Consider the following 57,671-nt stretch of genomic DNA (forward strand, 5'->3'; position numbering starts at 1 on the left):
TATTAAGTGAAATTGGTATAAATGTTTATTCCACGCTTATCAGCGCCACTAAGGTGCCTTCTATTGAGCGCACATATGCCTGTGTGTGCTCGCCTTTTTGTGCTGGAGGCGATAAAGGCTCGGCGCCGGCTGCCACCGCCTTGTCGTAACTCTTTGCCACGTTTTCACACCCTAATGTCAGTTCAAACCCCAGCGCCGGCTGCTTAGGCTGACTGCGGATATAGCTTTGCTTAAACTGCGCCTGCGCCACCGGATGCGTGGCAAAAGCGAGTAACACCTGCCCGGTATCCAGCTCCCCATAGTCTCCGTCCTCGCTAAGACCACAGGCACTGAGCCCGAAGGCCTGATAATAAAAGTCCAGTACCTCTTCGACACTGTCGACATAGATCACGGTTTTCAGAAACTGCATGGCTAATTTTCAGGCTAAATAAATATAAATAAAGCATATTTTTCGTTCAGCGTAAACCGATTTAGGCTCAGGATGAAAATTAGCTAGGCAGTAAAAAGGGCGCCACTGGCACCCTTTATCTAGTCGTTATGACTTGTTTTTTTGCTCTTTGGTAAATGCCCGTAACTTTCGCTTCTGCGACAGGGTCATTTTATTGGTACGACCGGCGTATGGGTTATCCCCTTCACGGAATTCGATCTTAATCGGCGTCCCCATGATGTTAAGCGCTTTGCGATAATAGTTCATCAGGTAGCGCTTGTAGCTGTCAGGCAAGTCATGCACCTGGTTACCATGGATCACGATACGCGGTGGATTGTATCCGCCGGCATGCGCATATTTGAGTTTAACCCGGCGACCACGTACCAGAGGAGGCTGGTGATCGGCCTGGGCCATATCCATGATACGTCTCAGCATAGCTGTGCTGACACGTTTAGTCGCCGACTCATAAGCTTCTTCAACTGATTCAAACAGGTGACCAACCCCGGTACCATGCAGTGCCGAAATAAAGTGCAGGCGTGCAAAGTCAATAAAGCCCAGGCGACGGTCCAGTTCAGACTTGATGCGCTCTTTGACGTAGTCATCAAGACCATCCCACTTGTTCACTGCGATCACCAAAGAGCGACCCGCGTTCAGGGCAAAGCCCAGCAGACTGAGATCCTGATCTGAGATACCGTCACGGGCGTCGATCACTAGCAGGATCACGTTGGCATCTTCAATCGCCTGAAGGGTTTTAATGACAGAGAATTTTTCAACCACATCGCTGACTTTCTTACGCTTACGCACACCTGCGGTATCGATCAACACGTAGTCACGCTCATTGCGGGTCATCGGGATATAGATAGAGTCACGCGTTGTGCCCGGCATATCGTACACAATCACCCGCTCTTCACCCAGGATGCGGTTAGTCAGTGTTGACTTACCAACGTTAGGGCGACCTATGATGGCCAGCTTAATAGGCTTGTCTTCAAACCCGGTTTTACCGTCATCCGGGGCTTCTTCCCCTTCCAGGTAAAGTTCGGTGAGCAGTTCATCGTCCTGCTCAATGTCGTCTTCTTCCCCTGCCAGCTCGGCGATCACCGGGCCCAGTGTGGCTTCAAGTAGCTGGGTGACACCGCGACCGTGGGCCGCTGCGATGTGATAGACCTCGCCCAATGCTAACTGGTAAAACTCGGCACAGTTAGAGTCCGCGTCAATGCCATCGGTTTTGTTGGCAACGACAAAGCTTTTCTTTTGTTGCTTACGCAAATGCTGGGCAATAGCCTGATCGGCCGCCGTCATGCCTGCGCGGGCATCAACCAAAAACAAGACAACGTCGGCTTCTTCAATAGCCAGCAATGATTGCTCGGCCATTTCCGTTTCGATGCCTTCTTCACTGCCATCAATACCGCCGGTATCGACCACGATAAACTCATAGCCATCGTAATTCGCCTGGCCATATTTACGGTCACGTGTAAGGCCCGGAAAGTCCGCCACCAACGCATCACGCGTGCGGGTTAGACGGTTAAATAAAGTGGATTTACCCACATTGGGTCGCCCGACGAGAGCGATCACAGGAAGCATAGACTACCTCTTTTAAAAACAACAAAAGGCTTCGCACCGCGAAGCCTTACTTCAATTCATTCAGCGTATGGCGGTTACGGAATTTTTACCGCACTGACTTCACCATCACGGGTGTACAGGATCAGCGTGTCGTCAACCACGATAGGCTCAACGAAAAAGCCTGAGCTATCAAACTCTTCACGCGAAACCAGCTGTCCGGTTTGCTTATCCAGCCAATGCAGGTTACCTTCCTGATCGCCCACAACCAGATAGTTGCCAGCCACCGCAGGTGTGGTCAGATACCAACCACGCAACGCAGACTGGCTCCAGCGTTCAATGCCAGACTCTCTATCTAGAGCATAGAGCACGCCTTCGCTGTCTACCAAATAAATGGTATTCAGCTCGACACTGAGGTCGCGGTAACTGCTATATTCTCGGTCCCACAGTACATTACCATTGCGCACGTCCAGAGCAGCCAGTTTACCATTATAGGCAATGGTATACACGGTACTGCCGACAACAACGGGTTTGGTATCCACATCAACCAGGCGCTCAAACTCAGAAGCGCCTTTCGCCAGGGCAATATCTGCGCTCCAGGCCATAAAGCCATTCTCGGCTATCAAAACAGACAACTTGCCGCTTTCTTCACCAACCAGTACGCCACCATTTGCTGACGTAGGTGAACTCAGGCCACGTAATGTCAGTGCCGGTACTTCCTGCTCAAACTGCCAGCGTTCTTCACCGGTATCCGGGTGCAATGCCAACAACTTGCCAGAGCCCAGGTTGATATACACTAAGCCATCTCCGGCAGCCGGTGTTGAAAGCGCTTCGCCAGGCACAGACTTACGCCAAACGATCTCCCCGGTGTCACGGTCCAGTGCAATCACTTCACCGTGCTCAGAGCCGATATACAGCTTGCCATAGGCCTGCAAAATGCCGCCCGACAGCTTTGCTGTGTCATCGTCTTCCCAGGGCCAGAATGCCGGATTCTCGCGTGTATCGACTTCCCACAGCGTGTCACCACTGCTGACATCCAGCGCAGCAACTAAGCCATTGCGCTCAGCCACATAAACCGTACTCTGGTAAAAAGTGGGCGTCAGACGAGAGAAGTAGTGCTCAACACCATCACCCACAGATTCCTGCCAGACCACGTTTGTTTCAAACTGGTTTACGATTTCAGGTAGTACCAGCTCTTCTTCATCATCACTTGAAGAGCACCCCAGCAATGACGCCATACATAGCGCCAAAGAGGCCATAGTCAACTTCTTCATGGCTACTCCTTAAAGTGCTGCTGTGCCAGCCAGGTCGTCCAGTTTAATTTGTAGCAGTGGATTATTGTCGCTGCCACCGGCGGTCACTGCCTTTTGGTATGCATCACGCGCAGCGTCTTTTTTGCCTTGCGCCAGCAGAATATCACCTTTGACTTCAGCAACCTGAGCAACGAAGCTTTCCGGCATTGAGTTGCCCAAAGTGGCCAGTGCTGCCGAGTAATCTTCGCGCGCTGCCTGTACACGAGCCAGACGCAGATAGGCCGTCGCTTTTAGCTCAGGCGTTTTGACTGAATCGGCCGCAAAGGTGAGCTTTTCTTGAGCCACATCCAGCTTGCCTTGCTCAACCGCTTCTTTTGCCGCCACAAAGGCAGCCAGAACGGCGTAGCTAGACTCGCCATTGTTTACTAAAAAGTCATCGCTTTTGGTCAGAACGTCACCACTATCAACCAGCTGGTTGTAGGCTTCAGAACTTGCCTCTGCGGTGTCGATTTGATGCTGGTTATACGCTTTCCAACCATACAGGCCACCCAGGCCCAGCACCGCGCCGATGATCAAAGATGTTCCATTTTCGCGGAAAAATCGTTTTATTGCTTCGGCTTGTTGTTCTTCTGTTGAATAAATTTCCATTCTGACCTCTTAATTAATAGCGTAAAGCCAGTCTTTTCAGATATCTGGCCTGACTTTACTGCGCCGCAGCGCTTAATCCACTAACGCCGACAGCAAGCTTTTTGCCTCTGCCAGTGTCAGGGTAACTTGTTCTTTATGTTCGCGGAGATACTTAACAGTCACCTTACCTTCGGCCAATTCATCTTCGCCGAAAATCAGTGCAACCACAGCATCGCTTTTGTCCGCACGTTTCAGTTGTTTTTTGAAGTTGCCGCCACCGGCATTGACCAGTACGCGCAGGCCTGGAATTTCACTGCGTAGTTGTTGCGCGATGACCGGAGCCTGAATGCCAGCCTGCTCACCCATAGCAGCAACAAATACATCCGCACTGCGGCGTAAAGCTCCCAAGCGCTCCATTTCTTTGAGCATCAGTACCAGACGCTCCATGCCCATGGCGAAGCCAACGGCCGGAGTGGCTTTACCGCCGAGCTGCTCGACCATACCATCATAACGGCCACCGGCACACACAGTGCCCTGTGCGCCTAAACTATCTGTCACCCATTCGAATACAGTGCGGTTATAATAATCCAGGCCGCGCACCAGTTTTTCGTTAACCTGGTATTCGACGCCTGCAGCCTCTAAACGTTCACATAAATTTGCAAAATGTTGACGCGACTCGTCATCCAGGTATTCAGACAGTTTTGGTGCATCCACCAAAATAGCTTGTACGTCGGGGTTTTTGCTGTCCAATACGCGCAGCGGGTTGCTGTACATACGGCGCTTTGAATCTTCGTCCAGGTGCGCTTCGTGTTGCTCCAAAAAGGCAATTAAGGCATCACGATAAGTGGCGCGTGCTTCGTTTGAGCCCAGAGAGTTAAGTTCCAGACGCACAAATTCGCTGATCCCAAACTGCTGCCACAGGCGCGCCGTCATCAGGATCACTTCCGCATCCATATCTGCGCTGGCCACGCCAAAGGTTTCTACCCCAAACTGATGGAACTGGCGGTAACGGCCCTTTTGCGGACGCTCATGACGGAACATCGGACCCATATACCACAAACGCTGCTCCTGATTGTACAGTAAGCCATGCTGGTTACCGGCCCGTGCACACACGGCGGTCCCTTCAGGACGCAAGGTCAGGAGATCGCCATTGCGATCTTCGAAGGTATACATTTCTTTTTCAACGACGTCGGTGACTTCACCAATCGAGCGCTTAAACAGCTCGGTGGACTCCACGATGGGAAAACGGATCTCCTGATATCCAAAAGATGCCACTGTGTCACGTAAGATAGATTCTACCTTCTGCCAGACTTGCGTATCACCCGGCAGACAATCGTTCATACCTCGAATTGCCTGAATTTGTTTTGCCACTGAAATTCCTAGTAATCTAATTTTTTACACGAAATGGGTGACTATGCCCGATGGCTTAGCCATTCCTGATAAACCCGCTATTATACCCAGCTCGGCTAAAACGTAAACGCTTAGTTTGCCGGGCCTGCGTTACTTACTCGACTATCTTGACGTCGATTTTGGGTTCGTTTTGTTGTTTTTCAACATAGCTGCGTACCTGCTCTTCGAGCTGTTCGACTATATGGTCGTTATCAATACGCAGTTTCTGGCGCTCACCATTGATGTATAAGCCCGAGCGACGGTTTGCACCGGCCAGACCCAAATCGCTCACCAAGGCTTCACCTGGGCCATTGACCACACAGCCAATGACAGACACGGAAATCGGCGCTGTGATGTCTTCAAGGCGCTCTTCCAGCTGATTCATGGTGTTGACCACGTCAAACTCCTGGCGAGAACAGCTTGGGCAGGCGATAAAGTTAATACCGCGCGAGCGAATACGCAGCGACTTTAGAATATCAAAGCCCACTTTGACTTCCTGAACCGGATCGGCCGCTAAAGATACTCGCAGCGTATCACCAATCCCCTCAGCCAACAGCATCCCCAGGCCCACTGCCGATTTTACCGAACCGGCGCGCATCCCACCGGCTTCGGTGATCCCTAAATGCAGTGGCTGGTCAATCTCTTTGGCCAGCAGGCGATAGGCACCGACCGCTAAGAAAACGTCCGACGCTTTGACTGAGACTTTAAACTGGTCAAAGTCGAGTCGCTGTAAGATCTCAACATGACGCATCGCTGACTCAAGCAAGGCTTCTGGCGTCGGTTCGCCATATTTTTCCTGCAGATCACGCTCCAGCGAGCCACCATTAACCCCGATGCGGATTGGAATGTTCTTATCACGTGCTGCATCGACTACCGCACGAATTCGCTCTTCATTGCCGATGTTGCCTGGGTTGATGCGCAAGCAATCAACACCATACTCGGCCACTTTCAGGGCGATACGATAATCAAAATGGATGTCGGCGACCAGCGGTATCTCGGACTGCTCTTTGATGCTCTTAAACGCTTCTGCGGCTTCCATGGTTGGCACAGAGACCCGCACTATATCCGCACCCGCATCGGCAATCGCCCGGATCTGCGCGACGGTCGCATCTACGTCCAGGGTATTGGTGTTGGTCATCGACTGCACGGCGATCGGTGCTCCGTCCCCGATGGGCACATTCCCCACATTGATGCGCGTGGATTTTCTACGTTTGATCGGTGATTCTGAAAACATGACGATTACTCTGCTAACGGTAAATTAAATTTGGCTAAACGGTTGCGCGGCAGGCTGGAAATGTCCACGGCTGCACCGTTGAGTGTAATGCTTACGGCCTGGTGTTTGCCCAGTACGACGGAAAACGGGGCTTGTCCACTGACGGTCATGGTATATCCCGCTTTTTTAACACCAAACGCTACCCGCTCCTGACTGGCATCGAAGATCTCAACCCAGCTATCTTCTTTGAACACCATTACAATGGTGCTCTGGGCAAGCTCGGACTGTGTATCATCAGATACAGTCTCTGCTGCCGGCGTTACCTGCACATCACTGGTATTACCGCGCTGTGTAGTCGGGGTTTGCGCAAGTTCTGGCAAGGCCTCGGGTTGTGCTTCTGGCGTCTGCACTACAGTGCTCGGCAGCGCTTCGACACTTGGTTCAGCGGTCTCAGGCGCGCTTTGTGGCGCATTGTCTGGACCTGATATATCTGCAACTGACGTATCAGACGCCGCTACTGAGCGCTCGGCATTTAAGGTGCTGGGTGCCGGGCGCTGCACATTATCGGTTGTCACGCTGGCCTGCGGAATGTCCAGGACGTCACCTGGGGTGATCTCACTTTGGCTACTGCTGTTTTGCCAGAACCAAATCGCAGAACTGCCTATCACCACAATTAACACCGCATAACTGACCCACATCAGGCGGTTATCGTGGGCTTCTTTTTCCGTGCGGCGCGAAAAGCTTTTCATTTTGCCTTTTTGCTCTGGCACAACCGGCGACTGGTAGAGTTTCAGAGTTTGTTGTGCATCCAGCCCAAGTAAACCACAGTAGCTCTTTATATAACCACGTACAAAAGTCTCAGGACCGAGTTTATGGTAATCGTCCTGCTCCAGTTTGTTGATCTGAGTTTCACTGAGCTTTAGCCGTGCGGAGATTTCCTCAAAGCTGACGCCCTGCTCATGTCTGGCCTTAGCCAGTGTTTGTCCGAGCGACAGTAAGTCGCTGCTGTTGTCTGTATCTATTTCTGCTTCGTTCATAAAATATAGTTATCTGGATCCACGATTAAGAGATGCCGTCCTGGTTGTAAGACGATATCCGGGGTCAATTTGTTCCACCGCATCAGGTCGTCAATCTGAAGATCATATTCCATTGCAATGTCGAACAGCGACTGACCTTCACCTATGGTGTGCACTATCTTAGGATTATTTAAATACACCACCTGACCAATCGACAGCTGGTCTGACTCGCGTAAATTATTCCATGCCATCAGCTTGTCTAACTTGAGGTTATACTTCACTGAGACGCTAAACAGGTTTTCCCCCAGGCGAACGGTGTGCTGAGGGACACTGGGTAACACAATATCGCGGTTCAACAAGCCGCCAGAGGCTCGGCTTTGAGCTGGCTCTGAGGTGCTTTGTTCAGGCAGTTGCGCAAGCCAGCTGTCTGTTCGGGGTCCCTCGTCGCGGGCGCGCGAGGTGCGCGCCGAAAATGCGATATCAGCCGGATCGGGCTCATAAAAGACAACCTGGCCTTGGGTGCGCGGGGCAACCGGCTTAATCGTCAGTGCCGCCTTCTCGGGTGCTGTTACCGGGGCCGCTACTGTATCCACGCTGGGTGAATGCCCGGTGAATTGCTGTGCCCGCAAAGAGCGAGTTTGTACAGGTTTGGCTGCGGGCTCTGGAGTCACAGGTGCTGGGGTCACAGGCTCCGGCTTAGACGCCTGAGCACGAACAACGGCGGGTTCCACTTTACGGCGCACTTTGATCTTAGGCTCAGCCACCAAATGCGTGGGTGATTTATGGGTAATTTTAGTCAACTGTGCCTGACGATATTGCTCTTTCAGTCGTTCAAACTCGCTGTCTTTCAGGCGCTGCTGGATCACCAGGGCTGCCTGGGGCGAATCCGGATAAGTTTGCAACAGCAAAGTGGCCGTTTCTTCGGCCTGCTGCAGATGGCCTTTGCGCAGCTCCAGTAAATGAGACAGTAATAAGCCACGCGCCGACACAAAGCCACGATCACCATAGATCTTGAGTATTTCCTCTGAGCGATGCAGCTCACTCTTTGCATAGTGCAACCCAGCCATAAGCAGTAGGGTCGACTGACGCTGACCGTTATGCTTTGCAGCACTGCCCAGATAATCCAGCGCCAGCTCGAAGTTATCCTGGCGCAGTGCACACAGGGCTAAATTTTCATAGCTCTGTGCCACACGAATATAGCTGGGGATCTCAATGGCTTTAAACAGCTGCTCCGTCGCTTCATCATATTTGCCGATGCGACATAAAAAGGTGCCGTAGTTATTGAGCGTGTTTGGGTCTTTCGGCGCCAGTGCCAGTGCTTTTTGATAAGCCTGCTCGGCACGGGCATTCTCGCCTACCTGCTCGTAATAATAAGCCAGAGAATAGTGGGCTTCGGGGAGTTGCGGCGCTAATGTCAATGCGCGCTCAAGGTTATACTTGGCCTGGGTATTGTTGCCGTTAGCCAGGTATTGCAAGGCCAGCGAGATACGGGTTTTAGCAGCGTCTTCGCGACTTGCCTTGCTTTGTACGACGGGCTTGTCGCTGTTGGCATAGCGGGTTTCGGTCACACAGCCACTGAGCACCACGCCCATTATCATCAGCAACCCGGCTCTAACAGCCACAGTGCGCTTTGAGACCTCAAAGGAGAAACTTTTTACCAATGAAAACATAGCTAAACTAAACACTTTAGTTAAAAGCGCGCACTGACAGGTGACAGTCGGCGCAAGGCCGCAGGCATAGCTCACCAGAGCGCTGTTGATCTATGCCCATATATTACCCGAATGCGTTCGAGTTTCACCCTTTTTTTAGCCAACCTTCACCGCTATCGCGTTGTCTTCAAGCTGCTTTTTCTTCGCCAGACGCTTGGTTCTGTCAACCACGTCTCCTACCAGCTGACCACAGGCGGCATCAATATCATCACCACGGGTACGGCGCACGATACAGGTTAACCCGGCTGCCTGAAGTACTTTAGAGAAACGGTCGATACGACTGTTGCTCGAACGCCCATACTCATTGCCCGGGAACGGGTTGAACGGGATCAGGTTGATTTTAGACGGCGTGCCCTTTAATACCTGAACCAGCTCATGAGCATGATCGGTGCTGTCGTTCACGCCCTGCAACATCACATATTCAATGGTGACGTCTTTATTGGCCTTTGAGCCATCGATATAACGACGACAGGCCGCCAGGAACTCTTCAATCGGGTACTTTTTATTGATAGGCACCAGCTCATCACGCAGCGGATTGTTTGGCGCATGTAAGGAAATCGCCAGCGCTACGTCAATTTTTTCTTTCAGAATATCCAATGCCGGTACTACACCTGAAGTACTCAGGGTAACGCGACGCTTAGACAGACCAAATGCCCAGTCGTCCATCATCAGTTCCATTGCAGGCACCACGTTGTTGATGTTGAGCAGCGGCTCACCCATCCCCATCATTACTACATTGGTGATCGGACGCTTGGTGCTGTCGCCATCATGCAAGCCAATGTCTTTGGCTACGCGCCACACCTGGCCGATGATCTCACTGACTTTCAGGTTACGGTTAAAACCCTGTTGCGCCGTTGAACAGAAGGTACACTCCAGCGCACAGCCAACCTGAGAAGACACACACAAAGTGGCGCGGTCTTTTTCCGGGATCCACACGGTTTCCACTTCCTGCCCGCCATCCAGTACCAGGGCGTACTTGATAGTGCCATCGCTGGCCTGCTGGCGTACTGAGATTTCCGGTGCACGGATCTCACACTGTGCCTGCAACTTAGCGCGCAGCTTTTTATTGATGTTGCTCATATCATCGAAGTTATCGATGCCGAAGTGGTAAATCCATTTCATGACCTGATCGGCGCGAAACGGCTTCTCACCGTATGATGCAAACAACTCGCGCATCCCCTCGCGATTTAAATCAAGTAAGTTAATTTTTTTCTCAGTCGTAGTCATGAAACAACCCCAGATCAGATGACGGCCAGTGCAAATTTAATAAAACGCCGAATTGTACAAAATTTAATCAACGCTTTCAAATCTGAATACTTTGCTAAGCCTGTTGTTTGTCGCATTCAGGCTTAGCAAAGTGCATCAGGGACGAAAAAAGGGCGCTAAGGCCCTTCTTTCCTGTCACCGTGCTCGAATTAACGAGTACGTGCGCACAGCTCTTCTTCAGTGAAGAAGTAAGCGATTTCACGTGCAGCAGACTCTGGAGCGTCTGAACCGTGTACCGCGTTCTCGTCGATGCTGTCAGCGTAGTCAGCACGTAGCGTACCCGCTAGCGCTTCAGCTGGGTTAGTTGCACCCATGATTTCACGGTTTTTACGGATTGCATCTTCGCCTTCAAGAACCTGAACCATTACTGGACCAGAAGTCATGAACTCAACCAAAGCACCGAAGAAAGGACGCTCTTTGTGCTCTGCGTAGAAACCTTCCGCTTTCTCTTGAGAAAGGTGGATCATTTTAGCTGCAACGATCTTCAGACCAGCAGACTCGAAACGGTTGTAGATTGCACCGATGTGGTTTTTAGCGACCGCATCAGGCTTAACGATTGAAAAAGTACGCTCTAAAGCCATCTTTTTTGCTCCAAAATGAAATTAATGAATTTATACGGGCGCGAATTATACGCGTTTTAGATGTAAAAACCTACTATTTCTGTCCCGCGATGATTTTGTGTGAAACCAGGCCTTATGTGGCCGCAGGTTGGGCAATTTGTCAGGGACCCCGCAAAACCTGATCCAAGTCAAAAAACACCTCGGCGGCTTGCCCTATACTGCGCCGCTTTTTGATTTAACCCAATCGTCCGGTCCACTGCAATGCAGGGCACGCAGGCGATTGATTTACCCCAACAGCTGACCCGTAATCAGTTCAATGTATGAGGTTTTTGAGATGTTTGTACCTGAGCTCCTTTCACCCGCCGGTAGTTTAAAGAATATGCGTTACGCTTTTGCGTACGGTGCCGATGCCGTGTACGCCGGCCAGCCGCGCTACAGCCTGCGCGTGCGCAACAATGAATTCGACCTGGCCAACCTCGAAATTGGCATTAACGAAGCCCACCAGCAAAATAAAAAGCTGTATGTGGTCTCTAACATTGCGCCGCACAACGGCAAGGTCAAAACTTACCTGCGCGATATTGAGCCAGTCATTGCCATGCAACCGGACGCGCTGATCATGTCCGACCCGGGTCTTATCATGCTGGTACGCGAAAAGTGGCCCGATATGCCCATTCATCTGTCCGTTCAGGCCAACGCCGTCAACTATGCAGCGGTGCAGTTTTGGGCAAAGCAAGGTATAGAGCGGGTGATCCTGTCGCGGGAGCTGTCACTGGAAGAAATTGCCGAGATCCGCACTTTGTGCCCGGATACCGAGCTGGAAGTGTTCGTACATGGTGCGCTGTGTATGGCCTACTCTGGGCGCTGTCTGCTCTCTGGCTACATCAATAAGCGCGACCCGAACCAGGGCACCTGCACCAATGCCTGCCGCTGGAGCTACGACGTTAAGCCGGGAGAAGAAAACGCCACAGGCGATGTGGTGCACAAAATTGACCCGCAACAGGTGATCCCGACTTTAGGCGACGGACAGCCGACCGATCAGGTGTTTATGCTTGAAGAGCAAGGTCGCCCGGGAGAGTATATGCCGGCATTTGAAGATGAACATGGCACTTACATTATGAACTCCAAAGACTTGCGTGCCGTGCAATACGTTGATCAGCTGACCAAGATGGGCGTGCACAGCCTGAAAATTGAGGGCCGAACTAAGTCTTTTTACTATGTTGCCAGAACTGCGCAGGTTTATCGCCGCGCCATTGACGATGCCGTCGCCGGTAAGCCGTTCGACCCGTCACTGATGCGAACACTGGAAAATCTGGCGCACCGGGGCTACACCGAAGGCTTCCTCAAGCGTCATGCTCATCAGGAGTACCAAAATTATGAGTACGGTCATTCTGTGTCTGATCAACAACAGTTTGTTGGTGAAATTTTGGGTCGCCACGACAATGGCCTGGTGGAAATTGACGTTAAAAACAAGTTCTGCACCGGTCACAGCCTGGAGCTAATGACCCCACAGGGCAATATCAGCTTTAACCTTGAGCACATGGAAAACAAAAAAGGCGAGCAGATCAGCGATGCCAAGGGCTCGGGCCATATTGTGAAGATCCCACTGCCCGAAGACATTGACCTGAGCCACGCTATTTTGATGCGTAACCTGGGCGCACAGGAAGACACCCGTAATCCGTTTAAAAAAGCCTGAACTGGCCAAAGCGGAGCGTAAACCATGGCGTTACTGATCAACAGTAAATGTATTAACTGCGATATGTGCGACCCGGAATGCCCCAACCAGGCAATCTATATGGGTGAGAAAATCTATGAGATAGACCCGGATAAGTGCACCGAGTGCGTCGGCCACTACGACCAGCCAACCTGCGTTAGTGTCTGCCCGATTGACTGTATTAAACCAGACCCCGCACACCGCGAGAGCCTGGATACGCTGGCTGAGAAGTTTCTCAAACTCACAGGCCAGAGCTAATCTCTGTTAAAGGCGCCCACGGGCGCTTTTTCTTTTTATTATTATCCGCATATCATCTAAGCAAAGTAAACTTCGACTCGGCTCTCCAACGTATTATTCCCTTGTAAACCTGTCACAGTTCGATTGCAAAACCTTTGGGCTGTGCCAGACTTGTTAAGGCGTCTAACTTTTAAACAGGGAGTCTCTATGCCTGGCTGCAAAACTTGTCGTTGCCACACCGATTACAAAATGGACATCACTATGGCCATGCAACCAATCGTGGACCTGCGCACCCGACAAGTCTATGCCTATGAAGCTTTGGTCCGAGGCACTCAGGGTCAGTCGGCCGGACAGGTACTCGCTCAGGTCACAGAAGACAGCAAATATTATTTCGACCAGCTGTGTCGCACCACCGCCATTGAAATGATGGCCGGACTCAGCGATACCGCCAAGCTGTCGATTAACTTTTTACCCAACGCCATTTACGACCCGCAAACCTGCTTGCGCAAAACCCTCGAGGCCGCCGATAAATTCAACCTGGCGAAAGAACGAATTATCTTTGAGGTCTCTGAGCAGGAGCACCTCACCGACCATGAAAAGCTCATCGATATTGCCAACACCTACAACAAAAACGGCTTTAAGGTTGCACTGGACGATTTTGGCGCCGGTTACGCTGGCATAGAAGTGCTGCACCGCTTCCAGCCCGACATCATTAAGCTCGATATTTCACTGATAAACGGCATTGCACAGGATCCGGTCAAACAGGCCGTTGTCGACGGTATTTGTCTGATGGCACGCCGACTGGGCATAGACTTGGTCGTTGAAGGCGTTGAAACCCTGACGGATTACCGCTGCCTGTGTGATTTAGGCGTTTATTTAATGCAGGGCTATCTGTTTGCCAAACCTGTGATTGCAACTTTGCCCAACCCCAGCTTTCCCGCACAGCCAGCCGAGCACCCCGAGTAAGGACAACCACCATGAAAGCCAACAGCTTTGAGTCATTTTTTCATGATGCCTATATGCCCCACGGGCACTGTTATTTATGGCAACCCCATTTGCTGTGGGGCAATGTTATCTCGGATTTACTCATTGCCACCGCCTATTTTTCTATCCCCATTGCCATTATGATTTTTGCCAAAAAAAGACCAGACGTCGGCGGTCACTGGTTGTTTGTGCTATTTTCAAGTTTTATTCTGCTGTGCGGATTGACCCACCTGATAGGCATTTATACCGTCTGGCAAGGCGCCTATGGTATGCATGCCCTAGCCAAAATGGCCACTGCGCTGGTCTCTATTACCACCGCAGTGTACATGTTCCGCCTGATCCCCAGCGCCATTGCCATTCCCACGCCAAATCAGTTTCAGGGGGTGTCGCGTAAGCTCGACAAGGTCACGCAGGAAAAACATCAGCTGGATTCAAAACTGGCTGAGCACGAGTTAACCCATTTTATTCTCAACACCCTGCCTGCCAGTATCGTGGTCCTCGACGAAAGTTTTAAAATCACTCAGTGTAATCCGCACTTTCTCAAGACCTTAGATCTGTGTGACACACAGCCCAATGGTCAGCCCCTGAGCGAACTGATTGAATTCAGTGATCCCTTTACCACCATGGAAACACTGACCCACAAGCTGAGCAATACCGACACGGCAGAGTTGGCGACCCTGTGCCAGGTCAAAGTAAATGCCAAAGCAGCAGTACCAATGGAAATGAAACTGGTTAAAGCACAGTTTGAAGGACAAAGTGTGGTGCTGGCCTTGTTTAATAACCTGAGCACTTTGAAAAGCACCGAGCGAGCACTCAAAGAGTCGGACAAGAAAATGCGCCGGGCCATCAATGCCACCGCCGATGGCATTTGGGAGTGGAATGTGGTGACCGGCGAGGTCAGTTACTCACCGCGCCTGATGGCGATGATAGGCAAAGCCAGTATTGAGCACCCAAGCTACGACGACTGGTATGAACATATTCACCCGGATCATCGCCAACGTGTGGAGCAGGCCATTGAACAACACTTTCAAAGTAAAGAGCAGTACCAGGTGGAATATCAGGGCCGTAACGAACGTGGCGAATACAGCTGGTTTATGGCGGTGGGGAATAGCCAGTTTGATGAGCAGGGCAAGCCACTGCTGATGTCTGGTGCGCTACGCAATATCGACTCCAGCAAAATACTGGAGCGTCAGATCAGTGAAAAAACCAATATCTTAAATGCGATTTACAACGGCGCCAGTCAGGCCATCTGGCTGTTGCAGGTAGAAGAAGATGGCGATTTTACCTTCTTAGAGTTTAACCCTACGGCCTGCCAGCGAGCATCCGTTAAGCTCGAGGACATTCAGTTCAAACGCCTGTCCGAGCTGCGTGGCAAAATGTTTGATGATCAGATAATCAACCATATTCAGGACAATTACCGCACCTGCTGCGAACTTAAAAAACCACTGGAATATATCGAAATGCTGCCAACGCATGGGCAGGAGCTGTGGTATCAGACGACCCTTTATCCTTTACTCGACAGTCAGGGCAAAGTGAACAAACTGGTCGGCACTGCTATCGACATCACAGCACGTAAATATGCCGAAACCGAACTGCGCGACAGCCAGCAGTTTTTGCAGCGTATTATCGACTCCGCCGTGTGTGGTTTATATCTGTTCGACTTGAAACAGCAAACCAATGTGAAAATTAACCACAGATACACGCAACTGCTCGGGTACACCCTTCAGGAATTGGAAAGCCTGAATATGATGAGTCTGTTCCACCCCGACGAGCGCGCTTTACTGGAGGCCCATACCCAGGAGGTCGCCAGCAGTCAAAACGATGAACTGATCCCCCTAAAATATCGCTTTAAGCACAAACGAGGACACTGGGTCTGGTGTTACTCGCTGGATACCATAGTCACCCGGGATGAAACCGGCGCACCTGAGTTGATGCTGGGCACTTTTGTGGATATCACTGAGCAGACAAACCTGCTACGTGAATTACAGGAGTCCAATGCCAGCCTGGAGCATTTTGCGTTTATTGCATCCCATGACTTACAAGAGCCGCTGCGCAAGATTTCCGCCTTTTCCGATAGCCTGTCGCAACGCCTGGCCCCAGCCCTGAAAGAAGACGATAAAGCCTGCTTTGAAATGGACAGACTGCTGGATGCGACAGAGCGCATGCGCACCATGATCCAGGATCTGCTGAAACTTTCCAGACTCAATGCGCACCAGCTTAAACTGACCCGGGTCTCCCTCAATAGCCTGATCACCGAAGCCTGCGATCAACTGAGCTTTAAAATAGAGGAAAGCCATGCCCAAATAACCTGCGAGCACCCGGATTGCGAGCTGGAAGTGGATGCCTCTTTGTTTATCCAGATCTGGCAAAACCTCATAGCTAACAGCATTAAATTCTGTGGCGCTGATGCGCCCGGTATTCAGATCAGCGCTAAACTAGAGGGCACAAACCTGACACTCTTTTATCAGGACAACGGCATTGGCGTGCCTGAGCAATTCAGGCAACAGATTTTTGAGCCCTTCAGGCGTTTGCACGGTGACAGCCACAAAGGCAGTGGGATTGGTCTATCCTTATGTAAAAAGATAGTTGATCTGCATGGCGGACAGATCGCCTGCACCGACAGCGAACAAACCGGTGCGCGCTTTGTGATCACGCTGAAACAACGGGAGCTATGATGGAAATTGTATTGGTAGAAGACGACCCGGATGACATTTATTTCTTTCAGCAAGCCTGCGTGAACTTGCACCAGGCGCCCAAAGTCACTGTGTTAAACAATGGCGTTGAGTTTATCTCTCACGTGCAGAACCGCGACAGCCAGATGCCCGTGTACCTGCTGGACTTAAACATGCCACACAAGGGGGGACTGGAAGCACTGGAAGAGCTACAACAACAAGGTTTGGTGAACTCCTTACTGGTGATCTGTTACACCACATCGGACAGCCCCAAAGATATCGCCGCTGCGTATCAATTGGGTGCTAAGTCTTACTTAACCAAGCCGAATCGGTTGACGGAGCTGACCGAACTGGTCCAGACCCTCATTAAGTATTGGTTTCAATACAACCAACAACGCAAAGGATAAGCTATGAATGCCAGGCTAATCTATTTACTCGAAGACAATCAGGACGACGTTTACCTGGTGAAAGAGCTGCTGAGTCAGCAAGGCGGCAGACACCACTATGCCGTGAACGCGTTTGAAACCATAGAGTCGCTGCGTGATGCCGTCGCTCAGCTCAATCCCGAGGCCATTTTAATGGACCTTAACCTGCCACAAAGCCGGGGACTCGAAACCTTACTGCGGGTCAAAGACTTTGCCGCACATATCCCCATCATAGTGCTGACGGGGATGTCTGACGAAATGTTTGGCGAGAAAGCCATTCAACTGGGCGCACAGGATTATATCCCCAAACACGAACTCAGCGCCCATTTGCTCAGACGCACCATAGTATTTTCTAAGGAGCGCTTTGATATGCAGCGCAACCTCGAAAACCTGGTCAGCCTGGACCGGCTCACTATGCTCAGTAACCGCGGCGCATTGGATAAGCACTTACACACCCAAGTGCAGGATGCCCGGCGTTATGGCAAGCAGTTTGCCATGCTGTTTATCGACCTTGATAATTTTAAAACCATTAACGATGAGCTGGGCCATCAGGCGGGCGACCAGCTACTCAAGCTGCTTGCCTCCAAACTCAAAATGTACAAGCGCAGCTCGGACTTTGTGGCGCGCTATGGCGGCGACGAGTTCGTGGTGATTGCCCCGAATATAGATAATCCCGCTCAGCTGGAGCTCTTTACCCGCTACAAGCACACCCTGCTGGCAGACAGCTACTGCTTACAGGATCAACAGGGCAATATGCGCGAAATAACACTGGAACTCAGCATCGGCGCTGTGCTGTTTCCGGATCATGGCGATGGGCCAACTGAGCTTTTAAATTGTGCGGATAAAACTATGTATGAGGCCAAAGCTCAGTCACAGCCCTTTTTACTGGCAGAAGTCCCCCGTCACTCAGCTTAATCTTACGGCCTGATAACCTTCCCTGTCAGGCCTGCCGTTAACCTCGCTGATTCTGTATTTAAGGCTCTGCGAGTATCCTTCATCTTGCCTCCACTCCCCACTGTACCTTACTGACAGCCCTGCTTTCACTTTGAATGAAACATAAATGTAAAAATTAACAGGCTCAGCAGAGCAGCGACTTACTTTCTTCTCTTGGCAGGGCCAAACACAGTCCAGCCGGGCATTACTGAACACTTTCGTCGCATCGCTGGTAAAAATGGAATGTTCCAATAAGACATACTGATCCGGTCAGTTCCAAAAATTGGAAATAAGTACTAAACATCTTGTAAAAAATATGTATATTTAGGTTAACGGAACAACAAAAGGACAGTCGATAAAATGATGTATTCAGACAACCAAACGCGTAGTGCTCTGTTTGTCCTGACAGACCAAAAGACCAATACGCTGAGTCAGGATTTCCTCATGTTTGTCAAAATGCTTGAGGCTTGCGGTAACAATATCAAGGTCGATACCCGCCTGCCCGCCACTGAGCACAGGGCGCAGTACCAGCTGTTTCTGGTTGATGTGAGTCATCGTGAATGCCGAGACTTACTCAGCGCACAGCTCAGGGCGTTGGCACAACATCACAGTGTCTTGTTATTTAATGCTTGCCCGGATACCCTGGACGAACAAACCGCCCTGCTCGCCAATGTCAAAGGCGTGCTCTATCAGGGCGCTTCGCCAGAAAGCCAGTTTAAAGGCATTCAGCGTGTACTCGGCGGTGAACTCTGGTTTGGCAGAGGCGCCATTTCACTGGCATTCAGTGCCCTGATGCAGCGTCTGCCGCAGACTCTGCCGGGCCTGTCGGACGAACAGCGTGATATTACACTGGCCTCACTGACTAAACGCGAAAAGTCCGTGATCCGGTTGCTGGCTGATGGTGCGAAAAACGACGATATTGCTGACTCTCTCAATATCAGCAGCCATACCGTCAAAACCCACATCTACAGCGCTTTTAAAAAGACCAACTCGCGCAACCGGATTGAGCTGGCCAACTGGGCCCAGCAGCATATCCCGTTTGGCGGGCTGGCCAATTAACCAGCCTGCTGTGGGGCGGATTTTGCCGCCCACACCCCTTTTTCCAGGCCCTGATGAACCAGTAACGTCAGGGCCTTTTCAATCGCCTGGGTTACACAAATATGCATAGGTTCATTTTCACTGTATCCGGCCTCCGCTTCGGCCAGACGTTTATAGCTGACATAGCGGAAAAAACCTGCCCGCATTTCTTTAGACAGCACTTTTTTACTGGTGGCGACCGATAACAACACCTGTCCGGTGCGCACATCAACTGCCCGCAGATAGATACTGATGGTGTCTTCACGATACAGCTCAGACGCACCAATGCCAAAGTACTCCATCCCCATACCGCCCGTTTTAATGTTGGCATCATAGCTGATGATGCCACCTTCGAAGATCAGCTTAGCGTGTGTCAGCGGCGGCAGGCTGCTTGATGCCTCCTTGTCCTGCATTGCCGCGCGGGTGATCTTACGTTCGGTCAACAGGTTTTGCAGCCCCTCACGCTCAATGGGAATAAACCAGTCGGTTTCATGCAGCGCCTGCATCAGAATGGAATTAGCGCCCTGGGTCACCGCCGTTGAAAACGAGCTAACATTTTCCTGAGGTTTATATTGTCCGGTTTGGTCGCGAAACGAATAGACAGAAACCGGAATTGGACCACGTGGCGCGGGCAGTGCTTTTAACTCACTAAACACCTCAGTGGCGGCCAGCGGCTCGGCTTTCGCCATAGGCGGAGGTAAAACAGGGATACTGCTACAGGCACTCAGCAGTAACATCATCAGGGTAATACTCAAATACTTCATTAACCAAACCTCGGTACTTCCAGCGTCGTAATATCGCCCGTCAGTGTGTTGGTGATCTGCACCGTAATAGAATCGGGTGTGCTGGTGATCACCTGAATTTCGTAATCGCCGCTCATAAAGGTCGAGTCTTTATCAAAAATGCTGTCCTCGACTTCATCGCCAAACGCTGTGGACGTAATTTCCCGCACCATGCGATTCAGATAAGTTCGCTCCAGGGATTCCTGAAAGCGATCGCCGTAGGATTTTTCAATCACCGGCGCACGATGTTTATTTTGTGCCTGGGCCTTATTTAATAGCATATTGGCATTGAGGGGGTTGCCGCCAAACGACGGATTAATGGGTTTGTAGACTAATTCCGTGGCATGCAGCGACAGACTGCATAGCACGCCAAAGCAGCATATTATTGTTGTTTTCATTGTTACCACCCGCTTGTTGCTAAATCTGGAGAGTGTTGCTGATGCTGTGCGCTGGCCATGGCATCCATAATGGCAAATAATGCCGCCTCAACGCGTGCCTTAAGGGGTCCACCGCGACGCCCCATGGCAGTGGCATACACCAGCTGGTTGTTCATAAATACCTGTAACCGGGTACCCGCACGTGGCAGGACGGTTTCTTTAATGGTGATATTCACTCCTGAGGTCGCCGGTACATCGCGCCACAGCTGTGAAAAGTCAAAATAAAACTGGTAGCCGAAGCGGCTAATGCTCTGGTCGATAACCAGCCCACCCAGCTCAACTTCTTCATCGGCTCCGTGGCTGTGCGGTATCAAGCTAAAACACAGCATAATCAGAACAAAAATCGATATCTTCATAAGGGCTTACTTGGCCACAAAACCTGACGGTTTTGTGGCCATGATCATTACTGCTGAGTTACAGTCGCGACGTTGTAGTCACCAACCTGAGTAATGTTGATGGTCTGGCCGCTACCATTTACGCCCCCTTCAACCAGGTTACCGAAGCCGTCCTGATTGATTTGGATGTTGTTATCGCTGCCACTGACAACAAATGCCCCCGAGTCAACACCAACTACAAAGTTTGCGCCGCCGGTTTGCTCAATGGCGATATCGTTACTATTGCCTTCCAGCATCAGGTCGATGGCATTGAGTTCACCATTTTGCACCAAATCCAGCTGATTCAGTCCGCTGTCAACCACAGACGCCAGCGTGACCGACACCCCGTTGCTGTCACCGGTTTGCGCCACATTCAGCATATTATTGTTGCTGGTCAGCGTGTTATCAGGGTGCGATGACTGCAACACCACCTCGTTGTTGTCGCCATTTTGGATCACACCCACTTCACTGCCATTGCTGTTAAATTTCGCAATGTGCAGCTGGTTGTTGTCACCCAATTGCAAGGTGCTGTATTCATTATCGTTGCCTGCAGCACCCAGGTAAGCCTGGTTGTCATTACCGCGCTGCTGTGCATCGAAGTCGTTGTCATTACCAACCACGTCGAACGTTGTCTGGTTGTTGTCACCCAGCTGTGCCAGCGTGACATAGTTACTGTCGCCGCTGAACAGTGTGGAAGTCATGCGGTTATCATTGCCTTCCTGTTCCAGGTCCACCCGGTTGCTCTCGCCCTGCAACTGAGCCAGCTCAATCTGGTTACCGTTACCCGCGCTTTGCTCTACCTGCAGCTCATTATCGTTACCAGCGAGTACATCAATGGTGAATTTGTTGTAGTTGCCTTCCTGAGACAGGCTCAGGTCATTATCATTGCCCTGCAAAAGCGCCAGGTTTAGCTCATTGTAAGTGCCGTTTTGATCGACCTCGATACTGTTCTGGTCGCCCTGCACACGGTCAATATTCACTTCACCCCAGGTCCCTTGCTGAGTTGCCGTTACCTGGTTATTGTTACCCTGCATGTCGGTGTTGTAGAACCAGTGACCACCGCTGCTTTGCTCAACATGGATACGGTTGCCATCACCATTAATGGTGTTTGTCACTTCGTTATTGATGCCAATGTAACCCGCACCGCGCTGAGTGATGTTTAGGCTGTTGTCGTTACCATTTAGCTCAGTCAGTGCTCCATTAGCCTCACCATCCTGGCTGTATTCCTGCGTATTACCATCGCCCGCAGCCGTCACTTTGGTCAGGTTGCCCGTGCCCGCCTGAAATACGGTGGTCGTATTGCTATCGCCTTCAATCGACAGTTCGCTAACGTTGGATTCACCTTGTTGCGAGCTGGTGAGCACATTGCCTGCGCCATTGTTAGAGCGCTGTGTTACCGTCAGCGTATTGCCTGTGTTGTCTATCTGGATCAGCTGTGCCAGTTCAGACGTGGAAGCCGCTTTTGCTTCTGTGTCGGCAGCCTGTGCCACGCTGACACCAGATAATGCCAGTGCAATTGCACAGCAGGTCAGTGATTTCGAAAATTTCACCTGGTTCTCCTTAGAGTTATTTATCATTTTTACCATGTCCTTCAACTTGTACGCCTGTCTGCCTGATGGTTAAAACACACCGTCTTTATGGAGGTTGCCAGCTCCTGACCTGTGCGCTCGGGCAGACACAGTACAAATAAACCCGGGTTATCTTCACCGCTTCCCTCCAGATTGCCGTTATCCATTATTAGATACCCGTATCTAAAGAGCCGCATTCATACTCGCTTAGCCGTTACAGCCTGAGTCCATTGCCCAGCTCCTGGCTGCGCAGTGTTTGCACGTTTCATTGTATGGACTCACACCACCACTGTAGAGCGCCATGTCAGTCAGGGAAATGAGAAATAATTTGGAATCTATAAAACAAATAAAATTCAAGTGGTTAAAGTGAAAACGGTTAATTTACCGATATTGGTACAGCGCAAACTCACAAAATAGTATGAGTCACAGAACGGCCAACATCGGGCCATCAAACTCACAAAAAAGAATGGAAATCACTTTCAAAATCCGAGTCAAACACCAAAAAAGTCGGGTTTTTACCCACAAAACGCGCTTTAAAATTGCGCCCTCAATTCAGGCTGTTTTAGCGTGAGCTCAGTTGCCAAACCGAGTTATCGACTGCCAGCCTCAGGCCTGGTGGTTTACACATCATGCCCACTAAGTCGAGCACATACCATGACGTCATGGTCAACAACTCAACTTACAATCTAGGACAAATGATGAAACTAAAATTTTCTGCCTTAACATTGGCATTACTGCCAGTTTTCAGCGGCGCAGCACAAGCTGCAGTACAAATCACAGCGACAGAAAAAACCAATGACAACAGCGTCATGGTAGTCTTCAAAAAGGATGCGTCCAGTGCCCTGCGCGCCCAGGCTCGTAACCTGGTTAAAGCACGTATTTCCGATAACAACGCTGATGAAGTCGATGATCGTTATAAGCACGTGCTGGCGGGCCGCCTTGCCAACTTCAAACTGGACGGGCTCAGCAGCAAAGAGGCCATTGCAAAACTGGCAAAACACCCGGCGGTAGAGTACGTTGAGCCGGATTATCAGGTTAAGGCGCTGGGTATTCCGGATGATGCGCGCTTCGGTGAGCTGTGGGGCCTGCACAACACAGGGCAAACCGGTGGTGTTGAAGATGCCGATATTGATGCGCCAGAAGCCTGGGATATCAGCATAGGTTCACGCGACGTAATTGTCGGTGTTATCGATACCGGGGTTGACTACTTACACCCGGATCTGGCGGCCAACATGTGGCAAAACCCAGGTGAGATCGCAGGAGACGGCATAGATAACGATAACAACGGCTACGTCGATGACGTATACGGTGTCAATGCCATCACAGGTTCCGGTGACCCAATGGATGACCAGGGCCATGGTACTCACGTATCTGGTACTATCGGCGCCACAGGTAACGACGCTACGGGTGTGGTGGGCGTAAACCACGAAGTCTCTATCGTCGGTTGTAAATTCCTGGATTCCTCAGGCAGCGGCTCCACTTCCGATGCGATTGAGTGTATCGATTACATGGTCTCACTCAAGCAGGCGGGCCATAACGTGCGCGTTCTAAACAACAGCTGGGGCGGCGGCGGCTTCAGCCAAACGCTGGCAGATGCCATCACGGCCAGTGAAAATGCGGATATCCTGTTTGTGGCGGCAGCCGGTAACGGCGCAGTCGATAACGACAGCAACCCACACTACCCGTCTAGCTATGAGCATGACAGCGTATTCTCAATTGCCTCAACCACAGACAATGACACTATGTCCTCTTTCTCGCAATGGGGTCTGACTTCAGTTGATATGGGTGCGCCAGGTAGCGCCATTCTGTCAACAGTACCAGGCGGCGGTTACAGCAGCTTCTCAGGTACATCCATGGCGACACCACATGTTGCCGGTGTCGCAGCACTGGTACTGTCTATCGACCCGACGCTCGATACGCTTTCACTGAAAAACCTGCTGATGCAAAGCGGTGACGCCAACGCGGCACTGGAAGGTAAAACCGTGGCAGGCACGCGTCTGAATGCACATCAGGCACTGCTTGATGCCGATCCGACACCGGGCTTCAGAATGGGCGTTACGCCAGGCACACAGGAAATCACAGCGGGTGAAACGGCCAGCTATGAATTCAACTTCACCTCTGTGGCTGACTGGCAAGGCGACATCGCGCTGACACTGGACAGCGCATTGCCAGGCGCAGTACTGTCACAAAACACCGCAACACCAGGTAGCACAGTCACCCTGACCGTCCCGACCACGGCAGATACTCAGTGGGGTAACTACAGCTTCACAGTCAACGGCACATCTGGCGACCTGGCTGAAAGCAAAGCCGTAAGCCTGTCTGTACTGCCACAGGGTCTGAGCGACTTCAGCTATGACAACACAACGGCTGTGGATATTCCTGATAACGATGCCAATGGTATCAGCTCAGTGATCACCGTTGCTGATGACATCACCATTTTCGACAGCAACACGCTGGTGGACATCACCCACACGTATATTGGCGATCTGCTGGTCACGCTGACCTCTCCGGCGGGCACCTCAGTCACCCTGCACAACCGCAGCGGCGGCAGCACAGACAACCTGGTTGACACCTTCAATTCAGCGGCCTTCAATGGTGAAGCTGCACGTGGTGACTGGACTCTGAGCGTGTCAGACAACGCGGGGGTGGATACCGGGACTCTGAATAACTGGACATTAACACTAACAGGTCTGGGTGAAGTGTCTGCACAGCCTCCGGTTGCCGGTTTCAGCTTTGAAAAGAGTGGCCTGAGCGTGACCTTTACTGACAGCAGCACCGATGCCAACAACGACATCGTCAGCTGGCAGTGGGACTTCGGTGATGGCAACAGCAGCAGCGACGCAAACCCGACCCATGTCTACACCACGTCGGGCACTTACTCTGCGACACTGACTGTCACTGACAGCGAAGGTAACAGCAACAGCACCACACAGGAAGTGACCGTCAGCTCTGATGACATTGCACTGGAAGTGGTACGTACTAACAAGTCACGTCTGGGCTTCTACCGGGTATCCCTGTCATGGTCTGGTAGCAGCGCTGAGCAAGTCGACATCTATCGCGATGGTGCCCTGCTGCGTACAGTCAATAACTCAGGTCAGTTCCGTGATTTCGGTCGCGACCCTGCGGTAACGGGCTTCACCTATAAGATCTGTCAGGCAAGTGATATCTGCTCAAATGAAGTGAGTGTGAGTTTCCAGTAACCTGGTTTGATTAAACAAATCAAGCTTTAGTCACAAAAAGGGCCGCATGTTACTGCGGCCCTTTTTATGCATATTACTGTCGGCAAGTTTGCTTGATGATTTTATTTTGTCTGCCCATCTCGGCCTCGTTATTCTTGCTCTTGGCCACAGCCAAGTCCACCTGTGCATCATTGCATTTGTCTCTGAGCTCCTTGTCCATCAGGTAAACCTGATCCCGTTGTGCCTGAGCCAGACCTTCAACGCCACTGTATTCCTGACGCTCCTCCGGTGCCTTGTCTTGCTCATAAGGCGCGGGTTGAGATACTTTGCACCCAGCCAGCACCAATAAACTCAACCCAATGATTAACCCATTCTTTTTCATATTATTACTTCCTGATATGACGAGGCCCCGATGGTATCATAAGGAATGGAAAAAGGAACAAATCAGCACTCCCATCACTTCCCTAAACTTCATAGAGCTCCAGCGGCAAATCATCCGGATCGGCAAAAAAGCAAAAACGCTTTTGGGTGTAAGGGTCGATGCGAATGGGCTCACAACTCACCCCTTTGGCTATCAGTGCGTTACGTGCCGCGTCGATATCAGTGACAGACAGTGCAAGGTGGCGCAGGCCCTGAGCTTCCGGGTAACTGGGACGCGCAGGGGCTGCTGCAAAGTGAAACAGTTCAATCTGGGTGCCATCAGGCAGCATTAGATCCAGCTTATAGCTCTGGCGTCCGCTTTGATAATTTTCGGCAATGACAGTGCACCCGATCACGTCAATATAAAAGGCTTTGGCGCGTGCATAATCAGAACAAATAATCGCAACATGGTGAACACGGGTAATATAGTTGGCAAGCATAGGGCGTTTCTGTGGCAACAAAAGCCGTACTGTGCCGCATCCGGCTGCACATGTCCACCCGTCGCGTCGTGACGAACACCCTGACTAATCCTGTCTGAGCGCCTCAGCAGGCGCGTGTTTCAGCTGACGTGAAACGGGCAGTAACGTAGCCAGCAACACCAGCATCACAATCAGCCCAGGTATCCCCAGCAGCGCCAAGATATAGCTGTGAGAGTCCACCACCATGGCATTCGCCAGCTGAGCACTTAGCCACAACGCTACAAGCACGCCTGCGACTAACCCGACTGCCAACTGCACAAGCGCCTGTTTGATAAACAAACCAACGACGTGTTTGTCCGGTACGCCAAGGGCCCGCCGGGTGGCAATTTCCTGGCTACGCATTGCAATACTGTTTGCAGACATGGCATAGATCCCACTGGCCGCTAAAAACAAGGCAACCAGTCCACCTGCAACAAACACCTGATTGAGTGACTCTATCAATAACAATGGCTGTTTGATTAAACTCTGATAACTCTGGATTTGGTGCACCGTCGCATCAGCATCCAAGTCAATGATAGCCTGTTGCAACGCCGCCATCGCCTGTGCTTCGTCACCACTGTAGTGCACCACGATATTCATCCACCATGAACGCAGATCCATCAAACCATATCCCGTATACGGGGTGCTGGTCGAATCCAGGGTCGGCCCGTGAATACTATCAGACACCACGCCCACTATGGTGCGCCACTCACTGTGCCATCCTTCTCCATCGAGGGTACGAATACGCTGTCCCACAGCTCCCCCTTGTGGAAACAACTCACGTGCCATGGCCGCATTGATGATGACCGGCGAACCGCTGCCACGCAGTTCACGACTGTCGATGGCTAAATCAGTCAGGTTAAAATCCCGCCCTGCAAGCAGCTGCATACCCACAGTGTGCCACGCCCCGCGACTGACGACTTCAAAATTCCACATCGGGTTGTCACTAAACACTGCTGCCGCCTGACCCTGGATCTCAAAATGTGAAGTTCCCCCACCTGTGCCGGGTAGGCTACTGAAATAAGCAACACTACGCACGTTGGGCAGCTGCTCCAGCTTGTCTTTTAATCCGTAGTAAAAATCGTTACGCTTTTTTCGCGCCTGAGGCTCGCCGCCATTCCAGCGGTAACTCCCCCAAGCCAGACGCACGGATGCGGTCAAACGTTGCTCGGTTTGCACACCATAATCGGCCTGTTGCGCAGCCACACTGCTGCCCAGGAGCATCACTGCAATGACCAGTACCACGCAGGACAGAGCGATTTCAGACATCACCAATGCCTGATTCACTCGCCCAGCACGCTGGCTTAGGGCACCACGTGTACCATCACGGAGAATGCCATTAATATCCCCCTGTAAAGCGCGCCACGCCGGTATAAAACCTGTGATGAGTATCATCAGTAAAACCGCGCCCAGCAACATCCAGACTGAGTCCAGCGACAAACTGAATGTCCACCAAAATGGGCGGGCCCCGCTCATTGCAAAGATCTCATTTAGCGCCTGATTGGTCAGCATCATCCCCCAGTGCGCCAAGCCCGGAGCCAGTATGCCACCGACACAACAAATCAAGGTGCTTTCCCACAACATCTGCAAAATTAACCGCCGCTGTGGCACACCCAGCGCAACCCGGATAGCCACATCGCGGATCTGCTCATTAACCCGGGCCAGCAACAGGTTACCCACATTAATACAAGTCAGTAGCAAAATAAGTAACACCACCAGCATCATAGCTACTAACACTGAGTAATGCTGGTACAACACGTCAACGCTGAGTTTAAACGGCACCGCCTGCAAGTAGCCACCCGCGACATCAGCACGCCAGGCAAATTCCTGCGGCAAGGCCTGAAGCTGGCGCTGCAACAAAGTCGCCAGTTCATGTTGAAACTGTGCCAGAGTAACTCCCGGCCTGAGCCGGGCAACCGCCTGCAATCCTCCGCTGTTCGACGGACTGGCAGGCTCCAGCCGGGTCTGAGTCATAATTTGCCAAACCTGAGCCTGGGTTGGAAAAGCAAACCCGGGCGGCATGACCCCTATCACTTGCACAGGAATGGCCTCAACCTGAACCACCTGACCGATGATATCCTCGTTACCCGCAAAGATCCGCTGCCAGATATCGTAGCTCAATACCACGACTGACTGAGACTCATTTTGCTGATCAGACGGGCTAAAGCTGCGACCAAGCAGCGGCTGCACACCCGCGACTTCAAAGATATCCCATTGCACATAGGTCAGATGCACTTTATGTGAACTGGCTTCATTACCCTGCTGGCCCACCGTACGCACTGCCGACTGATACAAACTCATACTCTGCAATAACGTACTGTGCGACTGAATTCGATTCAGATGATAAGGGTCAACACGCTGACGGACACCATGGGCGGCTTTAAACTCACCGGCAATCGCAATGAGGGGCGTATCCTGGCCCAGAGTCAAAGGCTTAAACACCAGCTGCTGCATCAGGGTAAAGGTGTACAAAGTCAGTGCCAGTCCCACCGTTACAATGGCGGTGGTGGTCAGAGTAAACAGGGGCTTTTTTAGCAGCAACCGGGCTGCGTATCGAATATCTATCCAGGCAGACATAAGGCATTCCTCTTAACAGATAGCAGTCATACGGCGACAGCAGTACGTAATGACGTCGGGCTGTCTGACACAATCACACCGTCTTTCATGGCAATGATGCGCTCAGTACGCTGTGCCGATGACATATCATGGGTCACCATACAAATGGTCGCACCTTGTTGATGGAGCGTATCGATCAGCGACATCACTATCCGGGCATTGTTGGAATCCAGATTCCCCGTGGGCTCATCGGCCAGAATAATCGCCGGCTGACCGGCAATAGCGCGGGCAATGGCCACTCGCTGCTGTTGCCCGCCGGAAAGCTGAGCCGGAAAGTGACTGGCTCTGTGGGTCATCTCAACCTGCTCCAGCGCAGCCAATACCCGCTCGCGTTGTTGTGTCCGACTCAGATCCGCACGATAGCTCAGCGGCAATGCCACGTTGTCGGCCACACTCAACGCACTTATCAGGTTAAAAGACTGAAAAATAAAGCCGATTTCTTTATTGCGGATCCGGGAGCGCTCATTTTTATCAATCTGGCTGGTATCGTGTCCCGCCAGCCGGTAAGTGCCCCCGCTCGGGGTATCCAACAGGCCCAGCTGGGCCAGTAAAGTCGATTTCCCGCAACCAGACGGGCCGGTAATGGCCAGGTATTCACCTTTTGCGATCTGTACATTGATGTTGTTCAGTGCCCAGGTTTCGACATCATCACTGACAAACACTTTGTTTAACTGCGCCAGTTCAACCAGGCGGCTGTTTTGCTGTTGTGCCGACATGATCTGTACTCCTTTATAGTTACTGTAATGAAGAAAAAGACTGCCTAAAACGTACTTCGCCGTGTTGCCAGTGTGAGGTATCGGAGAGGATCACCCGCTCGCCTTCCGCGGCACCGTGCTCAATCTCAATGTACTGGCTGGACATATGACCAAATGTCAGCGGACGACGATGTGCCTGCTCGCCAGAACGAGCCAACAGGTAAAGGCTCGCCTGACTGAACCCGCTGGCCTTCACCGGGCGCTTTACAAACAAGGCATCCTCAATCGTTGCGATTTCAATCACGCCATCGACACTCAGCGCCGGGCGCACCTCTTTCGGCAGCTCCCCACTGAGCGCCACTTCCACCAACACGGCACTGTCGCTGACCACAGGATCAATGCGCTGCACCGTGCCGCTGATCTGACTGGCGCGGGTATCCAGCGTCACCACCTGGCCGAGTTGCACGTCTTTGACCTGACTTTCAGGAATGCGTAACTCGGCAAAGAACTGATCATTTCTGGCCAGCATAGCCAGGTTGCTGCCAGCAGAAACCTGCTGCCCCGACTCCAAAGGCATGGCCTGTACTATGCTGTCCATTGTCGCAACCACGCTCAGGCCGTTAACCTGCTGTTCTAATCGCGCCACACGCTTGCGTAAGCTGTTCATCCTCGCGTTCCCTGCACGCAGTTGTGCAGCCAGGTTTTCGCGGCGTTTTTGCAGCCTTTGCTGTTCAAGCGCAAAACGTTGCTGATACTGAGCGACATTGATTTTGACCTCCTCAAAATCAATCTTGGAGACCGCCACAATCCCCTGCGCCAGCAACTTCTCCTGTGCCGCCAAAGTCAGCTGAGCACGCTCCAGACTGAGCTTTTCATCTACCACGGCAATTTCCTGGTCCAGCACGGTGGACTCCAGCGCAACCTGTTCGGCATGAGTTTGTGCTGCTAATGCCTGTAGCTCCCAGCGTGCCTGTGCCAACGCTTCTTCCAGCTCCGGGTTGCTCAGTTGCAGTAACACATCGCCTTGTTTTACCTCGGCGCCGGCTTTTTTAAACACTTGCTCTACCCGGCCATCGACCTGCGTGGTGATCCAGCGGATCTGAGCCGGTACCAGTATGCCGCTGCCACGCACAGTGACTTTTAGCTCGCCCCGGCGCACCGTATCGATCAACAGGGGGGCTTTATCTACCAAATTGGACGCGCTAATATGATGGTTAAAAAACAGTGCCAGAGCGCCCACGACAACCAGTCCCAGCGCACTCATAACTTTGGCTTTGCCGCTTAACAGGGGGCGTTTATTCGTTCTCACTATGTCCATGGTGGTTCCTCTAACAGGGCTATGTGCTCTACTTTAGAGTGCGGGAGGACGTGCAAACAGGCTGGCTATGTAAAAGAAAACAGCGCAGGTTTTACAAAAGTTTACGTGCACTTTGGCGTCGGGCCCGCTAGCTTTAGGCGACACTGGCCAACGCAAAACAGGGAATAATAACAACATGAAACCGACCCTATTGATCGTAGAAGATGAGCCGGCCATCTTACGTGGCCTCACCGATCTGTTTGTTTTTCATGGCTACGATGTGCACAGTGAAATGGATGGTGCACAAGGCCTTAAACGCGCGCAACAGGGCGACTATGCCTGTATTTTATTAGACGTCATGTTGCCCTCAATGAACGGCTTTGCGGTCTGTGAAGCGCTCAGACACACTTCACCGACTCAGCCCATTATGATGCTCACCGCCAAAAGTACCGAGCAGGACATTATCAATGGCCTGAGCCTGGGTGCCGATGACTATGTGGCCAAACCCTTTTCAACTTCGGAGCTGGTGTTGCGCGTTAACGCGCTGGTACGGCGCTCGGGCTGGCACCAGCAAGAAAGTGAGCTGGTTTTAAGCAAAGACGTCTGTATAAACCCACAAACCCTGACCGGTACATCTTACCAACAGGGCGTCAAATACACGCGTCGCGAGGTCAACTTACTGAGTTACCTGCTGCGTCAGAACAAACCAGTCAGCCGTGATGAGCTATTACATCAGGTCTGGGGCTATAAAACGGTGGGAGACCTAGATACGCGCACGGTCGATATCCATATCGCCAAATTGCGCAAAAAAATAGAGCAAGACCCAAAGTCTCCGCGTCATCTGCTCACCCATCGTGGTGAAGGCTATCAACTGTATACCTGGTAACGGCGTCATAATGTGGGTTAAAGACAAACAACTTATGACCTATGCACAGCGCAAGCAGCAACTGCGCTGGCAGGCCTGTGCTTTCTTACTGTGCCTGTTACTGCCGCTCAGTGTGTTGTTCTACTTCGGCTTTGCGCAACTTAAGCAAAACCAATTGAGCGCGTATCAGGAGCAGGCCCGCAACCTGATATCACAAATCGACCGTCAGATGTTTAAACGCCGTTTACTGACCAGTTCGCTGCCTGTCGAAGCATTTGATTATTATCAGGCTGTGTACAACCCACTGACTGAAGAAACCCTGCAAATACCTTCTGTTTTGTCACATCGGGACCCTGCCAGACCCACAGCCACCCGACCTATTCAGGGGCTGGTCGGCTATTTTCAGTTTGATGCGCAAGGCCAGTTTAACAGCCCTATCTGGCCAGAGCCCCTGTCTGCTAAAGACCTCACGACATCCACAACAGAGCAACAACAAAGCTCTGTCGAGCTGCAACAGCGTTACGAACAGACAAAGTTCATTTATCAGACGCTGCTAAAGTCCCATGCGCTACAAACCAAACTGGCAACCGGGCTGAGCAAAGAAAACGGCCTCTATCAGCTGTGGTTTGATGTCCCCGGCTACTTTATTTTCTATCGCCTGCCCAAAGTCGGCGCGCAGCGTAAATTACAAGGGTATCTGGTCAGGCGAGCCCCCTATTTACTTAGCCTGGTTAGCGAGTACCTGGGCCAAAGCCAGTTTGATCAGCCAATTGTGCTGACGCTGAAGGCAGACAGTTCAGCCAGCTCCAACAAAGTGCATAACACAATGACGGCGCAACCAGAGCAAGTGCATTTTTTACTTTCCCGGTCGCAAGCATCGGCACAGCAACTGGCAGAGGCCGACATTGCCCCTGAACTAGGCGCACAGTCCTTGTATAGCGCCCCCCTGCGCTGGCCATTTAACAACTATACCCTGCACTTTACCACCCATACGCTGCCCATGAGTCAAACTATGGTGTACAGCAGTGTGTTTGCCCTGTTGCTGATAGTGACGATTCTGGGGGCCTGTTACGGATTTTACCGCCTCAGTGTCAGGCAACTTGCACTGGCAGAGCAAAGAATGAATTTTGTCTCTTCGGTCAGCCATGAGCTCAAAACACCGCTCACCGCCATTCGCATGTATGCCGAGATGCTGCGTACAGGTACTGTGGTTTGTGCCGATGCTCAGCAGGATTATTACGGCTTTATTCACAGCGAAAGTGAGCGCCTGAGCCGCCTGATTGACAACATCCTGTTGCTTACCCGGCTGAATCAGGACGATCACAATGACCTCTCTCAGGTCAAACCGGACTATGCCCCACTGTCCATGCTGGCTGATATCATTCGCTCCAAAACGTCCACCTTATTGGAAAACCAGGGCTTTACCCTGAATATGGTGATTGAACCGCCGCTATCACCAGCGCTTGAGGTGCTAGTTGACCAGGATGCCTTTGCCCAGGTGGTGATAAACATCGTTGAAAACACCATCAAGTTCTTTGCAGCCGAAGGCATTACCGACCCGGCGCGCAAACAGCTCGACATTACCTTTCGGCGCGCCGAGCAAAGCCGCGACAAACTCGAGTTGGAGATCCGTGATTACGGCCCGGGCGTGTCGCAACAGCAATGCGACAAACTGTTTGAGCTGTTTTATCGCGGTGGCAGTGAGCTAACCCGAACGACGCAGGGCACGGGGATTGGCCTGGCCTTAGTTGCTCAGCTGATGAAAGCACAGCAGGGCCAGATATCAGCGCACCAAATGTCGCCGGGGCTGGCGCTCAGGCTGACTTTACAGACTCAACATGTGACCGATACGATGCCCAAGCCGACGGGCCTAAAATAAGTACATGGTGTGAAGTGCGTAATAACCCAGAATAGCAATTTCGAGGGATAGACGCATGTCCCTAAATTATATATAACCTGCGCTACACTTTGATACATTTTGGTAGTGACTGTTACGGTTTTAGCCTCTGCTGCTCGCTAAGCTGTTCTTATCAAATGTGAGCACAGGAATAAAAACAATGAACAAGGTAATGATACGTACCCTGGCAGGCTGCTTGTCTCTGACCGGGCTGATAAGTCAAACAGTACAGGCTGCTGAATCACCACAGGACCCGCACACTGACAGCAAAGGGTTTATCGCGGTTGGTGTTGGCGCTTTTGCCGGGCAAGGCCCATTTAGCGATGCCAGTGCGGGCCTGGGATATTTTGTTAATGGCGCCTATGAGTGGGATAACGGGCTGTTTGTAGAAGTCCCAGGCGGCCCCAATAATATTCTCGGCAACACCAGCGTGGGCTACAACTTATATCGTAATGCACAGTGGGATCTAGACTTTCTGGCCTCATCCGCACGCTCCGATGCCGATACCAAGTACATTCAACAAGACGGCTCTGAGCTGCGTTTTACAAAAAACCAGACCAACTATCTGGGTCTCCGCTTTCGTGGGATCTGGTCAGGATTACGGTTTCAGTTAATTGCCGCCCCTGAGCTGAGTGACGACCGGGGCGCTTATGTGAGTGCTCAGATAAGTAAACACTGGACGATAAAAAACTGGCACTTGTTCAGTGCATATCGGGTTAATTATCTGCCGGGTGATATGCTGAACTACTATTATGGCGTCAACAACACAGAGAATAACAATAATAACCGCATCGAAGGGTTGCCTGAGTACATAGCCAGTAGCGGCTTATCCCATAGCCTGCACCTTGGCGCCACCTACCCACTCAGCGAAAACTGGCTGTTTGATGCCTCTTTACGTTACTACCACACTCCCAGTGCCATTGCCGATAGCCCCATCATACAAAGCAATCTCGAACGAGGTGACAATCGCAGCCGCAATGCGCTGGGATTGGGTCTGTCTGTCAGCTATGTGTTTTAAGGGGTCGAGAATGCGTAAATTTACCTTCACCTTAGCCCTTACTGGCATAACGCTTATCCACAACCAAGCTATTGCCAGCACGCCGGTGACCCTGACACTGAGTCCGCAACAGTGTGTCGCATTGCACCAGGGTGAGTACTGTCATAGCGAATTGACCATCCACTGGCAGGCGAGCTCACCGGGCAACTACTGTCTGACACATGCCAACCGTGAACAGCCACTAAAATGTTGGCAGTCCGCTGCGAAGGGCGTACTGACAATGGACCTTAAATTCAATCAAAATGTACTGTTTTTCCTGCAAGATAGGCAGCAAAAAACACTGGCCAGTGCCCAGCTAACCTATGCATGGGTCTATAACAAAAGTAAAAACACACGCGTAAGATGGCGAATGTTCTGATGACGACAACACCAAACACACACCTGTTGCTAATTGAAGATGATCATGAACTGGCACACTGGATCTGTGACTACCTGGCGGATAAATCCTTTACCGTCAGTCTGTGCCATCGTGGCGATGAGGCACCACAGCAGATCCTGAGCCTGAACCCGGATCTGGTGATCCTCGATGGCATGCTGCCCGGCCTGGATGGGCTGGACGTCTGTAAACAAGTCAGACCTCAATATTGCGGACCTATCCTGATGCTGACCGCACGGGATGAAGATATGGATGAAGTACTGGGACTGGAAATGGGCGCCGATGACTATCTCACCAAGCCGGTGCGAGCACGGGTATTGCTCGCCCGGATCCGTGCACTCCTGCGCCGCCATAATCCAACCAGTGTTGAACCGGATCCCCCTGGCAATACAGAGAGTATCGAGATACAAGGCCTGTTAGTGGACAAAAGCGCCCGCACCGTCACCTTACAGGGCGAGACCATTGACGTATCGTCCAAAGAGTTTGATTTACTCTGGCTGCTGGCAAAATCAGCCGGCGAGCTGGTTACCCGGGATTTCCTTACCCAGTCTCTGCGTGGTTTTGAATACGATGGATTTGATCGCTCCATCGATCTGCGCATCTCACGGTTGCGCAAAAAACTCGGTGACAACCCGGTTGCGCCCTTTCGCATCAAAACGGTTTGGGGACAGGGCTATCAGTTGGTTCGGGAAGCCTGGTGATGCGTCATTTTGCCCTTTCACTGCTGCTGGCCGTCGTGGTTATTTCCATCGCCACCAGCTGGCTGTTTGACCATCTCTACCAGACGTTCACACCTGCTCAGCAGCAACACACGCCTCAGACGCAACTGGCGCAGCTGGCCCGGGACATACATGCCCTGATTGCTGCAACAGACTCGCCGCACTCTTTGCTGATCCACTGGCCTGCTCAGTCGCTTTTGCAGCCACAGATTGTTCCGGCTGCGGCATTCCCGCTCCCCACAGCACTGCAAACTAAGTTACAGGCCAATGAACAGATCCAACTGGAAACCGAGCAACATCGATTGTTTTTGCATCGACTGCCAAATAGCCAAGATTTGTTAGTCATTCGAAGCGACCAGGCAGCACCTCACAGTGGCCTGGCCTGGTGGCTGACGGGTTTGTTTTACACGGCTGTCATGGCCTTGATATTGATCTGGCTGCTGCCTTTCTTACTGCGGCTGCTCAGACTACGTCGGGCTGCCCAGCAATTTGGTGCTGGCGACCTGTCACAACGCCTACAGGTTGGATCTGTACTATATTTGCGCGACCTGGAGCGCGATTTTAACCACATGGCGGAACGCATTGAGCACCTGGTGCAGGACGTCAAACTGCTCAGCGGTGCCATGTCACACGAGCTACGCACGCCATTGGCGCGGATCCGTCTCGGCATGGATACACTGGAAGAAACCATCGATCCCGACAAACGGCGTTCCTATGAAGCCAAGATCAACCGCGATCTGGATACCCTCTCCAGGCTCATTGATACTTTGCTGAATTACGCCCGGTTGGATCAGACCATACATAACAGTTCCAGTCAGCCGCTCGACTTGTGCCAGTTGATCAAAAAAACCAGCGCGGCGTTTGAAACGTCCTCACTGACAATCGACCTCACTCTCCCTGATACCCCCGTACAACTGAGCGGGGATGCTTTTTATCTCAGCACATTGCTCAATAACCTGCTGGGGAATGCACAAAAATATGGCCGAGGACAAGTGCGACTGGAGTTAACCTGCCAGGGCAAACACGCCATACTGGCGGTGCATGACAACGGCATGGGTATCTCCCCACAAGACGCTCAGCATATTTTTAAGCCGTTTGTCCGCGCTGCCAGCGCAATCAACGCACAACGCAGTGGTTTCGGGCTTGGTCTGGCACTGGCACAGCGGATAGCGCAATGGCACCAAGGAGAACTCAGTGTCTGTGACTCGGATGCGCTGTCAGGTGCCTGTTTTACTTTGCAGCTCCCCCTGTTATGAGGTGTCGACACCTTCGGGGGCAGGCGAATAAGTTGCGCGCAATTTACAGAAGCACTGACACGGCCTTGATATCCTGAGCTACACTAAGTAAACACAACTTTAATAATATGATTCTGAATGATAATACCCCATGCGCTGAGGACCTGCCCTGCACTTTTGCTGTGCTGTATCTGGCTGTTTACCACCAGCATACAGGCTGCTGAGGATGCGGATTTATTTGAGCTGAGTCTGGACGAGCTGCTCAACGTCACCCTCAGTGGCTCGGCCGTGCGCGATCTGAACCTGGAAACCACCCCTATCAGTGCCAATCCATTTAATCTGAGTGCGCTCAATCTGCCCTTCAGTATTGATGTCATTGAACGTAAAACCATGCGTGCACGCAGCCTGACCACAGTCACCGGCGCGGTCGAGAACCTGGTGGGTGTGATATCGGGCGAGTCACCCGCCGAGCCTTCGAGCTTTGCCATGCGTGGCTATATTCGTGATTCCGTCTCTGTGGTGCGCGACGGCATCAAGCTTGGCCCGGCTTCGATGACGATGCGCCCGCACAATACCTTTAACCTGCAACAAATCGAGGTCATCAAAGGACCTGCCACGCTGCAATTTGGCCAGGGCACCGCATCCGGAGTGATTAACATGATCACCCGCAAGCCACAGCTGGACGCCCCCGTCAGCAGTGAAGCCTTTGTATCGCAGTCACGCTTTGACACCCGCGAATGGGGCGTGGGGTTGAATATGCCGGTGTCGGCAAGCACTGCTGCCCGGGTGGATGTGAATAAAACCCAGTCCGATGGCTGGGTTGCGCAAACTCAGTCTCATTCCCTCAATGCGACGGCGTCGCTGCTGTGGCAACCCAGAGCGGACCTCAGCTGGCTGGTGAGTTTTGATTACCTGGAAGATGACCTCCCTGCTTACTGGGGCACCCCGTTAGTCCCGGTTGATGCCGCCAGGGAGCCGAACAGTGACATCGTCACCAGCACCGATGATCGGGTGCTGGATCTGCAAACCCGCTATCTCAACTACAATGTTGCCGACAGCCGATCTGACTCCGAGCATTTGTGGTCACGCCTGAGTGTCAACTGGCAGCTCACAGAGGCGCTGTCGCTCAGCAATACCTTGTTCCATTTTAAAGCCGATCGCGCCTGGCAAAACGCCGAAAGCTATGTGTTTAACCCCGCCAGCGGACTGGTTGACCGGGACCGTTTTTTTGTTTTTCACGACCACACCTTTTATGGCAATAAGCTTGAAATGGTGTATCACCACAAAATCGCAGACATACCCCACCAGCTGGCCTTTGGCGCGGAATTTAAAGCCACTGATTTTAGCCGGGAAAGGGGCTTTCCCGACGGAGACAGCGTCTCCTTATTTGCCCCCGTTGCCGGTCAGTTCGGTCCGTTAGACAAACACCTCAGTCCGACCGACATTCGCCAGTGGGGCATCTATCTGAACAATGCCTTGTTGGTCACCCCGGACTGGCGCCTGTTTGGCGGGCTGCGTCGCGACCACATCCGGCTGGACCGGGACAATTATGACGCATCAGGTACTTTTCTTGCCGATGAAAGCTTTGCGCGCACCTTTACCCCACTTGCCTATCAGCTGGGTACCAGCTATCAGTTCAGTAAGTCGCTCAGCGCATATGCCCACTGGAGCACCGGACACGACCCGGTGGGGTCAAATATTTACCTGGTCAACGCCAATGAGAACTTTGATTTCACTGATATTCGTCAGTACGAATTTGGCATCAAAACGATGCTGAGCGCATGGCAGAGCGAGCTGACCCTTGCCTGGTTTGATATCGCGCGGCGTAATATTTTGCTGCTCACCTCCCACGATACCGTGGGCAACTCAGGCACCCATGTGGCGCACGGGCTGGAGCTGGCCATCACCAGCCAGCCAATCGAGCATTTTCGTTTAGGGGGGAATATTGCCTATACCGATGCCAGCTACAGCTCCTTTGTCGATCCGGACTTTGGTGTCAACGCCAGCGGCCATACCCCACCGAATGTGCCCGAAATTGTGGCCAACGCCTGGTTTAGCTGGGATCAGATTATGGGCTTACCGCTGGAGATTGGCGGCGGTGTGCGTCATGTCAGTGACCGCTATGGTAACTTTCAAAATTCAGTGACCTTTGCGCGCTACGAAACGGTTACCCTGTTTGCCGCCTACCAGTTCGAACACGCCAGGCTCAATCTCAATGTGCGCAACCTGCTGAACGAAACCTATGCCCCCTGGGCAGACATTTTTTACCCGGCGCAGGCGGCCATTGCCGCACCAAGAACCGTTGAGCTAAGCCTGCATATTAACTATTAACAGGAACGGACTCAGCCAAACACACAGCGAAAGCAGGCCCCCTGAGGTTTTTGCAAATAGATAAGATCGCCACCAAGACTGACCATGATCTGCCGTGACAGACTCAGGCCAATCCCGGAGCCCTGCTGTTTAGTGGTAAAAAAAGGCACAAACATCATATCCACCACATGGGGCTCCACACCCGGACCGCTATCACGAACTTCCACATACACCTGCTGCGCGTCGTTCTGTGCCAGCGTCAGGTGGATCACTGGCTGCACAGGTGTGTGTGCACCTGTTCGCTGCGCCTGCTCAATGGCCTGAATGGCGTTGGTCAGCAGGTTGATCAGCACCTGCTCAACCTGTCCGGGGTCCAGCATCACCAGCAGTTTGGTTGACACCGTCAGCTCACTTCGGATCCCCGCCTCATCGAGCTGGTTTTTGTGCAAGGCGAGTAACCGCTCCAGCAAAGGTGCCAAGTCGGTGGGTTTGAGGCTGGGGCGCGGCAAACTGCTGAGCGCTCTGAAGCGGGTAATAAATTCTCCTAAATGCTCGGTACGGGCCGCCAATGTGTTCAGCGCCAAAACCAGGTCGTCTTTATCGTCCTCATCATCAAAACATAATGTATCGGGCAACAACCCACGACAGGACTGAGCAATCGAGGATAAAGGGGTAATAGAATTGGCTACTTCATGGGTTAACACCCGGGTCAGACGCTTATAGGCCTGCTGCTCTTTGTTGATCAGCGCGTTGTGGATGGAGGTCAGGGTGATCACCTTGCGGATCTGGCCCTGAATTTGTGCCACGCTGATCTGCACCGACAAGGTGTCCTGCTGCTCACCCCGCTGCCAGGGGGCACTGGTTTTTAACTGAGTATCACAGCGCTGAATTAATTCGCCCAGATGTTCAAGCTGCTGCACACTGCTTACTGGCTTGCCCAGCAAGCGCGCCACTGCCGGATTGGATTCAATCACCTTACCGTCGTTATCACAGACCAGCACCGCCAGCTCAATGTGCAAGAGTAAAGCCTGAAAAAACTGGGCCTGCTGTTCGGCTTTAAAACGTGCCGCCTGCAAGGTGTGACGGATCTCGTCATACTCCTGATGGAGCGGATGACTGGGGCCCAGCCGCAACGTGCTGTCGCCGTTTACCAGCGCCCGGATCACCGCCGTGCTTTGCCTTTGTTGCTGGCCAAACAGGGCAAACACCGCGCCCCCACATACCACTATCAGCAACAACAGTAACAACCAGGTGGCACTGAGCCCACCCTGAAGATAATGCCCCGTTGCGCCGCTGACCAGCATGCACAAAGCCCCCAGCTGTAAGGCCAACACCCAGCGGGGATGGCGTTTCAGATTAAGCATAACCAGGCCCTACAAACCATATTTTTCTAAGCGCCGATACATAGCGCCGCGGGTTAACCCCAGCGCTTTGGCGGCATGACTGACATTGCCCTGATAATGCTTGAGCGCAGCGCGAATTGCCCTTTGCTCCAGCACCTCTAAATCGAATGTATCGTAATCGTCACCCGGGCCTTTGCCCGGCGTGCTCTGAACTGCCGAATTTGCACCCAGCACTGAGCTGATATCCAGCCTGTCACCGTCAGACAGGATCACTGCGCGCTCAATAGCATGGGCCAGTTCGCGCACATTGCCAGGCCAGGCGTAGCCACACAGCGCGGCCATATCCTGCTCAGCGATCCGCAATGTGCGTTTGTATTTGTGTGCAAAGTGCGTCAGATAATAGTTCACCAGCAACGGGATATCCTCGCTGCGCTCACGCAGCGGCGGCAGGCGAATTTCGACAGTGTTTATACGGTAGAGCAGATCTTGCCGGAAACGTCCTTCATTGACCGCCTGTTGCAAGTTGTCGTTGGTTGCACAGATCAGCCGGATATCCACCTCAATCGCTTTAGTGCCGCCCACCGGCGTAACACAGCGATTTTGCAACGCCGCCAGCAAGGTGGCCTGCTGCTGCAAAGGCAGATTCCCCAGCTCATCTAGAAACAGTGAGCCGCCACTGGCCAGTTCAAAGCGCCCTATTTTATCGCTTTTGGCGTCGGTAAACGCGCCCTTTTTGTGACCAAACAGCTCGCTTTCGAACAGCGTATCGGAAATCGCCCCCATATCCAGGCTGATCATCGGCTGCGCAGCACGCAGACTGGCGCGATGAATGGCATGAGCAGCCAGCTCTTTACCCGTACCACTCTCCCCGGTGATCAGGATATTGGCATCTGACTGAGCCGCTTTGTCTATGGTGGCAAACACCTGCTGCATGGCCGCACTTTGGCCCAGAAAATCAAATGCCGGGCCTGTTGATGACTCGGTTAAGGCCTGATTGAGCCCCTGCGTCTGGCGGGTCAGCTTACCCAGCTGCTGCTTGTCTTTGGCATGGGCAAATGCCGCCGCTACGGCGCCTAGCAGCTGCTCATTTTGCCAGGGCTTAGCAATAAAGTCCGCCGCCCCGGCCTTGATGGCATCGACCGCCAGCTGAATATCGCCATAGGCAGTCATCAGCAGCACCACAATACTGGGGTCCTGCTGGATGATTTTCTTCAGCCAGTAAAACCCTTCCTGACCGCTAATGGCATCGCGATTAAAGTTCATATCCAGCAGGATCACTTCAATGCCGTGGGCCCTGACCATGTCTTCAATATCGAACGGGTTATCTGTGGTTTTAACCACCTGATAGTGTTGTTTGAGTAGCAGCCTTGCCGCAATCAGAATATCCGGATTATCGTCCACCACCAAAATGGCACCGGGTTGTTTTGCACTCACGCGCTGTCCCTGTGTTATTTTTATTTGCCTGCAAGCTTAGCGCATTGCATACGGATGTGTCCATTTATGGGCAGTTGCACAAGCAGTACTGTTCTATTAGCGGACACTTCTGCTCTGCCTCCACTAACAAGAAACCAGTAACCAACTGTATTTATTAGCTTTTAAAATTTGGCACGCCGCTTGATTAACTGACTCCATATACCTGCAAAGAATCGACAACAGGAGTGGCACTATGGATAAGAAAATTGAACGCTCAGGATTACAAAAACACCTGAAAACGGGCGTGGCCGTCGGACTGATACTGGCCACCGCCCTGGCTTATGCCTTTGTTCAGCCCGGCAGCACCGGGCGCAGTCAGACGGTGGCGCTTAACAGCCTGACCATCAGCACCGTCAAACAAGGCCAGTTTATTGATGCGCTGAGCCTGCGCGGCCAGGTGGTACCAAAAACCACCATTTACCTCGACACCGTGGCAGGCGGGCGGGTTGAAGAGCGCCTGGTTGAGCAGGGTGAATATGTTGAACAGGGTCAGCCGCTGGTGCGCCTGAGTAACACCAACCTGCAACTGGATGTGATGAGCCGTGAAGCCCAGGTGACCGAGCAGCTTAACTTTTTGCGCAACACACAAATGAATATGGAAACCAGCCGCCTTAATCTGCGGCGCGACTTGCTGGAAATAGAGCTGCAGATCAACCATCTGAAAAGGCGCTACAAGCAGTCTGTTCAGCTGGCCAAAAAAGGCGTGCTGGCGCAGGACACTCTGGATGAGATAAAAGACGATTTAGCCTACTACCAAGCCCGCAAGGAGCTGACACTGGATCGCCAGAAACAGGAAAACACCATACGTGAGGTGCAGGTAGCGCAGCTCGAAGACAGTGCCGAGATGCTGCAAAAGAACCTCAAGTTTGCCCGACACAATCTCGACAATCTGCTGATCAAAGCGCCGGTCTCTGGCTACCTGAGTGAGCTGGACGTTGAAATTGGCGAATCGAAAGAGCGTGGCGCACGTCTGGGTCAGATAGATATCCCCGACGAATACAAACTCACTGTGCGTCTCGATGAGTTTTATCTGAACCAGGTGCACAGCGGCATGGCGGTACAAGTGTCACTGGACAGCGAGCAAGTGAATGCGCAGGTAAGCAAAATTGATAGCCGGGTCACCAATGCGCAGTTTCAGGTTGAAGTGGCACTGCCTGCGGGACTGGCTGGCATCAAGCGCGGTCAGAATCTGGATGTCGCGCTGATGCTGGGAGACAGTAATGACAATGCCCTGCTGATCAACCGTGGTGCGTTTTATACCAGCAGTGGTGGCAACTGGGTGTATGTGGTGGCAGGTGACAGTGCGGTGCGCAAAGACATAGTACTGGGCAAGAAAAACCGCGATTACTTTGAAGTATTAGAAGGACTGGCGCCGGGCGATCAGGTGATCACCTCCAGCTACAGCCAGTTTGATAAAGCACAGACATTACAACTGAACTAAAACCAGAATAACAACAGCCTGAAGGAATTGAAGATGATTAAACTGACCAATCTAAGCCGGGTATTTCGTACCGAAGACGTAGAAACCATCGCGCTGAACGAGATTGACCTGGAGGTTAATGAGGGCGAGTTTGTGGCCATTATGGGCCCATCAGGCTGCGGCAAATCAACCCTGCTGTCTATTTTAGGCATGCTCGACTCGCCCACTTCCGGCGCGTTTGAATTTGCCGGCACCGACATTGCCGGATACAGCGAAAAACGCCTTGCAGAGCTGCGTAAAGCGTCCATCGGCTTTGTTTTTCAGAGTTTTAACCTGATTGACGAGCTGACTGTATTCGAAAATGTAGAGCTGCCACTGCAATATCAGAACATTTCAAAAGCCGAGCGCAAGCAACGGGTTGAGGCAATTTTAAAGCGGGTTGCCATTGATCACCGCGCCGATCACCTGCCGCAGCAGTTATCGGGCGGTCAGCAACAACGGGTGGCCGTTGCCCGAGCCCTGGTGATCAACCCCAAACTGATCCTGGCGGATGAGCCCACCGGTAACCTGGACTCCAGAAACGGTGAAGAAGTGATGGCTATGCTGCGGGAGCTGAACCGCGAAGGCACCACAGTGATTGTGGTCACCCACTCCGAAAAGGAAGGGGCCTATGCCGATCGCCTGGTGCGGCTGCTCGATGGCCAGGTAATGCTGGATAAAGCCAACAGCGTTTGGCCAGCCGCTTAACGCCCTGTCATGCCCGGAATTAGAAGGAAGACCCCGTTATGTTAGTGAATTATTTTAAAACCACGCTCAGGGCGATTAAAAAAGACACCCGTCACTTTGCCCTTAATCTGGCCGGCTTTAGCATCGGCCTGGCGGCGGCCATTATGGTGGCGCTGTTTGGCGCCTATGAGCTGTCTTTTGACAAACAGCACCCCAATGCCGAGCGCGTTTACCGGGTACATACCGACTACCGCGCCTGGGGCCTGCAACTGATCGCCGCTTCCGATTCACAGCATGCCCTGAACATGAAAAGTCATGCTCAGGTGGAAGACGTGATGATGCTTATTTCAACCGACAACCTGGCCTACTCGGCCGAGCCGATGACGCTGGATGTGAGCGTGGCTGGTGAGCAGGTACGCCTGAGCAAGGTCTACCTGGCGACAGCCAATTTACCTGAGTTTATCAATATGACGGTGCTGCACGGCGACCTGGACATGGCCCTGAGCCGACCGGGTCTGCTTGCCATCAGCCGCGCCGAAGCACTGCGCCTGTTTGGCAGCGTCAACGCGGTGGGAAAAACCCTGTCGTACCAGCGCGGTCAGTACGAGATAGCCGCCGTCTTTGCTGATTTACCGGACAACACCCACTTTGTATTTGACACCCTTGCCGCACTACCCAAAGCGACCAAAATGCCCTTTATCGGCTATGTGTATATGCGCCTGAGCGAAGGCGCAGATGCCGCGCTGATTGCCAAACAGATGACAGAAACCATGCGCGAGCAATCGACTGGCCGACGTAAACTCAGGGCACTTGAGCTCAGCCGCCTGTCGGAGCTGCACTTTAACAGCAGTGGCCCGTTTGAGATGAAACAAGGGGGCTCGCGCCTGGTGATGCAGGTGTGTATTGCATTGACCATTTTGCTGCTGGTCATCGCCAGTGTGAACTTTATTAACCTCAACATTGCCGGTGCAGCAAAACGCGCCAAAGAAGTGGGCGTGCGCAAGGCGCTGGGCGCCAGTAAAACGCAACTGATCACCCAGTTTTTAACGGAGTCTTTGTTTATTGTGCTAATTGCCGCTCTGGTGGCACTGGCGCTGGTGGAAATGATGATCCCCTATGCTAATCAATTGCTGGAGCGCAGCTTGTCATTGAGTTTTTCACCGCTGTTTTTGGTCGCGGTCATGGCCGTGGTGGTGCTGATCGGGGTGATCTCCGGTCTGTATCCGGCGCTGTTTATTGCCTCTTTCAGTGCCAAGCGGGTACTCAGTGGCGACCTGCAACGTGGCAAAACCGCCATTTGGGTGCGCAAACTCACGCTCGGGCTGCAAGGGGCTTTGTCTGTGGCGCTGATTGTGGCGGCTGCCGTGGTGTACACACAAATGGCGCTGATCAACGACCTGCCGGTGGGGTATGCAAAAAACGATAGGTTGATCATCAAAAACCTGCCCGCAGAGGCGCTGTATCAGGAAGCCGAGCCCCGGGTGCTGAGAACCCTAAGGGCTTTGGATGGCGTTGCCCAGGTCACTCAGTCAGATACTTTACTGACGAACGATATGACCTCAGAGCTGTTTTTGGTGTTTCCTAACGGTGAGCGCCTGGAAGGCACGCAGCCGACCATAGCCACTGGCTTTCATGCGGTTGAAACTCTGGGACTGGAACTGATAGCCGGACGCGACTTTTCGCCTCAGTTTGCCAGTGACTGGATCCAGACCAGCGACGATAACATTCGGTCATTTTCTGTATTGCTGTCTGAGAGTCTGGCAAAACAAGCCGGCTACGACGACCCCAGCGTACTGATTGGTCAAACCCTCAGCTCACACTCGGGCCGCGCCCGTGCTACGGTGGTCGGTATTGTCAGAGACATTAAAATTGGCTCTGCGCGCCAGCAGCAACTCCCGGTATTGCTGACCACTGGCGATATCAATGTGGCGATTGGCACTTTGGTGATAAAGCTGCAACCCGATGTAAACAAAGCACTGGTGATGCGTCAGGCCGGGCAAATCATTCGCGATGAACTAGCGATGCCAGAGGTGGAGATCAGCCTGATTGAAGACGACTATCAGCGCGCCCATATCAATGAGTTCCGAATGCAACAACTAGTGCTGCTGTTCAGTACGCTGTCGATTGTGCTGACCTGCATGGGCATTTTAGGTCTGGCGTCATTCGCCACTATTCGCCGACAAAAAGAAGTAGCCGTACGCAAGGTGCTGGGGGCTTCTCGCATCAGTATAGTGACCATTTTATCTAAGGAGTTCATTACCATAGTAGGCATTGGCGGCCTGCTGGCCATGCCTGTGAGCTACTGGGTAATGAACACCTGGCTGAACAACTTTAACGAGCGTATTGAGCAAGCCGGCTGGGTTTACGCCGCCGCCACGCTGGGCGTGCTGGCCATTACCTGGCTGACCGTGGCCTGTCTGGCTTTTAAAGCGGCCAGCACCCGCCCTTCTTTAATACTCCGCTATGAGTAACCGCCTTGCATAGCCACAACCAAGCGGCGCACTCACCTACTGGTGTGCGCCGCTTTTTTCATTGGCCCTCAAACAAACGCTGCAACAATACCGGACGCTCCGTGCGTGGTATTGCCATGGCGCGGTCGATATCGGCCTGAGTCAGCACTCTGCCATGATGGGAAGACACATACTGAGCGACTTTTATGCCCTGCTCGTTCAGCCTCTCCACCAGAGCGTCGAGACGATAATAGGTGTCGAGATCCGGCCAACGTGCCGGTGAGTGCAGCGCCTGCTCAAAGCTGCTGCCGAACATATCCTCCGTGAGCAAAATCTGCGGCTCACTCAGATACACGACCAAGTTATGCGCAGCATGACTGTTGGGCACATCCAGCAGGCGGATTTTCCCCCCGGCCAGGGTATAGGGCGCCGGGATGGTTTCAATTCTGACGTGTGGGCCCAGCGCTTCCGCCACTGCGTTTTTGTCTGCCGGGTGCACCAGCAAGGTGGTGTCCTCAGCCAGGGTATCCCGCAGCCCTCTCAGGTGATCGGTATGATGGTGCGTCACAATATGGTACTTCACGGGTTTGCTGAGTGAAGTGCTCTGTCTTAACCTGGCCAGGGCTTTTGCCCATGATCCGGTCCCGGTGCCAGCCTGTTCGTTCATCTGCCAGGTGCCTGCCGAGATCAGATAGTCACCGGCATCAACAAATAGGCTGTAGCCCCAATCCTGACCGACAAAATAAACGCCCGTTGCCAGCTCACGCACGGTCAACTCAGAGACATCAAAAGGTGTTACCGCTGGCGCGCGCTGATACGCCGCAGGAATCTGGAATGACGCATCCACAGGCTTAGCCACCGAGACAGTACGCGCTTTGCTGTGATACTGCGGGCCATCTGCGGTGCTGACGAGCACCTGAGATGCCCAGCGAATAGCCCCGCTGGTGCGATGGGCCATAAAGTCATAAAAGCGCTTTTTACCCTGCTGCTCGGTCATCATCCGGCTCAGTAGCCCGTTGTTTTGGTTGAGGTAAAGTGTGTGACTGGTTTGCGCTTTACCATCCAGCGGCACCGCTATCACATCGTGGGGCACGCCGGCAATATACGCCGTATCCAGCCACTGGCTGGGTTGCTTAAGCTGCGCCAGTTTACGCACGATCAGGGTATCCAGCATGGCTTCATAGCCCAGCGAGGTATTGTCAAAGGTAATACGCGAGCTGGGTTGGAATCGCTGTAATGCATGATCAATGCTCGCCCCTTTATTGCCTGCAAACAACCGATGGATTACTTCGGGGGCATCGCTGCCATGACTGCCCACCAGGCGTGAATTGGCCTGTTTAAATACCTTACGCTTGGCGACAAAATCGATGCGATAGTCGTTTTGCTGCTCGCTTAAATAGGTGACCATAGGTCCCTGCAAAGCATGGCCGCTCAGCCATTGAGAATAGTGGTACCAGGTTTCACTGACCGAGATGCCTGGCAATGTCAGTAAATGCTCACCGCCATAAGCTGCTACCGTACGTTCAATGATCTGTGCTTCGCGCGATTGCGCATGAGCTAACGGACATGCGCCCACCATGGCAAGGGCAGATATCAGCACCAAAACGAATGGCCGCCTGACTAACAGGCTCAAACCTGGCTTAAGGTGGTTAACCGCACTGGCAAAATGATTGAAGACATATCCCAAAAGATAAATAAAGCGTTTGTTATTATCACAGTACATAGGCTTAGCGCTCTGTTGTTATTACTCGCCTGCCATTGAACGCAAAGACACAGAGCAAAGCCACAAAGCCCCCCTAATGAAAAGCTGATGAATTGCTGAGGGCCGGTAACTGACCGACTCAAGCTCTAACAAAAACAGCTAACCAACTGAATAAAATAGATAAGTTTTATATTCGTCGTTATCCCAAGCTCTTTTCGATTTCGTCCCAGCCTCTTTACTCAGACAAATACAACCTCAAATCACTGCGCGCAGCAATATACTGTCACAATTCGCCGGACCAGATCTGCGCTTGCACACCTCGACAGACATAATATTGCGCCGTACACTCAATGCCGAATTCAGGCAGTTGCGGATTACGATGGCACAGACAAGATTCTTTATTAACGAGTTTGAAATCGATTTCTCTCGCAGTGTGGTGATCCAAAACGGCCAGCATACTCAGGTCGAGCCCAAAGTGTTGCAGGTACTGCTGCTACTTGCAAAGCGCCAGCGAGAGCATGGCGAGCAGGTGGTCACCCATGAAGAGATCATGACCCATGTCTGGCAAGGCGTTGAAGTGGTGCCCAATGCCCTGCAACGCTGCATTGCCATTTTGCGCAAGGTACTGGGAGACAATGCCAAAAACCCCAGCATAATCGCAACGCACCCCAAAATTGGATACCGCTTACTGGCGCCTGTGCGCTGGCCAGAACCCAGCGCCGACAAAATCCAAGACAGAACAAAAAAGCCTTATTCTAAAAACACTTTATTGATAGTAGGCACTTTCTTACTCGGTATCTTGTTATATCTTGTCTGGCCCACAACGCAGCCGCCCAGTTACACCCGACTGACTCCACTAACCCATACTGATGCCCATGAATCCCATGCTATTTTTAGCCCAGATGGCGATTATCTTGTCTTTAACCGGTATGCCGGAAGCTGCACCAGCCACTTATGGGCACGGCACATAAATAGTGGCCAGGAGCAGCGGCTCAGCGCCACACCCGGACAGTTCGGTGCGCCAGGCTTTACCCCGGATGGCCGCGAGCTGGTGTTTGCCGCCAAAGCCGATTGTGAGCAACCCAGTGCCCAGTCCTGCTGGGCACTGGCTACGCTTGATTTTGCCCAAGCGCTCACCAAGCCACACGCTATCGAGCCGCGTTATTTGTGCGATGCAGGGCAGCCAATGGCCCTCAAAGCGCTGCCCAACCATGCGTATGCCTATTTGCAAAGCGGCGACAGCCAAACCCAGCTGGTGCAGTACAACGACCTGACCAAAACCGTCGGCACCTTATATTCCGCAGCGGACGACTACCTGTACCACTTTGACTATCATGCGCACCAGCAGCACTTTGCCCTGTTTAGCCGGGATCAGTCGCTGAATTATGTTTTGACAGTACTGGATAAAAACGCGCAACCAGTGCAGCGCAATACCATTGCACTGCTGCCACACATGGACCCAACCGCCTCGCTCACTGGCCGCTTTACTCCCGACGGCCGCACGCTGCTGGTTGTCAGCAACGGCCAGCTTTACAGCCTTACCCTGAGTGGCAAATTAAGCCTGCTTCCTACGCCCGCCACTGAGCTGCTTGGAGCAGACAAACATCCGACCCGCCACACCTTACTGGCTGTGAATGGCCAGAAGGACATTGATATTGCACAACTGACGCTCAGTCACACAGACTCGGCTGTTGCTGATCCAGTACATGATCTGAACAGCCGCGCCCTGCCCTACCCCAGTCTGTCGCGCACGCAGGCGCAGGAGCGGCAGGCTCAGTTTTCACCCGACGGCCAGCGGATTGCCTTTATTTCTAATCGCAACGGTGTGGATCAGCTCTGGATATGGCAGGGTGAACAGGCCGTTGCAATTAGCAATACCAACGCCTCACACACCATTCATGGATTTGCCTGGTCGCCGGATGCCAAACACTTACTCTGGGCACAGGGCGGCAAACTGCACCGCGCTGATTTATCCGGCCAGCAGCACAGCCTGAGCTCAAGATTGCCAGTTCATTCGGTACAGGCCTGGCATCAACCAGGGCAAGTGCTGATGCTGATCAACGACCCCATGCCCGGTGGGTTGTATCTGTATGATTTAGCAAGTGGTGAGCTGAGCAAACTGGGGATTAATGGCGTGCATCGCGCATGGCAGGCAGGTGAGCTGGTGTACTACAGTGACGCACAGGGCAAGGTAAAACGCTTCACTCTGGGTGAAGGCCCCACCCACGCCAAAGCGCTTACCGCCCTGAATGGACGCGCTATGGTCATAAAACATGAGCATATTTACAGCGTAGATCAGACAAATCTGACACTAAACCGCTACGACTTAGACGGCAAGCTGCTCAACATGCTGCGCCCCCTGAAGCCCACCGCGTGGAAAATCAGCGACGTGCATCAGGCGCAGCTGTTGCTGGAGCAGTTTATTGGTATTGAGCAGGAGCTGGTGTTGATTGACTAAAAGCAGCAGCCCCCGAACAACTACACCTGAGGATTAATGACCAAACTTAATGCGCACACCGGCATTGACAATAAAGCCATCGTTGCGCGACCAGATATCCGTTGTCCACTGACCACTCACCGCCTGCTGAGGCAACAACAGCGGATGCTCATCGGTTTGCTTCACATCCAGCAGGTTCTCAAAGTTGATAAACCAGCTGTAACGCCCGGTGGTGATCTCGCCCATCAAACCCAGGTGCCAGTATGGATCGGACTCCGCCACAAACGGGTTGGCATTGAGGCGCTGCGGCCCGGTGTAATAAGCCTCAAACCCGGCGCGGAAGTTACCGTGTTGCTCCCACATGGCCACAAACCCGGCCGAGTGTTTAGGCGTCAGCGCAATCTCTGTGCGCGTCTGGCCATCCACGCTTTGGGTCGCGTCCAGGTATAAATAGCTGGCGGTTAGTTTCACGTCGCGCCAGTAATAACGCAGCAGCACTTCTGAGCCTCGGATCTGGCTCTCGCCCAGTGCATTGGTCAGCCGTACCTGGGTCGGCGGCGTGCCATCCGATGTTGGCACCACCTCCAGCTCGGTCACGTTATCCACATTCGAGCCAAACAGGGTCAGACTGGTTTCAACCGAATCAAAGGTGTAGGTAAAATCCAGCGAGGCGGTTTCGGCCTCTTCCGCCTGCAATTCACCTATCGGTGCCAGGCGCGATAACCCCGCCGCTTCAATGTCTTCCACAAACGGCGTTGGCGCAAAATAACCCTGCGCATAGGCACCGCGCACCGTCAGCTCGCCCGGACGATACAACAAGGTCACTCGCGGGCTGAACTGAGTACCATATTCATTATGATCATCTACTCGCGCACTCACCGACGCGGTCAGCGTATCACTCAGGGTATGATCCAGCTGGGCAAACAGGCCCGGCACCTCATAGCTGTAATCAAAGGTCGGAAACGTCTCAGATTCAAACATATCCGACTGATAGGCAACCCCCAGTAGCCAGTCGGTTTTGTCGTTGTAACCACTGACACTGGTTTCAAACAAATAGCTTTCGTGCCTGTCCTCTTCGAGCACCAGACCAAAGCCATGCTCATGGTTTTGCACCATGGCCGATGAGCGCGCATGCAGCGTGAGCGTGTCGGACATCGGCTGGCTATACACCAACCCGCCGTCCAGTCGCTCTGAATCCTGGGTTTGTACGTACGGGTTGCCATCCGCCATAGTAAACCCATCTTTAGTACCACCATTACGCTGCTCGGTCATGGCACCCGCCGTCACGTACAAGGACTCGCCCTGCTCACCTTCCCAGAACAAGCGCGGCCGTGCGGTGTAGCGCTCATAGCCTGCCAAATCGAACCAGCCGTCGTTGTCTATGTCTTCGGACTTTTGATGATGTGCGCCCAGCGTTAGCGAGCCTTTCAGGTCATCGCTCAGCGGGCTTTCGATATAAGACGTCAGATCCTGGCCATCACGGGTGGTCAGGTTCAGCAGCACCTCACCCTTGAACTCGTCGCCCGGCTTGCGGGAAATAAGGTTGATCACCCCGCCCAGCGCCGATCCACCATATAAAGACGACGCCGAGCCTTTGATGATCTCAACCCGGCCCAGATCCGTGGGTGGAATTTGTAACAGGCCAATCGACGCGGCCTGATTACCATAAAGCGGCAGGCCATCGGCCAGTAGCTGAGTGTAGCGACCATACAAGCCCTGCAATCGAATATTGGCACTGCCCAGCGCAGGCGAGGTGGTTTGCATGCGCACACCGCCGGTTTCTGCCACCAGCATGGAGATATTACCCGGGCGCATCGCCGCCTTTTCTTCGATTTCTTCGCGGTTGATCAGCTCCACCCGTACCGGCTGCTCATCGGCAATTCGGCCAGAGCGCGTTGCCTGGATGACGATTTTTTCCATTTCATGACCGTGATCATCGTGGTGCTCATCGTCAGCGTGCACATCATGATGGCCGTCTTCATGCTTTGCTTCAGCATGAGACTCTTGTGCCTGATGCTCAGGCCCCGGCGCAACCAGCGCAGCACTCACAGCAGTGGCCAGCGGACTCAGCGGCGCCGCCACACTTACCGACATTCCCAGAGATAAACAACTTAAAGACAAAACCAAACCGGCAGAACGAAACGTATCAGACATAACGAATTACTTGACCCTCAGGACAGGAATAAATGATACTGCCGATGCTAAAGGTTACAGCGACAGGAAGGTCAATATGAAAATCAGCGAACTTGCGACGAAATCCCAGATAAATGCGAAAACCATCCGCTATTATGAGCAAGTTGGCCTGCTCAAAGCGCCGCAACGCGCCAGCAATGGCTACCGCCATTACCAACCGGGCGACGTAGACACCCTGATCTTTATCCGACGCTGCCGCGAGCTCAACATCCCACTCGACGACATCAAACGCCTGGTAGAAGTACAGGCCGACCCCAACGCCTCCTGCGCCGTCGTCGATAAAATCATCGCCGAACAACTCGCCCAGGTACAACGCGCCCAGCGCGAGCTGGCACTGCTGGAACAATCCCTGCAAACCCTCGCCTCTTGCAGCGCCGAACAGGTAGAAAAGTGTTCGATTTTGCATAAGTTGAAGGCACCATAAGGCGCTAAAATAAAAGTACTTTCCCACTCTTTACAACCCTTTTATAAATATCTTCATTATTTTCAGCTCGCCAACACATAACAATGTAAAAATATTTATCAAAATGTTAACTTCACGAAATGGATGACTAATTAAACTAGCTTCTGAACAATGTGAGTTGCGAATGAATAATATCAAAAGGAAACGCAAAATAGATGATTTCAGGAAGGATGTGCAGCGCTCGATTCGTCAGTTAAGACGAGACCGGGGCTGGTCTCAGGCTGAATTAGGTAGAAGAATCGGCGTTGATCAAGCCACTATCAGCAACTGGGAAAGCGACAAGACTGATATCCCCCTAACCAAAATGTTCGAAATCGTACTGGTTGCAGGCCAGGATTGCGCAAAACAATATTTTAGCTTTATGAGTGACAATAACGACACCCAACCTGCTGAAAAAGAACCAACAAAGAAGGAGTAACGCCATGGAGTTTATATATAAAGTGTTTCAATACGCCCCGATTTTTATTGTGCTATTTGGCCTTTGTTATACCTGGCGCTTTGAAAATGCCCGCTGGTTTTTTATCACTCTGGGGGTCGTAGAGCTGATCGATGAACTGATGATCCCGGTTGCATTGAACTGGGAGACTTATTACTATGTTTACTGTGCATTAATGAGTTTTGCATTTTTGCTACCCATAGTATACCGAAAACGCTTGGCGCATTGGTTTTACGAGAAAACTAACTATGAATATTTTTATCGTTGTTACGCGAAGCACACTGTCTCTGCGCAAGAGATGTTGGTGATTTGCTTAGTGGGTCTTTCCTGTATCATTAATATGCTGACTTTCATCGAAGTACTGCTCTACAAGAGCTTTTTGATAGACAACGCATATTTGAAGTTTTATGTCCGGGACAATGCAAATACGCTGCTGCACATCGTAATGATACTTGCTTTGCTCCAATTTGCATTGAGAGCAGAATTTAGAGAAGGACTAGAACCTCATGAAGAAAGCAATTGATAAAGCCGAACTCAAGAAAGTTTCTGGTGGTATTGGCGGTGGGAATGAGTCACCAGGCCTAACCAGAAGCCAGCATATAGAGTTTCCAAAGCCACAGGCTAAACCAATACAGCCCCGTTAACGGTTAATTTGAGTATGCCATGAAAAAAGTAATTCATATCTCACAACTACAAAAAGTGACAGCTGGCATTGGCGGCGGAACAAGCTCACCCGGCCTCACCCGCCAACCTCAGCTCGATGTAAAACCCTGAGCAACAAACCCTCACCAAAGCCCGATGAAGTCATTATTCGGGCTTAGTTTTAATTGCTCCCAAGTTCAATCAACCATCATCAGGATTCGGTTCACTCATACTTTTAGTACAAACGTGGTAAACTCAGCACCACTTATTGATGTAAATTAATGCCAGTGCAGCGTTTTATTTGTACAGTAAAGTCGCGCCCGAGCGTATTAAAAGGACTACCCGTGATCCCGAATTATCAGCAATTTATGCGCCCTGTTTTGGAAGTTGCTGCGCAAGCAAATGGTGCAGAGGTTAAACTGCGCGATGTTGTAAACCAGATAGCCGACAAGTTTGCCCTGACAGACGCCGAGCGCACAGAGACCCTGCCAAGCGGCAAACAAAGTGTGATTGATAACCGTATCGGCTGGGCAAAAACCTATCTGGTAAAAGCCGGGTTACTGGAATCCCCGCGCAGGGCACATATTGCTATAACTCCTCGCGGCATAGAGGCACTGCACAGTCAAAGCGAAATCAACAACACCTATTTGCAACAGTTTGATGAGTTTGTTGCTTTTACTCAAAAGAGCAACGACACACAGCTTAGGTAACTTGGCTCTACTCTCTCGAAATAAAAATAGTGCCGCAAGTAACTACGACTTTGACAAAAAGAAAAGTGAGTACTTTAACCCTATCAGCGGTCGTACAACGTTTGTCTTAACCAATCAGGTGTTAAGTCAAGATGAATGGACTCCAGAGGTGTTCAAACAACGTCAAACATTGTTGGTTGATAAACTCACTAACACTTGGCAGCTATATGACTAAATCAGGAGCTAACCGATAATGAACGGTAAAAGATTTCGGTTAAAGGCAAGATAGACAGCGTGATTGGCGGGCAAATACCAGCACACCATTGTTATACTTATAGCAATTAGAACTAAGTGATATGATAAAGGAAAAACCAAGGCGTAACAGATGACCGAAGCAGATGATGTAATTGAAATTGAAAATCAAGATGAGCTTGAGTTGACAGCACACCCACACCAAATGGGTACTGACACTCAAATACGGATTGCTAAAGAACAATCTAGCATCTTTGAGCTGCTTCGTAAGGAAAGTCGAGGTGATCTTGTTCTTGCTCCAGACTTTCAGCGAAAAAATGTCTGGGATAGAAAGCATCAATCTGAGTTGATCGAATCAATTTTGATGGGGATTCCCATTCCGTTGATTTACTTATTTGAAGATGAAGAAGGTGTTAGGCAAATTATTGATGGTAAGCAAAGAATTACAGCCTTAAAGCAGTTTAAAAACAACAAATTTACGCTTACAAACCTTTCGATGTTGCCAGACCTAAAAGGAAAGAAGTTCGATGATATTCCTCCGATACTTCAAGCTAAGTTAGAAGATTACCAATTACATTCTTATGTGATACAGCCTCCAACTCCTGAGTATGTGAAGTTCAATATTTTTGAACGCGTTAATCGGGGGGGGATTAACTTAAACAAGCAAGAAATGCGCCACGCCCTGTACCAAGGGAAGGCAACAACTCTGATACAAGAGTTAGCTGAAAGCCAGCAGTTTAAGTTAGCCACGGGAAATGGCGTGAAACCAAATCGAATGCGTGACAGATATTTAGTGTTGAGATTTGTAGCTTTTTACTTGTTAATTACAAACCAGTTTACAGACTCATCTGTTCAGTACCGTTCTGATGTTGATTCTTTTTTAGCATCGGTGATGAAGTATATAAACACCAAAGCATCTGCACAGTTAATTGAGCACGCTAAATCTGTCTGCTTATACGGAATGGAAAGTGTTTATCAAGTTTTAGGTGATGAAGCATTTCGCTTTAAGCCTAAAGCTGGAGGAAATAAACGCCCTGTCAATATGGGACTATTTGAGATGCTGGTTTTCGCTTTCTGCTACGTACAACCAGATCAACTTGATCACTCAAAAGCTAAATCCCTTGTGGATACCTATAAGCAAAACGTAGATGATGAAGGGCTTTTTTCTGGCTCAATTGATACATCAGAAAATGTAAGAGCTAGGTTTGATACCGCTCAAAAAATCGCACAAGGACTTAAGAATGCTTAAGCAACTTGATATCAAAAACCTGAAAAGTATTGATAAAACAAGTTTAAAACTTGCTCCGTTAACTCTTTTGACAGGAGCAAACTCTTCTGGCAAATCAACAGCTATCCAAGCTTTGATGTTACTCATAAAAAATAGCCAAGCCAGCAACCGTTACAGTATGGAAGAACTCATTCGATACCTTAGTGACTTTGCAGTGATTCGTAACAAGAAGAACAACGCTAAGTCGATTGAACTAACCGTAATTGACACCGAAAACACAAGTCATTTTTTAAAGTTAACGTCAGAGGGTATTGAAAAATCAACGCAGCTTCCTTACCTATACGAACTGGAAGAAAGCGCACAGGGTGCAGAGCTTTTGTACCTAAATGCTAACCGAATAGGTGCTCAAGATCTAGTACAAGTATCGGAGCGAAAAGTGGGTAACTTGGGTGAATATCTATTTTCAAGTTTCGACAAAATAAAAGGCAGAAAGTTACCTGATTCACTACTCAGGTTTGAAGGCTCTAAAACTATCTCATATCAGCTTAGTCAATGGTTGAGCTTTATTGCTGGCTCTCAAATTGAGCTTATTACGGAGAAACTTAGTGACCAAGTAAAAGTTTCGTTTAGTGTTAAGGACCTTGATACCAATGTTTCTCCATTTAACCTTGGGGCAGGAATGAGCTACATAGCCAAGGTCATAATAATATGTTTAATGGGGAAAGAAGGTGATCTGATTCTGTTGGAAAACCCAGAAGTTCAGTTGCATCCTAAAGCCCAAGCTCGGTTAGGAGTGTTTTTGTCGTATATAGCGAGTAGTGGTATTCAGTTGATTGTTGAGACTCATTGTGAGCATTTAATAAACAAAATAGTTTA

Annotated in this window: 50 protein-coding genes (1 of these 50 running past the window's edge); 26 read left to right on the forward strand and 24 right to left on the reverse strand. The window is 51.6% G+C overall.

All coding sequences use genetic code 11. The annotated features are described in order from the left end of the window. Positions 1-25: 25 nt before the first annotated feature. From TW77_RS11200 to ndk, 10 genes are all read right to left on the reverse strand, one after another. Positions 26-409, reverse strand: a complete 384-nt coding sequence (locus tag TW77_RS11200) for a VOC family protein (protein WP_046005067.1) — start codon at positions 407-409, stop codon at positions 26-28. A gap of 126 nt (positions 410-535) precedes the next feature. Further along, complete coding sequence (gene der / locus TW77_RS11205) at positions 536-2,008, reverse strand: ribosome biogenesis GTPase Der (RefSeq protein ID WP_046005068.1); 1,473 nt, start codon at positions 2,006-2,008, stop codon at positions 536-538. A 74-nt stretch (positions 2,009-2,082) separates the two neighbouring features. Continuing rightward, positions 2,083-3,258, reverse strand: a complete 1,176-nt coding sequence (gene bamB / locus TW77_RS11210; RefSeq protein ID WP_046005069.1) for an outer membrane protein assembly factor BamB — start codon at positions 3,256-3,258, stop codon at positions 2,083-2,085. A 9-nt stretch (positions 3,259-3,267) separates the two neighbouring features. Beyond that, positions 3,268-3,885, reverse strand: a complete 618-nt coding sequence (locus tag TW77_RS11215) for a YfgM family protein (protein ID WP_046005070.1) — start codon at positions 3,883-3,885, stop codon at positions 3,268-3,270. A 72-nt stretch (positions 3,886-3,957) separates the two neighbouring features. Then, positions 3,958-5,235 (reverse strand): histidine--tRNA ligase, encoded by a 1,278-nt coding sequence (hisS, locus tag TW77_RS11220; RefSeq protein WP_046005071.1) that lies wholly within the window; start codon positions 5,233-5,235, stop codon positions 3,958-3,960. Positions 5,236-5,368: 133 nt separating this feature from the next. Continuing rightward, a complete protein-coding gene (gene ispG / locus TW77_RS11225; RefSeq protein ID WP_046005072.1) occupies positions 5,369-6,487 on the reverse strand; it encodes a flavodoxin-dependent (E)-4-hydroxy-3-methylbut-2-enyl-diphosphate synthase in 1,119 nt (372 codons plus the stop codon). Positions 6,488-6,492: 5 nt separating this feature from the next. Then, the gene (locus TW77_RS11230) at positions 6,493-7,503 is read right to left on the reverse strand and encodes a RodZ domain-containing protein (RefSeq protein WP_046005073.1); all 1,011 of its coding nucleotides are present in this window, start codon (positions 7,501-7,503) and stop codon (positions 6,493-6,495) included. After that, positions 7,500-9,152 (reverse strand): type IV pilus biogenesis/stability protein PilW, encoded by a 1,653-nt coding sequence (pilW, locus tag TW77_RS11235; RefSeq protein ID WP_046005074.1) that lies wholly within the window; start codon positions 9,150-9,152, stop codon positions 7,500-7,502. The genes TW77_RS11230 and pilW overlap by 4 nt, the downstream gene beginning before the upstream one ends. Positions 9,153-9,287: 135 nt before the next feature. After that, positions 9,288-10,418 (reverse strand): bifunctional tRNA (adenosine(37)-C2)-methyltransferase TrmG/ribosomal RNA large subunit methyltransferase RlmN, encoded by a 1,131-nt coding sequence (locus TW77_RS11240; RefSeq protein WP_046005075.1) that lies wholly within the window; start codon positions 10,416-10,418, stop codon positions 9,288-9,290. 188 nt (positions 10,419-10,606) lie between these two features. Further along, positions 10,607-11,038, reverse strand: a complete 432-nt coding sequence (ndk, locus tag TW77_RS11245) for a nucleoside-diphosphate kinase (RefSeq protein WP_010383936.1) — start codon at positions 11,036-11,038, stop codon at positions 10,607-10,609. Between the two features lie 313 nt (positions 11,039-11,351). Between ndk and yegQ the strand changes: the two genes are divergently transcribed. The 7 genes from yegQ (at position 11,352) to TW77_RS11280 (ending at position 19,038) form a co-directional block, all read left to right on the forward strand. Continuing rightward, on the forward strand, positions 11,352-12,710 hold the full coding sequence (gene yegQ / locus TW77_RS11250; protein ID WP_046005114.1) for a tRNA 5-hydroxyuridine modification protein YegQ: 1,359 nt from the start codon (positions 11,352-11,354) through the stop codon (positions 12,708-12,710). A 24-nt stretch (positions 12,711-12,734) separates the two neighbouring features. Beyond that, complete coding sequence (locus TW77_RS11255) at positions 12,735-12,986, forward strand: YfhL family 4Fe-4S dicluster ferredoxin (protein WP_046005076.1); 252 nt, start codon at positions 12,735-12,737, stop codon at positions 12,984-12,986. A gap of 186 nt (positions 12,987-13,172) precedes the next feature. Continuing rightward, positions 13,173-13,931 carry an EAL domain-containing protein gene (locus TW77_RS11260; RefSeq protein ID WP_046005077.1) on the forward strand — a complete coding sequence of 253 codons (759 nt, stop codon included), beginning with the start codon at positions 13,173-13,175 and terminating at the stop codon, positions 13,929-13,931. An 11-nt stretch (positions 13,932-13,942) separates the two neighbouring features. Next, positions 13,943-16,624 carry a PAS domain-containing protein gene (locus TW77_RS11265; RefSeq protein WP_046005078.1) on the forward strand — a complete coding sequence of 894 codons (2,682 nt, stop codon included), beginning with the start codon at positions 13,943-13,945 and terminating at the stop codon, positions 16,622-16,624. Then, the gene (locus TW77_RS11270; protein ID WP_082078908.1) at positions 16,621-17,028 is read left to right on the forward strand and encodes a response regulator; all 408 of its coding nucleotides are present in this window, start codon (positions 16,621-16,623) and stop codon (positions 17,026-17,028) included. Before TW77_RS11265 ends, TW77_RS11270 begins: the two co-directional genes overlap by 4 nt. Before the next feature lie 3 nt (positions 17,029-17,031). Then, positions 17,032-17,961 (forward strand): GGDEF domain-containing protein, encoded by a 930-nt coding sequence (locus TW77_RS11275; RefSeq protein ID WP_046005080.1) that lies wholly within the window; start codon positions 17,032-17,034, stop codon positions 17,959-17,961. A 378-nt stretch (positions 17,962-18,339) separates the two neighbouring features. Beyond that, positions 18,340-19,038 carry a helix-turn-helix transcriptional regulator gene (locus TW77_RS11280; protein ID WP_046005081.1) on the forward strand — a complete coding sequence of 233 codons (699 nt, stop codon included), beginning with the start codon at positions 18,340-18,342 and terminating at the stop codon, positions 19,036-19,038. On the opposite strand, the gene TW77_RS11285 is transcribed toward TW77_RS11280, so the two are convergent. From TW77_RS11285 to TW77_RS25165, 5 genes are read right to left on the reverse strand one after another with little or no spacing between them, the layout of a single operon-like run. Then, complete coding sequence (locus TW77_RS11285; protein WP_046005082.1) at positions 19,035-19,820, reverse strand: CsgG/HfaB family protein; 786 nt, start codon at positions 19,818-19,820, stop codon at positions 19,035-19,037. The genes TW77_RS11280 and TW77_RS11285 overlap by 4 nt on opposite strands. Beyond that, the gene (locus TW77_RS11290) at positions 19,820-20,236 is read right to left on the reverse strand and encodes a curli assembly protein CsgF (RefSeq protein ID WP_046005083.1); all 417 of its coding nucleotides are present in this window, start codon (positions 20,234-20,236) and stop codon (positions 19,820-19,822) included. Before TW77_RS11290 ends, TW77_RS11285 begins: the two co-directional genes overlap by 1 nt. A gap of 2 nt (positions 20,237-20,238) precedes the next feature. Continuing rightward, positions 20,239-20,631 carry a CsgE family curli-type amyloid fiber assembly protein gene (locus TW77_RS11295; RefSeq protein ID WP_156158652.1) on the reverse strand — a complete coding sequence of 131 codons (393 nt, stop codon included), beginning with the start codon at positions 20,629-20,631 and terminating at the stop codon, positions 20,239-20,241. A 47-nt stretch (positions 20,632-20,678) separates the two neighbouring features. Continuing rightward, the gene (locus TW77_RS11300; protein WP_046005084.1) at positions 20,679-22,199 is read right to left on the reverse strand and encodes a curlin; all 1,521 of its coding nucleotides are present in this window, start codon (positions 22,197-22,199) and stop codon (positions 20,679-20,681) included. A 41-nt stretch (positions 22,200-22,240) separates the two neighbouring features. Next, a complete protein-coding gene (locus TW77_RS25165; protein WP_156158653.1) occupies positions 22,241-22,384 on the reverse strand; it encodes a hypothetical protein in 144 nt (47 codons plus the stop codon). A 531-nt stretch (positions 22,385-22,915) separates the two neighbouring features. On the opposite strand from TW77_RS25165, the gene TW77_RS11305 reads away from it, so the two are divergent. Continuing rightward, positions 22,916-25,417 (forward strand): S8 family serine peptidase, encoded by a 2,502-nt coding sequence (locus TW77_RS11305; protein ID WP_046005085.1) that lies wholly within the window; start codon positions 22,916-22,918, stop codon positions 25,415-25,417. Positions 25,418-25,490: 73 nt separating this feature from the next. Here the strand turns inward: TW77_RS11305 and TW77_RS11310 are convergent, their stop codons facing one another. The 5 genes from TW77_RS11310 to TW77_RS11330 all read right to left on the reverse strand — a co-directional run bounded on the left by TW77_RS11310 (position 25,491) and on the right by TW77_RS11330 (position 30,903). Then, the gene (locus TW77_RS11310; protein WP_046005086.1) at positions 25,491-25,778 is read right to left on the reverse strand and encodes a hypothetical protein; all 288 of its coding nucleotides are present in this window, start codon (positions 25,776-25,778) and stop codon (positions 25,491-25,493) included. An 82-nt stretch (positions 25,779-25,860) separates the two neighbouring features. Beyond that, entirely contained in the window at positions 25,861-26,256 is a 396-nt protein-coding gene (gloA2, locus tag TW77_RS11315) for an SMU1112c/YaeR family gloxylase I-like metalloprotein (protein WP_046005087.1), read from the reverse strand. An 84-nt stretch (positions 26,257-26,340) separates the two neighbouring features. Then, the gene (locus TW77_RS11320) at positions 26,341-28,851 is read right to left on the reverse strand and encodes an ABC transporter permease (RefSeq protein WP_046005088.1); all 2,511 of its coding nucleotides are present in this window, start codon (positions 28,849-28,851) and stop codon (positions 26,341-26,343) included. 26 nt (positions 28,852-28,877) lie between these two features. Further along, positions 28,878-29,606 (reverse strand): ABC transporter ATP-binding protein, encoded by a 729-nt coding sequence (locus tag TW77_RS11325; protein WP_046005089.1) that lies wholly within the window; start codon positions 29,604-29,606, stop codon positions 28,878-28,880. A gap of 19 nt (positions 29,607-29,625) precedes the next feature. Next, positions 29,626-30,903, reverse strand: a complete 1,278-nt coding sequence (locus TW77_RS11330; RefSeq protein WP_046005090.1) for an efflux RND transporter periplasmic adaptor subunit — start codon at positions 30,901-30,903, stop codon at positions 29,626-29,628. 175 nt (positions 30,904-31,078) lie between these two features. Between TW77_RS11330 and TW77_RS11335 the strand changes: the two genes are divergently transcribed. The 7 genes from TW77_RS11335 (at position 31,079) to TW77_RS11365 (ending at position 39,362) form a co-directional block, all read left to right on the forward strand. Next, positions 31,079-31,768, forward strand: a complete 690-nt coding sequence (locus TW77_RS11335) for a response regulator transcription factor (protein WP_046005091.1) — start codon at positions 31,079-31,081, stop codon at positions 31,766-31,768. A 10-nt stretch (positions 31,769-31,778) separates the two neighbouring features. Next, positions 31,779-33,626, forward strand: a complete 1,848-nt coding sequence (locus TW77_RS24255) for a sensor histidine kinase (protein ID WP_052713152.1) — start codon at positions 31,779-31,781, stop codon at positions 33,624-33,626. 178 nt (positions 33,627-33,804) lie between these two features. Continuing rightward, the gene (locus TW77_RS11345) at positions 33,805-34,662 is read left to right on the forward strand and encodes a MipA/OmpV family protein (protein WP_046005092.1); all 858 of its coding nucleotides are present in this window, start codon (positions 33,805-33,807) and stop codon (positions 34,660-34,662) included. Positions 34,663-34,672: 10 nt separating this feature from the next. Continuing rightward, positions 34,673-35,059, forward strand: coding sequence for a DUF3019 domain-containing protein (locus TW77_RS11350; protein ID WP_046005093.1), 387 nt, complete (start codon positions 34,673-34,675; stop codon positions 35,057-35,059). Further along, entirely contained in the window at positions 35,059-35,778 is a 720-nt protein-coding gene (locus tag TW77_RS11355; RefSeq protein ID WP_046005094.1) for a winged helix-turn-helix domain-containing protein, read from the forward strand. Before TW77_RS11350 ends, TW77_RS11355 begins: the two co-directional genes overlap by 1 nt. Beyond that, on the forward strand, positions 35,778-37,052 hold the full coding sequence (locus TW77_RS11360; protein ID WP_046005095.1) for an ATP-binding protein: 1,275 nt from the start codon (positions 35,778-35,780) through the stop codon (positions 37,050-37,052). The genes TW77_RS11355 and TW77_RS11360 overlap by 1 nt, the downstream gene beginning before the upstream one ends. 117 nt (positions 37,053-37,169) lie before the next feature. Then, entirely contained in the window at positions 37,170-39,362 is a 2,193-nt protein-coding gene (locus TW77_RS11365; RefSeq protein ID WP_052713153.1) for a TonB-dependent receptor, read from the forward strand. A gap of 11 nt (positions 39,363-39,373) precedes the next feature. On the opposite strand, the gene TW77_RS11370 is transcribed toward TW77_RS11365, so the two are convergent. Further along, the gene (locus tag TW77_RS11370) at positions 39,374-40,705 is read right to left on the reverse strand and encodes a sensor histidine kinase (protein ID WP_052713154.1); all 1,332 of its coding nucleotides are present in this window, start codon (positions 40,703-40,705) and stop codon (positions 39,374-39,376) included. Positions 40,706-40,714: 9 nt separating this feature from the next. After that, on the reverse strand, positions 40,715-42,118 hold the full coding sequence (locus TW77_RS11375) for a sigma-54-dependent transcriptional regulator (RefSeq protein ID WP_046005096.1): 1,404 nt from the start codon (positions 42,116-42,118) through the stop codon (positions 40,715-40,717). A 232-nt stretch (positions 42,119-42,350) separates the two neighbouring features. Here TW77_RS11375 and TW77_RS11380 point away from each other — a divergent pair, with 232 nt between their 5' ends. From TW77_RS11380 to TW77_RS11390, 3 genes are read left to right on the forward strand one after another with little or no spacing between them, the layout of a single operon-like run. Then, entirely contained in the window at positions 42,351-43,598 is a 1,248-nt protein-coding gene (locus tag TW77_RS11380) for an efflux RND transporter periplasmic adaptor subunit (RefSeq protein WP_046005097.1), read from the forward strand. Positions 43,599-43,631: 33 nt separating this feature from the next. After that, the gene (locus tag TW77_RS11385) at positions 43,632-44,324 is read left to right on the forward strand and encodes an ABC transporter ATP-binding protein (RefSeq protein ID WP_046005098.1); all 693 of its coding nucleotides are present in this window, start codon (positions 43,632-43,634) and stop codon (positions 44,322-44,324) included. A 38-nt stretch (positions 44,325-44,362) separates the two neighbouring features. Further along, on the forward strand, positions 44,363-46,774 hold the full coding sequence (locus TW77_RS11390; protein WP_046005099.1) for an ABC transporter permease: 2,412 nt from the start codon (positions 44,363-44,365) through the stop codon (positions 46,772-46,774). A 58-nt stretch (positions 46,775-46,832) separates the two neighbouring features. Here TW77_RS11390 and TW77_RS11395 read toward each other — a convergent pair whose 3' ends face one another. Then, entirely contained in the window at positions 46,833-48,476 is a 1,644-nt protein-coding gene (locus TW77_RS11395) for an MBL fold metallo-hydrolase (RefSeq protein WP_046005100.1), read from the reverse strand. Positions 48,477-48,834: 358 nt separating this feature from the next. Between TW77_RS11395 and TW77_RS11400 the strand changes: the two genes are divergently transcribed. Then, a complete protein-coding gene (locus TW77_RS11400; protein WP_046005101.1) occupies positions 48,835-50,913 on the forward strand; it encodes a winged helix-turn-helix domain-containing protein in 2,079 nt (692 codons plus the stop codon). A gap of 33 nt (positions 50,914-50,946) precedes the next feature. Here TW77_RS11400 and TW77_RS11405 read toward each other — a convergent pair whose 3' ends face one another. Beyond that, positions 50,947-53,046 (reverse strand): TonB-dependent receptor plug domain-containing protein, encoded by a 2,100-nt coding sequence (locus TW77_RS11405; protein WP_046005102.1) that lies wholly within the window; start codon positions 53,044-53,046, stop codon positions 50,947-50,949. A gap of 76 nt (positions 53,047-53,122) precedes the next feature. Here TW77_RS11405 and TW77_RS11410 point away from each other — a divergent pair, with 76 nt between their 5' ends. The 7 genes from TW77_RS11410 to TW77_RS11440 form a co-directional block, all read left to right on the forward strand. Continuing rightward, a complete protein-coding gene (locus tag TW77_RS11410) occupies positions 53,123-53,509 on the forward strand; it encodes a MerR family transcriptional regulator (protein ID WP_046005103.1) in 387 nt (128 codons plus the stop codon). Positions 53,510-53,672: 163 nt separating this feature from the next. Then, positions 53,673-53,966 carry a helix-turn-helix domain-containing protein gene (locus TW77_RS24260; RefSeq protein ID WP_052713155.1) on the forward strand — a complete coding sequence of 98 codons (294 nt, stop codon included), beginning with the start codon at positions 53,673-53,675 and terminating at the stop codon, positions 53,964-53,966. A 4-nt stretch (positions 53,967-53,970) separates the two neighbouring features. Further along, on the forward strand, positions 53,971-54,507 hold the full coding sequence (locus TW77_RS11420; protein ID WP_046005104.1) for a hypothetical protein: 537 nt from the start codon (positions 53,971-53,973) through the stop codon (positions 54,505-54,507). A gap of 463 nt (positions 54,508-54,970) precedes the next feature. Continuing rightward, on the forward strand, positions 54,971-55,336 hold the full coding sequence (locus TW77_RS11425) for a winged helix-turn-helix domain-containing protein (RefSeq protein WP_052713156.1): 366 nt from the start codon (positions 54,971-54,973) through the stop codon (positions 55,334-55,336). Further along, complete coding sequence (locus TW77_RS26040; RefSeq protein WP_082078910.1) at positions 55,287-55,550, forward strand: HNH endonuclease family protein; 264 nt, start codon at positions 55,287-55,289, stop codon at positions 55,548-55,550. The genes TW77_RS11425 and TW77_RS26040 overlap by 50 nt, the downstream gene beginning before the upstream one ends. Positions 55,551-55,700: 150 nt before the next feature. Beyond that, positions 55,701-56,816, forward strand: a complete 1,116-nt coding sequence (locus TW77_RS11435; RefSeq protein WP_046005106.1) for a DUF262 domain-containing protein — start codon at positions 55,701-55,703, stop codon at positions 56,814-56,816. Then, on the forward strand, positions 56,809-57,671 hold the 5' portion of the coding sequence (locus tag TW77_RS11440; protein WP_046005107.1) for an AAA family ATPase. 187 nt of this gene lie beyond the right edge of the window; the window shows 863 of its 1,050 coding nt (coding positions 1-863); the start codon lies at positions 56,809-56,811; the stop codon falls past the right edge of the window. Before TW77_RS11435 ends, TW77_RS11440 begins: the two co-directional genes overlap by 8 nt.

Origin of the sequence: Pseudoalteromonas rubra, assembly GCF_000967655.1 — a bacterium.
In the GTDB taxonomy this organism is placed as follows: Bacteria; Pseudomonadota; Gammaproteobacteria; order Enterobacterales; family Alteromonadaceae; genus Pseudoalteromonas; species Pseudoalteromonas rubra_A.

Coding starts and splice junctions, on each gene's coding strand:
- TW77_RS11290 (WP_046005083.1), bottom strand. CDS start 20,236: ATGAAAACAACAATAATATGCTGCTTTGGCGTGCTATGCAGTCTGTCG.
- TW77_RS11215 (WP_046005070.1), bottom strand. CDS start 3,885: ATGGAAATTTATTCAACAGAAGAACAACAAGCCGAAGCAATAAAACGA.
- TW77_RS11380 (WP_046005097.1), top strand. CDS start 42,351: ATGGATAAGAAAATTGAACGCTCAGGATTACAAAAACACCTGAAAACG.
- TW77_RS11240 (WP_046005075.1), bottom strand. CDS start 10,418: ATGACTACGACTGAGAAAAAAATTAACTTACTTGATTTAAATCGCGAG.
- TW77_RS11390 (WP_046005099.1), top strand. CDS start 44,363: ATGTTAGTGAATTATTTTAAAACCACGCTCAGGGCGATTAAAAAAGAC.
- TW77_RS11275 (WP_046005080.1), top strand. CDS start 17,032: ATGAATGCCAGGCTAATCTATTTACTCGAAGACAATCAGGACGACGTT.
- TW77_RS24255 (WP_052713152.1), top strand. CDS start 31,779: ATGTGGGTTAAAGACAAACAACTTATGACCTATGCACAGCGCAAGCAG.
- TW77_RS11405 (WP_046005102.1), bottom strand. CDS start 53,046: ATGTCTGATACGTTTCGTTCTGCCGGTTTGGTTTTGTCTTTAAGTTGT.
- TW77_RS11385 (WP_046005098.1), top strand. CDS start 43,632: ATGATTAAACTGACCAATCTAAGCCGGGTATTTCGTACCGAAGACGTA.
- TW77_RS11365 (WP_052713153.1), top strand. CDS start 37,170: ATGATAATACCCCATGCGCTGAGGACCTGCCCTGCACTTTTGCTGTGC.
- TW77_RS11285 (WP_046005082.1), bottom strand. CDS start 19,820: ATGAAGTATTTGAGTATTACCCTGATGATGTTACTGCTGAGTGCCTGT.
- TW77_RS11320 (WP_046005088.1), bottom strand. CDS start 28,851: ATGTCTGCCTGGATAGATATTCGATACGCAGCCCGGTTGCTGCTAAAA.
- TW77_RS11230 (WP_046005073.1), bottom strand. CDS start 7,503: ATGAACGAAGCAGAAATAGATACAGACAACAGCAGCGACTTACTGTCG.
- TW77_RS11345 (WP_046005092.1), top strand. CDS start 33,805: ATGAACAAGGTAATGATACGTACCCTGGCAGGCTGCTTGTCTCTGACC.
- TW77_RS11435 (WP_046005106.1), top strand. CDS start 55,701: ATGACCGAAGCAGATGATGTAATTGAAATTGAAAATCAAGATGAGCTT.
- TW77_RS11360 (WP_046005095.1), top strand. CDS start 35,778: ATGCGTCATTTTGCCCTTTCACTGCTGCTGGCCGTCGTGGTTATTTCC.
- TW77_RS11255 (WP_046005076.1), top strand. CDS start 12,735: ATGGCGTTACTGATCAACAGTAAATGTATTAACTGCGATATGTGCGAC.
- TW77_RS11335 (WP_046005091.1), top strand. CDS start 31,079: ATGAAACCGACCCTATTGATCGTAGAAGATGAGCCGGCCATCTTACGT.
- TW77_RS11395 (WP_046005100.1), bottom strand. CDS start 48,476: ATGTACTGTGATAATAACAAACGCTTTATTTATCTTTTGGGATATGTC.
- bamB (WP_046005069.1), bottom strand. CDS start 3,258: ATGAAGAAGTTGACTATGGCCTCTTTGGCGCTATGTATGGCGTCATTG.
- TW77_RS11310 (WP_046005086.1), bottom strand. CDS start 25,778: ATGAAAAAGAATGGGTTAATCATTGGGTTGAGTTTATTGGTGCTGGCT.
- der (WP_046005068.1), bottom strand. CDS start 2,008: ATGCTTCCTGTGATCGCTCTCGTCGGGCGACCCAATGTGGGTAAATCC.
- TW77_RS11330 (WP_046005090.1), bottom strand. CDS start 30,903: ATGGACATAGTGAGAACGAATAAACGCCCCCTGTTAAGCGGCAAAGCC.
- TW77_RS11200 (WP_046005067.1), bottom strand. CDS start 409: ATGCAGTTTCTGAAAACCGTGATCTATGTCGACAGTGTCGAAGAGGTA.
- TW77_RS11305 (WP_046005085.1), top strand. CDS start 22,916: ATGAAACTAAAATTTTCTGCCTTAACATTGGCATTACTGCCAGTTTTC.
- TW77_RS11420 (WP_046005104.1), top strand. CDS start 53,971: ATGGAGTTTATATATAAAGTGTTTCAATACGCCCCGATTTTTATTGTG.
- TW77_RS11410 (WP_046005103.1), top strand. CDS start 53,123: ATGAAAATCAGCGAACTTGCGACGAAATCCCAGATAAATGCGAAAACC.
- TW77_RS11295 (WP_156158652.1), bottom strand. CDS start 20,631: ATGAAGATATCGATTTTTGTTCTGATTATGCTGTGTTTTAGCTTGATA.
- pilW (WP_046005074.1), bottom strand. CDS start 9,152: ATGTTTTCATTGGTAAAAAGTTTCTCCTTTGAGGTCTCAAAGCGCACT.
- yegQ (WP_046005114.1), top strand. CDS start 11,352: ATGTTTGTACCTGAGCTCCTTTCACCCGCCGGTAGTTTAAAGAATATG.
- TW77_RS11280 (WP_046005081.1), top strand. CDS start 18,340: ATGATGTATTCAGACAACCAAACGCGTAGTGCTCTGTTTGTCCTGACA.
- gloA2 (WP_046005087.1), bottom strand. CDS start 26,256: ATGCTTGCCAACTATATTACCCGTGTTCACCATGTTGCGATTATTTGT.
- TW77_RS24260 (WP_052713155.1), top strand. CDS start 53,673: ATGAATAATATCAAAAGGAAACGCAAAATAGATGATTTCAGGAAGGAT.
- TW77_RS11270 (WP_082078908.1), top strand. CDS start 16,621: ATGATGGAAATTGTATTGGTAGAAGACGACCCGGATGACATTTATTTC.
- TW77_RS11355 (WP_046005094.1), top strand. CDS start 35,059: ATGACGACAACACCAAACACACACCTGTTGCTAATTGAAGATGATCAT.
- TW77_RS26040 (WP_082078910.1), top strand. CDS start 55,287: ATGAGTTTGTTGCTTTTACTCAAAAGAGCAACGACACACAGCTTAGGT.
- ispG (WP_046005072.1), bottom strand. CDS start 6,487: ATGTTTTCAGAATCACCGATCAAACGTAGAAAATCCACGCGCATCAAT.
- TW77_RS11260 (WP_046005077.1), top strand. CDS start 13,173: ATGCCTGGCTGCAAAACTTGTCGTTGCCACACCGATTACAAAATGGAC.
- TW77_RS25165 (WP_156158653.1), bottom strand. CDS start 22,384: ATGGATAACGGCAATCTGGAGGGAAGCGGTGAAGATAACCCGGGTTTA.
- TW77_RS11350 (WP_046005093.1), top strand. CDS start 34,673: ATGCGTAAATTTACCTTCACCTTAGCCCTTACTGGCATAACGCTTATC.
- ndk (WP_010383936.1), bottom strand. CDS start 11,038: ATGGCTTTAGAGCGTACTTTTTCAATCGTTAAGCCTGATGCGGTCGCT.
- TW77_RS11265 (WP_046005078.1), top strand. CDS start 13,943: ATGAAAGCCAACAGCTTTGAGTCATTTTTTCATGATGCCTATATGCCC.
- TW77_RS11400 (WP_046005101.1), top strand. CDS start 48,835: ATGGCACAGACAAGATTCTTTATTAACGAGTTTGAAATCGATTTCTCT.
- TW77_RS11325 (WP_046005089.1), bottom strand. CDS start 29,606: ATGTCGGCACAACAGCAAAACAGCCGCCTGGTTGAACTGGCGCAGTTA.
- TW77_RS11370 (WP_052713154.1), bottom strand. CDS start 40,705: ATGCTTAATCTGAAACGCCATCCCCGCTGGGTGTTGGCCTTACAGCTG.